Annotated in this window: 53 protein-coding genes, 1 other RNA gene, 1 pseudogene and 1 riboswitch (1 of these 56 only partly in view); of the genes and pseudogenes, 19 read left to right on the top strand and 36 right to left on the bottom strand. The window is 59.5% G+C overall.

What is annotated here, in order from left to right; translation table 11 throughout:
* From BK665_RS30245 to rsmI, 7 genes are all read right to left on the bottom strand, one after another.
* A protein-coding gene (locus tag BK665_RS30245) for a UDP-N-acetylmuramoyl-L-alanyl-D-glutamate--2,6-diaminopimelate ligase (protein ID WP_123410158.1) crosses the window boundary here: on the bottom strand, positions 1 to 559 show its start. The gene continues 905 nt to the left of window position 1, outside the view; 559 of the gene's 1,464 nt are visible here — the first part of the coding sequence; it begins with the start codon at positions 557 to 559; its stop codon lies off the left edge, out of view.
* A complete protein-coding gene (locus tag BK665_RS30240; protein ID WP_185076694.1) occupies positions 559 to 2,298 on the bottom strand; it encodes a peptidoglycan D,D-transpeptidase FtsI family protein in 1,740 nt (579 codons plus the stop codon). The genes BK665_RS30245 and BK665_RS30240 overlap by 1 nt, the downstream gene beginning before the upstream one ends.
* Positions 2,298 to 2,591: a cell division protein FtsL gene (ftsL, locus tag BK665_RS30235; protein ID WP_123410156.1), complete on the bottom strand. Its 294-nt coding sequence runs from the start codon at positions 2,589 to 2,591 to the stop codon at positions 2,298 to 2,300. Before ftsL ends, BK665_RS30240 begins: the two co-directional genes overlap by 1 nt.
* A complete protein-coding gene (rsmH, locus tag BK665_RS30230; RefSeq protein ID WP_375538960.1) occupies positions 2,588 to 3,535 on the bottom strand; it encodes a 16S rRNA (cytosine(1402)-N(4))-methyltransferase RsmH in 948 nt (315 codons plus the stop codon). Before rsmH ends, ftsL begins: the two co-directional genes overlap by 4 nt.
* Positions 3,532 to 3,987: a division/cell wall cluster transcriptional repressor MraZ gene (mraZ, locus tag BK665_RS30225; RefSeq protein WP_008025967.1), complete on the bottom strand. Its 456-nt coding sequence runs from the start codon at positions 3,985 to 3,987 to the stop codon at positions 3,532 to 3,534. The genes rsmH and mraZ overlap by 4 nt, the downstream gene beginning before the upstream one ends.
* 411 nt (positions 3,988 to 4,398) lie before the next feature.
* Positions 4,399 to 4,752: RNase P RNA component class A (gene rnpB / locus BK665_RS30220), an RNA gene on the bottom strand.
* Between the two features lie 75 nt (positions 4,753 to 4,827).
* Positions 4,828 to 5,733, bottom strand: a complete 906-nt coding sequence (gene rsmI, locus BK665_RS30215; RefSeq protein ID WP_185076684.1) for a 16S rRNA (cytidine(1402)-2'-O)-methyltransferase — start codon at positions 5,731 to 5,733, stop codon at positions 4,828 to 4,830.
* Positions 5,734 to 5,909: 176 nt separating this feature from the next.
* Between rsmI and BK665_RS30210 the strand changes: the two genes are divergently transcribed.
* The 4 genes from BK665_RS30210 (at position 5,910) to BK665_RS30195 (ending at position 9,356) form a co-directional block, all read left to right on the top strand.
* The gene (locus tag BK665_RS30210) at positions 5,910 to 7,721 is read left to right on the top strand and encodes a penicillin-binding protein activator (RefSeq protein WP_123410154.1); all 1,812 of its coding nucleotides are present in this window, start codon (positions 5,910 to 5,912) and stop codon (positions 7,719 to 7,721) included.
* Entirely contained in the window at positions 7,721 to 8,083 is a 363-nt protein-coding gene (locus BK665_RS30205) for a YraN family protein (protein WP_123410153.1), read from the top strand. The genes BK665_RS30210 and BK665_RS30205 overlap by 1 nt, the downstream gene beginning before the upstream one ends.
* Positions 8,084 to 8,187: 104 nt before the next feature.
* Entirely contained in the window at positions 8,188 to 8,781 is a 594-nt protein-coding gene (locus BK665_RS30200; RefSeq protein ID WP_007904374.1) for a phosphoheptose isomerase, read from the top strand.
* Positions 8,778 to 9,356 (top strand): BON domain-containing protein, encoded by a 579-nt coding sequence (locus BK665_RS30195; RefSeq protein ID WP_123410152.1) that lies wholly within the window; start codon positions 8,778 to 8,780, stop codon positions 9,354 to 9,356. The genes BK665_RS30200 and BK665_RS30195 overlap by 4 nt, the downstream gene beginning before the upstream one ends.
* Positions 9,357 to 9,476: 120 nt before the next feature.
* Here the strand turns inward: BK665_RS30195 and BK665_RS30190 are convergent, their stop codons facing one another.
* The 7 genes from BK665_RS30190 to rplM form a co-directional block, all read right to left on the bottom strand.
* On the bottom strand, positions 9,477 to 9,890 hold the full coding sequence (locus BK665_RS30190; RefSeq protein WP_123410151.1) for a ClpXP protease specificity-enhancing factor: 414 nt from the start codon (positions 9,888 to 9,890) through the stop codon (positions 9,477 to 9,479).
* 16 nt (positions 9,891 to 9,906) lie between these two features.
* Positions 9,907 to 10,524 (bottom strand): glutathione S-transferase N-terminal domain-containing protein, encoded by a 618-nt coding sequence (locus BK665_RS30185; RefSeq protein WP_123410150.1) that lies wholly within the window; start codon positions 10,522 to 10,524, stop codon positions 9,907 to 9,909.
* A gap of 149 nt (positions 10,525 to 10,673) precedes the next feature.
* The gene (locus tag BK665_RS30180) at positions 10,674 to 11,453 is read right to left on the bottom strand and encodes a cytochrome c1 (RefSeq protein ID WP_123410149.1); all 780 of its coding nucleotides are present in this window, start codon (positions 11,451 to 11,453) and stop codon (positions 10,674 to 10,676) included.
* Positions 11,453 to 12,664, bottom strand: coding sequence for a cytochrome b (locus tag BK665_RS30175; protein WP_123410148.1), 1,212 nt, complete (start codon positions 12,662 to 12,664; stop codon positions 11,453 to 11,455). Before BK665_RS30175 ends, BK665_RS30180 begins: the two co-directional genes overlap by 1 nt.
* Complete coding sequence (petA, locus tag BK665_RS30170) at positions 12,664 to 13,257, bottom strand: ubiquinol-cytochrome c reductase iron-sulfur subunit (protein ID WP_054045584.1); 594 nt, start codon at positions 13,255 to 13,257, stop codon at positions 12,664 to 12,666. The genes BK665_RS30175 and petA overlap by 1 nt, the downstream gene beginning before the upstream one ends.
* 269 nt (positions 13,258 to 13,526) lie before the next feature.
* Positions 13,527 to 13,919 (bottom strand): 30S ribosomal protein S9, encoded by a 393-nt coding sequence (rpsI, locus tag BK665_RS30165; protein ID WP_003216038.1) that lies wholly within the window; start codon positions 13,917 to 13,919, stop codon positions 13,527 to 13,529.
* Between the two features lie 14 nt (positions 13,920 to 13,933).
* Positions 13,934 to 14,362 carry a 50S ribosomal protein L13 gene (gene rplM, locus BK665_RS30160; protein WP_092278175.1) on the bottom strand — a complete coding sequence of 143 codons (429 nt, stop codon included), beginning with the start codon at positions 14,360 to 14,362 and terminating at the stop codon, positions 13,934 to 13,936.
* Positions 14,363 to 14,610: 248 nt separating this feature from the next.
* Between rplM and BK665_RS30155 the strand changes: the two genes are divergently transcribed.
* Positions 14,611 to 15,651, top strand: coding sequence for an NADP(H)-dependent aldo-keto reductase (locus BK665_RS30155; protein ID WP_123410147.1), 1,041 nt, complete (start codon positions 14,611 to 14,613; stop codon positions 15,649 to 15,651).
* A gap of 105 nt (positions 15,652 to 15,756) precedes the next feature.
* Here BK665_RS30155 and BK665_RS30150 read toward each other — a convergent pair whose 3' ends face one another.
* Entirely contained in the window at positions 15,757 to 16,893 is a 1,137-nt protein-coding gene (locus tag BK665_RS30150; RefSeq protein WP_123410146.1) for an acyl-CoA dehydrogenase family protein, read from the bottom strand.
* 243 nt (positions 16,894 to 17,136) lie between these two features.
* Between BK665_RS30150 and BK665_RS30145 the strand changes: the two genes are divergently transcribed.
* Positions 17,137 to 18,033: a GlxA family transcriptional regulator gene (locus tag BK665_RS30145; RefSeq protein WP_185076691.1), complete on the top strand. Its 897-nt coding sequence runs from the start codon at positions 17,137 to 17,139 to the stop codon at positions 18,031 to 18,033.
* Between the two features lie 168 nt (positions 18,034 to 18,201).
* On the opposite strand, the gene zapE is transcribed toward BK665_RS30145, so the two are convergent.
* The 3 genes from zapE to BK665_RS30130 form a co-directional block, all read right to left on the bottom strand.
* Positions 18,202 to 19,296 (bottom strand): cell division protein ZapE, encoded by a 1,095-nt coding sequence (gene zapE, locus BK665_RS30140; protein WP_123410144.1) that lies wholly within the window; start codon positions 19,294 to 19,296, stop codon positions 18,202 to 18,204.
* A 91-nt stretch (positions 19,297 to 19,387) separates the two neighbouring features.
* Positions 19,388 to 20,743, bottom strand: coding sequence for a tryptophan--tRNA ligase (locus tag BK665_RS30135; RefSeq protein WP_123410143.1), 1,356 nt, complete (start codon positions 20,741 to 20,743; stop codon positions 19,388 to 19,390).
* Positions 20,744 to 20,767: 24 nt separating this feature from the next.
* The gene (locus BK665_RS30130; RefSeq protein ID WP_123410142.1) at positions 20,768 to 21,397 is read right to left on the bottom strand and encodes an alpha/beta hydrolase; all 630 of its coding nucleotides are present in this window, start codon (positions 21,395 to 21,397) and stop codon (positions 20,768 to 20,770) included.
* 144 nt (positions 21,398 to 21,541) lie between these two features.
* Here BK665_RS30130 and BK665_RS30125 point away from each other — a divergent pair, with 144 nt between their 5' ends.
* A complete protein-coding gene (locus BK665_RS30125; RefSeq protein WP_123410141.1) occupies positions 21,542 to 21,976 on the top strand; it encodes a Z-ring associated ZapG family protein in 435 nt (144 codons plus the stop codon).
* Between the two features lie 228 nt (positions 21,977 to 22,204).
* On the opposite strand, the gene BK665_RS30115 is transcribed toward BK665_RS30125, so the two are convergent.
* A complete protein-coding gene (locus BK665_RS30115; RefSeq protein ID WP_123410140.1) occupies positions 22,205 to 22,930 on the bottom strand; it encodes a YiaD family glycine zipper/OmpA-like lipoprotein in 726 nt (241 codons plus the stop codon).
* Positions 22,931 to 23,032: 102 nt separating this feature from the next.
* Positions 23,033 to 23,677 (bottom strand): MBL fold metallo-hydrolase, encoded by a 645-nt coding sequence (locus BK665_RS30110; RefSeq protein ID WP_123410139.1) that lies wholly within the window; start codon positions 23,675 to 23,677, stop codon positions 23,033 to 23,035.
* Positions 23,678 to 23,891: 214 nt separating this feature from the next.
* Between BK665_RS30110 and BK665_RS30105 the strand changes: the two genes are divergently transcribed.
* The gene (locus BK665_RS30105; protein ID WP_123410138.1) at positions 23,892 to 27,533 is read left to right on the top strand and encodes a M10 family metallopeptidase; all 3,642 of its coding nucleotides are present in this window, start codon (positions 23,892 to 23,894) and stop codon (positions 27,531 to 27,533) included.
* A 110-nt stretch (positions 27,534 to 27,643) separates the two neighbouring features.
* Here the strand turns inward: BK665_RS30105 and BK665_RS30100 are convergent, their stop codons facing one another.
* The 5 genes from BK665_RS30100 to BK665_RS30080 form a co-directional block, all read right to left on the bottom strand.
* Positions 27,644 to 30,376, bottom strand: coding sequence for a winged helix-turn-helix domain-containing protein (locus tag BK665_RS30100; protein ID WP_123410137.1), 2,733 nt, complete (start codon positions 30,374 to 30,376; stop codon positions 27,644 to 27,646).
* A 333-nt stretch (positions 30,377 to 30,709) separates the two neighbouring features.
* The gene (locus BK665_RS30095; protein WP_123410136.1) at positions 30,710 to 32,074 is read right to left on the bottom strand and encodes a DUF1329 domain-containing protein; all 1,365 of its coding nucleotides are present in this window, start codon (positions 32,072 to 32,074) and stop codon (positions 30,710 to 30,712) included.
* 28 nt (positions 32,075 to 32,102) lie between these two features.
* A complete protein-coding gene (locus BK665_RS30090; RefSeq protein WP_123410135.1) occupies positions 32,103 to 33,992 on the bottom strand; it encodes a DUF1302 domain-containing protein in 1,890 nt (629 codons plus the stop codon).
* 346 nt (positions 33,993 to 34,338) lie between these two features.
* Positions 34,339 to 36,021, bottom strand: coding sequence for a fatty acid--CoA ligase (locus BK665_RS30085; protein WP_123410134.1), 1,683 nt, complete (start codon positions 36,019 to 36,021; stop codon positions 34,339 to 34,341).
* Positions 36,022 to 36,177: 156 nt separating this feature from the next.
* The gene (locus tag BK665_RS30080; protein ID WP_123410133.1) at positions 36,178 to 36,807 is read right to left on the bottom strand and encodes a LysE family translocator; all 630 of its coding nucleotides are present in this window, start codon (positions 36,805 to 36,807) and stop codon (positions 36,178 to 36,180) included.
* 248 nt (positions 36,808 to 37,055) lie between these two features.
* On the opposite strand from BK665_RS30080, the gene BK665_RS30070 reads away from it, so the two are divergent.
* The 3 genes from BK665_RS30070 (at position 37,056) to BK665_RS30060 (ending at position 39,890) form a co-directional block, all read left to right on the top strand.
* Positions 37,056 to 38,021 (top strand): 2-hydroxyacid dehydrogenase, encoded by a 966-nt coding sequence (locus BK665_RS30070; RefSeq protein ID WP_123410132.1) that lies wholly within the window; start codon positions 37,056 to 37,058, stop codon positions 38,019 to 38,021.
* A 33-nt stretch (positions 38,022 to 38,054) separates the two neighbouring features.
* Positions 38,055 to 39,053 (top strand): methyltransferase, encoded by a 999-nt coding sequence (locus BK665_RS30065; RefSeq protein WP_123410131.1) that lies wholly within the window; start codon positions 38,055 to 38,057, stop codon positions 39,051 to 39,053.
* Between the two features lie 40 nt (positions 39,054 to 39,093).
* A riboswitch (yybP-ykoY riboswitch) is annotated at positions 39,094 to 39,217 on the top strand.
* An 88-nt stretch (positions 39,218 to 39,305) separates the two neighbouring features.
* Positions 39,306 to 39,890 carry a TMEM165/GDT1 family protein gene (locus BK665_RS30060; protein WP_054045620.1) on the top strand — a complete coding sequence of 195 codons (585 nt, stop codon included), beginning with the start codon at positions 39,306 to 39,308 and terminating at the stop codon, positions 39,888 to 39,890.
* A gap of 113 nt (positions 39,891 to 40,003) precedes the next feature.
* Here the strand turns inward: BK665_RS30060 and BK665_RS30055 are convergent, their stop codons facing one another.
* A complete protein-coding gene (locus BK665_RS30055) occupies positions 40,004 to 40,822 on the bottom strand; it encodes a M48 family metallopeptidase (RefSeq protein WP_123410130.1) in 819 nt (272 codons plus the stop codon).
* Between the two features lie 259 nt (positions 40,823 to 41,081).
* Here BK665_RS30055 and BK665_RS35480 point away from each other — a divergent pair.
* Together BK665_RS35480 and BK665_RS35475 are read left to right on the top strand one after the other, a co-directional pair.
* A pseudogene (locus BK665_RS35480) lies at positions 41,082 to 42,368 on the top strand (methyl-accepting chemotaxis protein); the annotation flags it as partial.
* 12 nt (positions 42,369 to 42,380) lie between these two features.
* The gene (locus BK665_RS35475) at positions 42,381 to 43,223 is read left to right on the top strand and encodes a methyl-accepting chemotaxis protein (protein ID WP_375538962.1); all 843 of its coding nucleotides are present in this window, start codon (positions 42,381 to 42,383) and stop codon (positions 43,221 to 43,223) included.
* A gap of 126 nt (positions 43,224 to 43,349) precedes the next feature.
* Here the strand turns inward: BK665_RS35475 and BK665_RS30045 are convergent, their stop codons facing one another.
* From BK665_RS30045 to BK665_RS30035, 3 genes are read right to left on the bottom strand one after another with little or no spacing between them, the layout of a single operon-like run.
* Positions 43,350 to 43,973, bottom strand: coding sequence for an SOS response-associated peptidase (locus tag BK665_RS30045; protein ID WP_123410128.1), 624 nt, complete (start codon positions 43,971 to 43,973; stop codon positions 43,350 to 43,352).
* Positions 43,974 to 44,008: 35 nt separating this feature from the next.
* Positions 44,009 to 44,269, bottom strand: coding sequence for a putative signal transducing protein (locus BK665_RS30040; protein WP_123410127.1), 261 nt, complete (start codon positions 44,267 to 44,269; stop codon positions 44,009 to 44,011).
* Between the two features lie 9 nt (positions 44,270 to 44,278).
* Positions 44,279 to 44,461 (bottom strand): CPXCG motif-containing cysteine-rich protein, encoded by a 183-nt coding sequence (locus BK665_RS30035; protein WP_123410126.1) that lies wholly within the window; start codon positions 44,459 to 44,461, stop codon positions 44,279 to 44,281.
* A 142-nt stretch (positions 44,462 to 44,603) separates the two neighbouring features.
* Between BK665_RS30035 and BK665_RS30030 the strand changes: the two genes are divergently transcribed.
* Positions 44,604 to 45,767, top strand: a complete 1,164-nt coding sequence (locus tag BK665_RS30030) for a 1-acyl-sn-glycerol-3-phosphate acyltransferase (RefSeq protein WP_185076682.1) — start codon at positions 44,604 to 44,606, stop codon at positions 45,765 to 45,767.
* A 98-nt stretch (positions 45,768 to 45,865) separates the two neighbouring features.
* On the opposite strand, the gene BK665_RS30025 is transcribed toward BK665_RS30030, so the two are convergent.
* The gene (locus BK665_RS30025) at positions 45,866 to 46,150 is read right to left on the bottom strand and encodes a hypothetical protein (protein WP_123410124.1); all 285 of its coding nucleotides are present in this window, start codon (positions 46,148 to 46,150) and stop codon (positions 45,866 to 45,868) included.
* Between the two features lie 173 nt (positions 46,151 to 46,323).
* Between BK665_RS30025 and BK665_RS30020 the strand changes: the two genes are divergently transcribed.
* Positions 46,324 to 46,530 (top strand): hypothetical protein, encoded by a 207-nt coding sequence (locus BK665_RS30020; protein WP_010458215.1) that lies wholly within the window; start codon positions 46,324 to 46,326, stop codon positions 46,528 to 46,530.
* 195 nt (positions 46,531 to 46,725) lie between these two features.
* Here BK665_RS30020 and BK665_RS30015 read toward each other — a convergent pair whose 3' ends face one another.
* A complete protein-coding gene (locus BK665_RS30015; protein WP_123410123.1) occupies positions 46,726 to 47,310 on the bottom strand; it encodes a YajG family lipoprotein in 585 nt (194 codons plus the stop codon).
* A gap of 205 nt (positions 47,311 to 47,515) precedes the next feature.
* On the opposite strand from BK665_RS30015, the gene BK665_RS30010 reads away from it, so the two are divergent.
* Positions 47,516 to 47,749: a hypothetical protein gene (locus tag BK665_RS30010; protein WP_123410122.1), complete on the top strand. Its 234-nt coding sequence runs from the start codon at positions 47,516 to 47,518 to the stop codon at positions 47,747 to 47,749.
* A 736-nt stretch (positions 47,750 to 48,485) separates the two neighbouring features.
* A complete protein-coding gene (gene mqo, locus BK665_RS30005) occupies positions 48,486 to 49,994 on the top strand; it encodes a malate dehydrogenase (quinone) (RefSeq protein ID WP_123410121.1) in 1,509 nt (502 codons plus the stop codon).
* Positions 49,995 to 50,191: 197 nt separating this feature from the next.
* Here the strand turns inward: mqo and BK665_RS30000 are convergent, their stop codons facing one another.
* The 3 genes from BK665_RS30000 to BK665_RS29985 all read right to left on the bottom strand — a co-directional run bounded on the left by BK665_RS30000 (position 50,192) and on the right by BK665_RS29985 (position 51,766).
* The gene (locus BK665_RS30000; RefSeq protein WP_123410120.1) at positions 50,192 to 50,479 is read right to left on the bottom strand and encodes a PA4642 family protein; all 288 of its coding nucleotides are present in this window, start codon (positions 50,477 to 50,479) and stop codon (positions 50,192 to 50,194) included.
* 63 nt (positions 50,480 to 50,542) lie between these two features.
* Positions 50,543 to 51,028, bottom strand: a complete 486-nt coding sequence (locus BK665_RS29995; protein ID WP_123410119.1) for a hypothetical protein — start codon at positions 51,026 to 51,028, stop codon at positions 50,543 to 50,545.
* 180 nt (positions 51,029 to 51,208) lie between these two features.
* Positions 51,209 to 51,766: a hypoxanthine-guanine phosphoribosyltransferase gene (locus BK665_RS29985; protein WP_010458232.1), complete on the bottom strand. Its 558-nt coding sequence runs from the start codon at positions 51,764 to 51,766 to the stop codon at positions 51,209 to 51,211.
* Between the two features lie 163 nt (positions 51,767 to 51,929).
* On the opposite strand from BK665_RS29985, the gene upp reads away from it, so the two are divergent.
* Together upp and BK665_RS29975 are read left to right on the top strand one after the other, a co-directional pair.
* Positions 51,930 to 52,568, top strand: coding sequence for a uracil phosphoribosyltransferase (upp, locus tag BK665_RS29980; RefSeq protein ID WP_123410117.1), 639 nt, complete (start codon positions 51,930 to 51,932; stop codon positions 52,566 to 52,568).
* A gap of 2 nt (positions 52,569 to 52,570) precedes the next feature.
* On the top strand, positions 52,571 to 53,845 hold the full coding sequence (locus tag BK665_RS29975; protein WP_054613540.1) for a uracil-xanthine permease family protein: 1,275 nt from the start codon (positions 52,571 to 52,573) through the stop codon (positions 53,843 to 53,845).
* A 118-nt stretch (positions 53,846 to 53,963) separates the two neighbouring features.
* Here the strand turns inward: BK665_RS29975 and hemH are convergent, their stop codons facing one another.
* Positions 53,964 to 54,989 carry a ferrochelatase gene (gene hemH, locus BK665_RS29970; protein WP_123410116.1) on the bottom strand — a complete coding sequence of 342 codons (1,026 nt, stop codon included), beginning with the start codon at positions 54,987 to 54,989 and terminating at the stop codon, positions 53,964 to 53,966.
* A 13-nt stretch (positions 54,990 to 55,002) separates the two neighbouring features.
* Positions 55,003 to 55,905 carry a TIGR01777 family oxidoreductase gene (locus BK665_RS29965; RefSeq protein ID WP_123410115.1) on the bottom strand — a complete coding sequence of 301 codons (903 nt, stop codon included), beginning with the start codon at positions 55,903 to 55,905 and terminating at the stop codon, positions 55,003 to 55,005.
* Between the last annotated feature and the right edge of the window lie 162 nt (positions 55,906 to 56,067).

Here is a 56,067-nt window from a genome sequence, read left to right as displayed (position 1 = left end):
TCACGCGGCCCTGATCCAGACCGTGGGAAGAGACTTCCATGGCCACGGCTTTGGCCCCGGCCTTCTTCAGGTCGGCAAGGGTCGCTTGCACGGCAATCGGGTTCGGCGTGGTGTGCAGGCCGCTTTCCAGCGCGCCGTAAAAACCGGTGCCCAGGGTGCCGACAATGCCGCAGTGTTGGCCGAGCAAGTCGAGGGCTTGCGCGACCAATTGGGTCACGCTGGTTTTGCCATTGGTGCCCGTGACGCCCACCAGGTTCAAGTGACGGCTCGGGTCGCCATAGAAGCGACCGGCGATGTCCGACAACTGCGCCGCCAGGCCTTTGACCGGAATCAGCGGCACATCAGTGATCGGCAGCACCGTGGCGCCTTCGACTTCATAAGCCACAGCCGCCGCGCCGCGTTGCAACGCGTCGGCGATGTGTGCGCGACCGTCAAACTTGGCGCCCGGGACCGCGAGGAACAAATCCCCTGCCCGCACATTGCGGCTGTCCAGGGTCAGTTCACGGATCAACAGATCACGACCGGCATGGGCGAAAATCTTGTTCAGACTCAGAGACATCAGCCGCGCCCTCCATTGGCTTTCAGCGGAACGACCGGGGTTGCGTTGGCTTGCTGCGTTGGCGGCAGGTTGTCCGGGGTGATGTTCATCAGGCGCAAGGTCCCGGACATCACTTTGCTGAACACCGGCGCCGATACCAGACCGCCGAAGTAACCAGCCTTGGACGGCTCATCGATCACCACAACGATGGCAAAACGCGGATCGCTCATCGGGCCGAAACCGGCGAACAGCGAGCGATAGGAATTCTCGGCGTAGCCTTTGGAGCCCACCGACGTCTTACGCGCCGTACCCGACTTGCCCGCCACGTGATACGCCGGCACCTGGGCACGGAATACGCCGCGTGGGGCCTCGATCACCTGGGTCAGCATGCCTTGCATGGTTTTGGCGACGTTTTCCGGGATCACCTGGGTGGTCTGCGGCGGTTTGTCGGTCTTGATCAGGGTCAGCGGCGCGATGCGACCGTTGTTGGCCAGGGCCGAGAAGGCGTGGACCAACTGGATCGCAGTCACCGAAATACCGTAGCCGTAGGACAGCGTGGCGGTTTCAGCCTTGCGCCACTCGCGGTAGTTCGGCAGGTTGCCGACGCGCTCGCCAGGGAAGCCCAGGCCGGTGTCCTGGCCGAGGCCGACCTTCTGCGCCAGACGGAAAATGGTTTCGCCGCCGATATCGAACGCGACCTTACTCATGCCGACGTTACTGGAGTTGATCAGGATGCCGGTCAGGTCAAGCACCGGGCCTTCGGTCTTGGACACGTCCTTGATGGTGTACTTGCCAATCTGCAAGGAGCCCGGATACACCTCGACGGTGTCGCTCGGTTTCCAGCGCCCGGTTTCCAGGGCGGCACTCATGGAGATCGCCTTCATGGTCGAACCGGGTTCGAACACGTCGATCATTGCGCGGTTACGCATCATCGCCGGTTGCAGGTTGCGACGGTTGTTCGGGTTGTAGGTCGGCTGGTTGACCATGGCCAGGATCTCGCCGCTCTTCACGTCCATGATCACCAGGCTGCCGGCCTTGGCGCCGTTCTCGATGATCGCGTTACGCAGTTCGCGGTTGGCCAGGTATTGCAGGCGCAGGTCAATGGACAACGCCAAGGGCTTGCCGGCCTTGGCGTTTTTGGTGACCTGGACATCCTTGATCAGCCTGCCGCGCCGATCCTTGATGACCTGTCGCTTACCGGCGACCCCGGCCAGCCATTCGTCATAGGCCAGCTCGACGCCTTCGCGCCCGTGATCGTCGATGTCGGTAAAGCCGACCATGTGCGCGGTGACTTCGCCGGCCGGATAGAAACGGCGGAACTCTTCGATGCCATAGACGCCCGGCACTTTCAGGTCGAGCACCGACTGGCCCTGCTCGGGGGTCAAGCCGCGCACCAGATAGATGAATTCTTTGTTGGCCTGGGCTTCAAGGCGTTCGGCCAGGGCTTTCGGGTCCTGGCCCAGCGCCGCTGCGAGTGCCGGCCACTTTTCTTTGGCCAGTTGCATTTCCTTGGCGTTGGCCCACAGCGTCGTGACCGGGGTACTCACGGCCAAGGGCTCGCCGTTACGGTCAGTGATCAGACCACGGTGAGCCGGAATAGGAATGTGCCGCACGCTACGTGCGTCGCCCTGGCCTTTAAGGAAGTCACGGTCGACCACTTGCAGGTCGATGATGCGCCAGCAGATCGCAGCCACCATGACACCGAGCAAACCCAGGACCACGCGGAAACGCCAGGGAAACAGTGCGCCTTCAAGTTTCATCATGGCGCCACCATCCGTACTTCAGCGGCGCCGGGGATGCGCATCTTCAGTTGTTCGGTGGCCAGCACTTCGATACGGCTGTGGGCGGTCCAGGTGCTCTGTTCGAGAATCAAGCGGCCCCACTCGGCCTGCGCCTTGTCGCGCACGCTCAACTCGTTGTACAGCGAGTTCAGCAACTGACGGTTCCAGTGGGCGCTGTAGGACACGCCGATGGCCGACACGAGCACGCCCACAAACAGCAGCAGCATGAAAAAGCTTCCGCCGGGCAGTGGCTTGGCGAAAAGCTTGCTCACCGCAGCTTCTCCGCGACGCGCATGATGGCGCTACGGGAACGTGGGTTGGCTTTGAGTTCGGCCTCGGAGGCGGACTGCGCTTTGCCATGGACTTTGATTTTCGGTTCGAACGCAACGTGACGAACCGGCAGGTTGCGCGGCAGGTTGTCGGCTTCGCCTTTCACCAGTTTGCGCATGAACAGTTTGACGATGCGGTCTTCCAGTGAGTGGAAGCTGATGACCACCAGGCGGCCGCCCACTTCCAGGGATTCCAGGGCGGCTTCGAGGCCGGCTTCCAGATCGCCCAGTTCGTTGTTGACGTGAATACGCAAGCCCTGGAACGCACGGGTGGCCGGGTTCTTGCCCTTTTCCCAAGCCGGGTTGGCGACTTTCAGGACTTCGGCCAGGTCGGCGGTGCGCTCGAACGGCTTGATGTCGCGGCGCTCGGCCACGGCACGGGCCATGCGACCGGAGAAACGTTCTTCGCCGTATTCCTTGAACACCCGGGCGATTTCTTCCACCGGCGCGGTGTTGACGAATTCGGCAGCGCTGATCCCGCGGGACGGGTCCATGCGCATGTCCAGCGGGCCATCGTTGAGAAAACTGAAGCCGCGCTCAGGGTCGTCGAGCTGTGGCGAGGACACGCCCAGGTCGAGCAAAACGCCGCTGACCTTGCCGGCCAGGCCGCGTTCGGCCACTTCCGAACCGAGCTCGGCAAAGCTACGCTGCACAACGACAAAGCGGCCGTCTTCGGCCGCTAGCGTTTGCCCGGTGGCAATCGCTTGAGGATCCTTGTCGAATCCGAGCAACCGACCATCGCGACCGAGCTGGCTGAGGATCAACCGGCTGTGTCCGCCGCGCCCGAACGTGCCGTCCAGATAGCAGCCATCAGGACGTACGGCGAGAGCCTCCACGGCTTCGTCAAGCAGTACGGTGATGTGGTTAAAGCCGCTATCAATAGTCACAGGATCAAATCACGCAGTTCATCAGGCATGGCGCCCGGTTGTTGAATAGCAGCCAGGTCAGCGGCAGAAACCGCATCCCAGGCATCCTCGTCCCATAATTGGAACTTGTTCAGTTGGCCCACCAGCATTGCGCGCTTATCCAACCGGGCATATTCGCGCAGCCGTGGCGGAACCAGAAAACGACCACTGCCATCGAGCTCGAGGTCGACGGCATTACCAATCAGCAAACGTTGCAGGCGGCGGTTCTCTTCGCGAAGCGAAGGCAGTGCGCGCAGTTTGGTTTCAATAATTTCCCACTCATCGAGGGGATAAACACACAAACACGGATCAACGGCATCAATGGTGACGATCAGTTGACCGGAACTACGCGAAACCAGCTCGTCACGATACCGGCTCGGCATAGCGAGACGGCCCTTTGCATCGAGACTGATAGCGTTAGCTCCGCGAAACACGTCTGCGTTTCTCCAATTTTTAGCGTTTTGAGCTCAAAAAACCCACTTCATGCCACTTTCCGCCACTTGCGCACACTATAGGAATGCGCCCACCACACCGTCAAGGCGCGGATTAAAGGAAAACCCTTACAGAACGGAGATTTAGGACACTAAAAGGAGAGGTAACGAGAATCTGGCGTATGTTTTTGCTCATTAACTTGAGTCAGCACTGATAGCTGCGCTCGGAAGTTAAAGTAATTTATTAAGAGTAAGATTTTTTCGGTATTACGACGGAGGGTCTGCTGGTGTTTATGTAAGGAGGGAAATCGATATTGCGAGGTGATTTGCAAATGGCTGTGAGAGCAGGCTAATGGATATCACAAAAGCCCACAAACAGCACCTGCCTGATGATTCAAGCAGGGAAAGAAAAAGGTGGAGAGTCGATCTGTAAGCCGGGTTCTGTCTTGAACAGTCATTCGTCTACGATGGCCATCACTGGACATCTTTAGCAACCTACCCGGTCCCAGCGCGGGCCACGCCTTGGGACCCTATTTGGTCTTGCTCCAAGTGGGGTTTACCTAGCCACGAACTGTTGCCAGACGTGCGGTGCGCTCTTACCGCACCTTTTCACCCTTACCGGCGCCGAAGCGCTTAGGCGGTTATTTTCTGTGGCACTTTCCGTAGGCTCACGCCTCCCAGGCATTACCTGGCACTTCGCCCTATGGAGCCCGGACTTTCCTCCCCCCCCTAATTTTCATAGAGGGCAGCGACTGTCCAATCGACTCTCCGGCGCGAAGGTTAACGGCAGAGCGGCCGAAGAACAAGCGCTAAACGCCTTTGGCCACTCCTGCGCGTCGGGTTTTACTCGCCCTTCTGCTGATCCAGGGCGACTTGATACAGCACATTCTTGCGCTCGCCGGTAATTTGCGCCGCCAGGGCTGCGGCACGCTTGAGCGGCATTTCTTCGAGCAACAGATTGAGGATGCGCATGGCTTCACTGCTGACCGCGTCTTCCGTCTCCGGCGCCGACCAACCCGCGACCAGCACCACGCATTCACCGCGCTGCTGATTGCTGTCGGACTCGACAAACTCCCGCAGCTCGGCGAGTGGCAAGCCCTTGAGGGTTTCGAAGGTCTTGGTGATTTCCCGGGCCAGCAAGGCCTGGCGCTCGCCACCGAACACCAGCTCCATGTCTTGCAGGCATTCAAGAATGCGGTGCGGGGCTTCATAGAAAATCAGCGTGCGCGGCTCTTCCTTCACCAACTCCAGTCGCGCCCGACGCCCGACAGCCTTGGCCGGCAGGAAGCCTTCGAAGATGAAGCGATCAGACGGCAGGCCGGCCGCCGACAGCGCGGCAATCAGGGCACAGGCCCCCGGAACCGGCACCACATTGATCCCCGCCGCTCGCGCCTGACGCACCAAGTGATAACCCGGATCGGAAATCAGCGGCGTCCCGGCATCGGAAATCAGCGCCACGTCGTCGCCAGCCAGCAGGCGCGTGATAAAGCGGCTACCTTCATCCCGTTCGTTGTGCTCATGGCAAGCCGCCAGCGGTGTCGGAATGCCGAAATGCTGCATCAAGCGCTGGGAGTGACGGGTGTCTTCGGCGGCGATCAATGCCACCTCGCGCAGGATCTTCAGCGCACGAGCACTGATGTCGTCCAGGTTGCCGATGGGCGTCGCCACCACATAAAGCGAGCCAGCAGCGGAATTCAAAGCACCTGGAGCAGTCAAAGCGCACACCTCATGATCGGTAAAAGTCGCCATTGTAGCGCGTAGTGACACTTGCGATACCCGGGAGCCATCCCTGGTTTTGCGGACCTTTGTGCAGTGCTGCAACATTTACACGAGCTAAATTGATCGATTCACGCCAGTAACATCGCGCCCCGGCCAGTGCTTGGGTACAATTCCACGCTAATTTGATCGAGTATCAGGAACACTACATGATCGCTTGCCTGCGGCTGTTCACTGCCCTCTGCCTCGCTGCCTTGCTGGCGGCTTGCGCCAGCTCGCCCTCCTCCAGCCTTGGCGAACTTCCACGGACCCCGGATGCCAGTATCGAGCAACTGCTCGAAAAGGCTGCCCAGAGCAAAACGCCGGAGGAAGCTGCACTGTTGCGCCTGAGCGCGGCAGACCTGGCTTACCGTCAAGGCAATGCCGGCCAGTCCGCGCAGATCCTGCAACAGGTGCCGATGGAACAACTCAAGCCTGGCCAACAGGTCTTCGCCAGCACGCTGGCGGCTGAACTGGCCATGGTGCGCAACCAGCCTAAAGCGGCGCTGACCGCATTGAGCCATCCGAGCCTGCAACGCCTGGGCGAGCTGCCCGTCGAGCAACAGGTTCGCACCGGCACCGTCCACGCCCGCGCCCTTGAAGCCGATGGCCAGACCCTGGCCGCCGCACGGGAGCGCATCTTTATTGCGCCGATGCTCGAAGGCGAGGCCGCCGCAAAAAACCACGAAGCGATCTGGATCCTGATTGCCTCGCTGCCGACCGATCAATTGCAGCCGACCACCACCGACGACCTCGGCGGCTGGATGAGCCTGGCCCTGGCGGTGAAAACCGCCGGCACCCTGGAACAGCAGCAAGCCGCGATCGACAACTGGCGCGCACAGAATCCAAAGCACCCGGCCGCGCTTCAATTGCCACTGCCACTGACCAAACTCAAGGAACTGGCCAGCCAGCCCCTGGGCAAAATCGCGCTGTTGCTGCCACAGGACGGCCCGTTGGCATCGGTCGGCAAGGCCTTGCGTGACGGCTTCATGGCCGCTCACTACCAGGCCCAACAAGCCGGGCAGAAGCCTCCTGCCGTCGCGTTCTACGACAGCTCGAAGCTGACCTCGATGGACGAGTTCTACCGCAAGGCCCAGGCCGACGGTGTGCAACTGGTCGTTGGTCCGCTGGAGAAGCCGCTGGTCAAACAGCTCAGCTCCCGCCCGCAACTGCCGATCACCACCCTGGCGCTTAACTACAGCGAAGGCGAACAAGGTCCGGCCCAGTTGTTCCAGTTCGGCCTTGCTGCCGAAGACGAAGCCCGCGAAGTGTCCCGCCGCGCTCGCGCCGACGGCCTGCATCGCGCCGCCGCCATGGTGCCGAAAGGTGAATGGGGCGACCGCGTCCTGAAGGCTTTCAGCCAGGACTGGCAGGCCAACGGTGGCAGCATCGTCGCCGTCGAGCGGGTAGATCAGCCGGTACAATTGGCGCAGCAAATTGCCGATATGTTCCAGCTGCGCCAGAGCGAAGGCCGCGCCAAGAGTTTGCAGAGCACCGTTGGCTCGCAAGTCGCCGCCCAGCCTTCCCGCCGCCAGGACATCGAGTTCATCTTCCTCGCGGCCACGCCTCAACAGGCGCAACAGATCAAGCCGACCCTGAACTTCCAATACGCGGGTGATGTGCCGGTCTACGCCACGTCCCACGTGTTCAGTGCCAGCGGCGACGTGAACCAGTACAACGACATGAACGGTGTGCGCTTCTGCGAAACTCCGTGGCTGCTGGATGCCAACGACCCGCTGCGCAAACAGGTCACTGCACAATGGCCACAGGCCGGTGGCAGCCTCGGTCGCCTGTTCGCGATGGGTGTTGACGCTTATCGCCTCGCACCACGCCTTGGGCAACTCAAGGCCTTGCCGGACAGCCGCATCGAAGGTCAATCGGGCAGCCTCGGCATGACCCAGAACCAACGGGTGGTTCGCCAGTTGCCGTGGGCACAGTTCGTCAACGGCCAGGTCCAGCGCCTGCCGGACACCCCGCGCTGATGCCCGACAGGTCACGCCAGCAAAGCGGTCAGGATGCCGAGCGCCACGCGCTCGAGCATCTACAACAACAGGGTCTGCGCCTGCTGGCGCAGAACTGGTTGTGTAAACGCGGCGAGCTTGATCTGGTCATGCTTGATGGCGATACAGTAGTATTCGTCGAAGTCCGCTACAGAAAAAACACTCAATGGGGTGGCGCACTCGATAGCATCGATGGGCGCAAACGGCAGAAACTGATTTTCGCCGCGCAGTATTTTCTTCAGCGCGAGTCGCGTTGGGCCAATTCCCCTTGCCGTTTCGACGTGGTTGCCATCGACAGCAACCTGGATCAGTTGAACTGGTTGCAGAATGCCTTCGACAGCTGATCGCTTGCACCCCGAATCGGACACCTTTACCCAACACTTTTGCTCTTTGCTTTGCGGGCTGCACATTCATGTGCCAAGTAGCCGCGCTAATTAAGGTCACACAGATGGACATGCAATCCCGAATTCGCCAGCTTTTTCAGGCCAGTATCGACACCAAGCAACAGGCGATGGACGTACTTGCACCGCACATCGAGCAAGCCAGCCAGGTGATGGTCAACGCCCTGCTCAACGAGGGCAAAATGCTTTCCTGCGGCAACGGCGGCTCCGCCGGTGACGCCCAGCACTTTTCGTCGGAGCTGCTCAACCGCTTCGAGCGCGAGCGCCCGAGCCTGCCAGCGATTGCGCTGACTACCGACAGCTCGACGATCACCTCGATCGCCAACGACTACAGCTACAACGAAATCTTTTCCAAACAGATCCGCGCCCTTGGTCAGCCGGGCGATGTATTGCTGGCCATTTCCACCAGCGGCAATTCGGCGAACATTATTCAAGCGATCCAGGCCGCACATGATCGCGAAATGATTGTCGTAGCATTGACCGGTCGCGATGGCGGCGGCATGGCGTCGCTGCTTTTGCCTGAAGACGTCGAGATTCGCGTACCGGCCAATGTCACCGCACGTATTCAGGAAGTCCACCTGCTGGCGATCCATTGCCTTTGCGACTTGATCGACAGCCAACTGTTCGGGAGTGAAGAATGACCCCTAATCGCCTAGGCCTTCTGGCCTTGACCCTGTGCCTCGGCATCAGCGGCTGCACCTCGGTGGTTAAAGCCAGCCGCGAAGCACCGATTGAAGATGACCGCGGCACACGCACCTTCGGCAGCAAAATCGACGACTCCCTGATCGACACCAAGGTCGGCGTCAACGTCGCCAAGGCCGATCCGGCGCTGGATAACGACTCGCACATCGTCGTCACCAGCTTCAACGGCGTCGTGCTGCTGGCCGGACAAACACCCACCGCCGACCTCAAGGCCAAGGCCGAACAGGCCGCTTCCGCGGTCCAGCGCGTGAAGAAGGTTCATAACGAACTGCAAGTGTTGCCACCCTCCGGCTTCCTGGCCCGCCAGAACGACACCTGGCTGACCTCCAAGATCAAGACCCAGATGCTCACCGACCCGAACATCCCGGGCTCGCGCATCAAAGTCGTCACCGAGAATGGCATCGTCTATTTGCTCGGCCTGCTGACCAAGCAGGAAGCCGCTCAAGCCACCAACCTGGTGCAGAGCGTTTCCGGGGTGCAGAAGATCGTGAAGTTGTTTGAGTACATCGACTGACAAACCACTCCTGTAGGAGCCAGGCTTGCCGGCGAAGGCGTCTTCAAGACCGCCTTCGCCGGCAAGCCTGGCTCCTACAGAAGTAATAAAAAAGGCGATCCATTCGGATCGCCTTTTTTATTACTTCACCACCTTCAAACTCGGTCGACCGCTGGGACGCGGCGGTTCGTTGTCGGGTGGCGGGACATCATCATCCGGCTCGATCTCTTCATCGTCTTCCAGAGGCGATTCCAGATCGAACACCATGCCCTGACCGTTCTCCCGGGCGTAAATACCCAGGATCGAAGCGATAGGCACGAACAGGGTGTGCGGCACGCCACCGAAGCGCCCCTCGAAGCTGACCGCTTCGTTGTCCATGTGCAAGTGACGCACGGCAGCCGGTGAAACGTTCAGGACAATTTGTCCATCACTGGCGAAACCTTGAGGCACCTGCACCGACGGATATTCAGAATTGACCAGCATGTGCGGGGTGCAATCGTTATCAACAATCCACTCGTAGAGCGCGCGGACCAGATAAGGTCGACTGGAGTTCATAGCGGCTCCTTAAGCCTTAGCGCATATCGCGTTCGACGCCAGACAGACTCGCCTGGAAAGCCTCACGCGCAAAAGAGCGCTCCATGTAATCAAGCAGCGGCTTGGCAGGCCGCGGCAGTTCAATACCCAGAATCGGCAATCGCCAGAGTATTGGCAATAGGCAGCAATCCACCAGACTTTGTTCCTCGCTGAGGAAAAACGGCTTGTCGGCGAACAACGGCGACACGCCAGTCAGGCTCTCGCGCAGCTCTTTACGAGCCACGACGCGGGCTGCTTCCTTGGACTTGGAATCCAGAATCAGATCCACCAGGCCACACCAGTCACGCTGAATACGATGAATCAGCAGACGGCTGTTTGCACGCGCCACGGGATAAACCGGCAGTAAAGGCGGGTGCGGGTAACGCTCATCCAGATATTCCATCACCACGGTCGACTCCCACAACGCCAGGTCACGATCGACCAGGGTGGGCAAGCTGCCGTAAGGGTTCACTTCGATCAGTTTAGGCGGCTGGCGACCAGCTTCCACATAAATGATCTCGGCGCTGACACCCTTCTCTGCAAGTACGATGCGTACTCGGTGGGAATAGTGGTCGGCGGGGTCGGAGTAACAGGCCAACCGATTGGTCACGCCCATGGCGGTCCTCCTCGCTTGTAGAAATTATCGTAAGCGGAAAAACGAGCGCGCCCAGAGGGCGCCTCCCGTAACGTCTGGCATGCAGACTCGTTACACTTTCAGAGGCGCCCTTGGGCGCGCGCGATTAACAGCAATTGCTTGAAGCTTTATCAGTGCACATCTTTCCAGTATTCGCGCTTGAGCAAGTAAGCGAATACGAAGAAGAACGCGAGGTACAAGAGAACGTACGTACCGATGCGCTGATGCTGCAGCTTAACCGGGTTAGCCGAGTAAGCGAGGAAGGTTACCAGATTCTTGACCTTCTCATCGAACTGCTCTTCGTTCAGAGCACCGCTTTTCGGCACGATGGTCAGCTGATCGCACGCTTCATGAGTCAACGGCGTACCAGTCAGCGGATCATATTGCTTCTTGCCGTCTTCGACGATTTGAACCTGCTTGCAACCAACCACCTGGCGACCTTGCAGGCCGACCAGCACGTTAGGCATGCCGACGTTCGGGAACACCTTGTTGTTCACACCCCAAGGACGCGCCGGATCTTCATAGAACGAACGCAGATAACCGTAGAGCCAGTCGGTGCCTCGTACACGCGCCACCAGGGTCAGGTCCGGCGGTGCAGCACCAAACCAGGTCTTGGCGTCTGCCGGCTGCATGCCGATGCTCATGTGGTCGCCGATCTTGGCGCCGGTGAACACCAGGTTTTTCAGCATCAGGTCGTGGGGAATCCCCAGATCGTCGGCAACACGCTCATAGCGCTGGAACTTGGCGCTGTGGCAACCCATGCAATAGTTGGCGAACGTACGTGCGCCATCCTGCATGGCCGCTTTATCGGAAACGTCGATATCGACACTTTCCAGCTCCGGACCATGTTCGGCCGCGAAGGAGAACACAGGCAAAGCAGCGAGAATCAATACAGCAAATAGCTTTTTCATCAGCCAGTCACCCTTTCCGGAACCGGTTTGGTCTTCTCGAGCCTGGTGTAGAACGGCATCAGAATGAAGTAGGCGAAGTACAGGAAGGTGCAAATCTGCGACACCAGCGTACGCTCGGGAGTCGGGGCCAATACGCCCAGGATGCCGAGGATCACGAAACAGATGCAGAACACCCACAGCCAGATCCTGCTCAGCCAGCCTTTGTAGCGCATGGACTTGACCGGGCTACGGTCGAGCCACGGAAGGACGAACAGCATGGCAATCGAGGCCCCCATGGCGATAACGCCCATGAGCTTGTCCGGAATGGCCCGCAAGATGGCGTAGAACGGTGTGAAGTACCAGACCGGAGCAATGTGCTCTGGGGTCTTGAAGGCGTTCGCCACTTCAAAGTTCGGCTTCTCGAGGAAGTAACCGCCCATTTCCGGGAAGAAGAATACGATCGAACAGAAGATGAACAGGAACACCACTACGCCGACGATATCTTTCACGGTGTAGTACGGGTGGAAGGCAATGCCATCCAGCGGTACGCCGTTTTCGTCTTTATGTTTCTTGATGTCCACGCCATCCGGGTTGTTCGAACCGACTTCGTGCAACGCCAGGACGTGCAACACCACCAGGCCGAGGATAACGATTGGCAGCGCCACGACGTGCAGGGCGAAGAAGCGGTTCAGGGTGATACCGGAAATCAGGTAGTCACCACGGATCCACTGGGTCAGGTCGTTACCGATGACCGGGATCGCACCGAACAGCGAGATGATCACCTGGGCACCCCAGTAGGACATCTGGCCCCACGGCAGCAGGTAACCCATGAAGGCTTCAGCCATCAGCGCCAGGTAGATCAGCATGCCGAAGACCCACACCAGCTCACGGGGCTTCTGGTACGAACCGTAGAGCAAGCCACGGAACATGTGCAGATAGACCACGATGAAGAACGCCGAAGCGCCGGTGGAGTGCAGCAGACGCAGGATCGAGCCGTACTCGACGTCGCGCATGATGTATTCGACGGAGGCAAACGCCTCTTCCGCCGACGGGGTGTAGCTCATGGTCAGCCAGACACCGGTAACGATCTGGTTGACCAGAACGAGCAGTGCGAGGGAACCAAAGAAATAGAAGAAGTTGAAGTTCTTCGGGGCGTAATACTTGCTGAGATGGTCTTCCCACATTTTGGTCGCGGGGAAGCGGGCATCAACCCAATCCATGAACTTGCTCATCACGCTTTCTCCGTATCGACGCCAATGACAATAATCTCATCGGTCTCATAGGAATGCGGGGGAACTGGCAGGTTCAAAGGCGCGGGTTGCGACTTGTAGACGCGGCCAGCCAGATCGTAGTGGGAACCGTGGCAAGGGCAGAAATAGCCCCCAACCCAGTCTTTGCCCAGATCAGCAGGTGCCACTTCAGGGCGGAAGGTCGGTGAGCAACCCAGGTGTGTGCAGATACCGATCAGCAGCAGAACCTCTGGCTTGATCGAACGCGTTTCTGGATCAACGTAGGTCGGTTGTGTCGAGTTCTTGGAGGTCGGGTCAGACAGCTGGCCCTCGATCTTCTTCAGATTCCCCAGGATTTCCGCGGTTCGGCGGACAATGAATACTGGCTGGCCGCGCCACTCAGCAATCATCTGCTGGCCTGGCTCGATTTTGCTGACATTCACTTTCACCGGTGCACCTGCGGCTTTCGCCTTGGCACTGGGAAACCATGACCCCACGAACGGGACCGCAGCCCCCACCGCTCCTGCAGCACCCACCACGGATGTGGCTGCTACCAAGAAGCGACGCCGGCCTGCATTCACGCCGTCATTGCTCATTCAGTCCTCTCCCATCAGCTTTGTGGCCTGTTAAATCAGGCATCTACTAAGTTAAATCTATGTACTTATAAAAATTTTGCCGAATGGTAATGAAAAGCCCCAATTCTGACAAGGTAATTACCCAAGGGCTCCACTGCCAAGCCTTGCAGTATAGGGGCTCTACGGCTGTGGCAAGTTGTCACAGCGCAATTCTTTGAGAAATCGCACGCATAAAAAAACGCCCAGCTCCGTGAGGAGGCTGGGCGTTCTTTTTTGAACGTGGAAGCGAATTAACGCTTCGAGTACTGCGGACGCTTACGCGCTTTACGCAGGCCAACTTTCTTACGTTCAACTTCACGAGCATCGCGAGTAACGAAGCCAGCTTTGCGCAGAGCGCCACGCAGGGTTTCGTCGTACTGCATCAGTGCGCGAGTGATACCGTGGCGGATTGCGCCAGCTTGACCACTTACACCACCACCGATCACGGTGACGTAGATGTCGAACTTCTCGACAGTCTCAGTCAGTTCCAGCGGCTGACGAACTACCATGCGGGCAGTTTCGCGGCCGAAGAAATTTTCCAGGGTGCGGTTGTTGATGGAGATGTTACCAGTACCCGGACGCAGGAAAACGCGTGCGGTTGCGGTCTTGCGACGGCCAGTGCCGTAATTTTGAGTCGCCGACATAATGAACTATTCCGTTAAAACTTCAGTTCTTGGGGCTGCTGAGCAGCATGAGGGTGAGCAGCGCCCGCATAGACTTTCAGCTTGCGATACATGTCGCGACCCAGTGGGCCCTTCGGCAGCATACCTTTAACCGCGATCTCGATCGGGGATTCAGGCTTCTTGGCGATCAGTTTTTCGAAACTGATCGACTTGATGCCACCCGGGAAACCGGAGTGGGAGTAGTAGATTTTGTCGGTGGTTTTAGCACCGGTTACACGAACCTGCTCGGCATTGATAACGACGATGTAATCGCCGGTGTCAACGTGAGGAGTGTACTCAGCTTTATGCTTGCCACGCAGACGGCTCGCGATTTCGGTAGCCAGACGACCCAGGGTCTGACCAGCGGCGTCGACGACAAACCAGTCGCGCACAACTGTTTCTGGTTTTGCAGTAAAAGTTGTCATTCTTTAATAGCCTCAGGGGCCGCCCTGTAAATTAGACGGCGGATCTTACTGAATAGTGCGTGCTTTGACAAGTCAAAGGCAGCCGGATACAGACGCTATCGGGGGCTCGGGTCGGCGCGTCCGTTCAACGGCAAGATCTCTTCCGCAGGCGGCGCATCACTTCCACTGCATAAAGAGGTGGGCAATTATGCAGATTGCGAAAAAATATTCAACCTGCTTTTATGATTGTTTTGCCCAAGGAGCACCCGATGGATTATCGACAGCTAGGCCGAACCGATCTGAACGTGAGTGCAATCTGCCTCGGAACCATGACCTGGGGCGAGCAAAACAGCGAGGCAGAGGCCTTCGCCCAGATTGAACGGGCCAAGAGCGCCGGGATCAATTTCATCGATACCGCCGAAATGTACCCGGTGCCTCCCAAGGCCGACACCTACGCCACCACCGAGCGCTACATCGGCAATTACTTCAAGAGTCGCGGCGATCGTGCCGACTGGATCCTGGCCAGCAAGATCGCCGGTCCGGGCAACACCATCGACTACATCCGCGACAAAAACCTGCGCCATAACCGCCAGCACATCACCGAAGCCGTGGACGCCAGCCTCAAGCGCTTGCAGACCGACTACATCGACCTCTATCAACTGCACTGGCCGGAACGCAGCACCAATTTCTTCGGCCAATTGGGCTACAAGCACAAGATCGAAGCCAACCTGACACCGCTGGAAGACACCCTCGAAGCGTTGGACGAGCAGGTCAAGGCCGGCAAGATCCGCCACATCGGTCTGTCCAACGAAACCCCGTGGGGCACCATGCGTTTTCTGGCCCTGGCCGAAGCCCGTGGCTGGCCGCGTGCCGTGTCGATCCAGAACCCCTACAACCTGCTCAACCGCAGCTTTGAAGTCGGCCTGGCGGAAATCGCCATTCGCGAACAGTGCGGCCTGCTGGCCTATTCGCCCCTGGCGTTCGGTTTCCTGTCGGGCAAGTACGAAGGTGGGGCGCGCCCGCCGAAAGGCCGTCTGAGCCTCTACAGCCGCTTCAGCCGCTATTTCAACCCGCAGTCGGAGGCAGCGTGCAGCCGTTATGTCGCACTGGCCCGAGAGCACGGCCTGGACCCGGCGCAGATGGCATTGGCTTTCGTAACGCAGCAGCCGTTCGTGACCAGCAACATCATCGGCGCGACGACGCTGGAGCAACTGGACAGCAACATTGCGAGTTTCGAGCTGAAGCTTTCCGACGAAGTACTGGCAGGGATCGAGGCGATTCACAAGGATCACCCGAATCCGGCGCCCTGATCGATAGCTGAAAAGCCTTCGCGAGCAAGCCCGCTCCCACATTTGATCGCATTTCAATGTGGGAACGGGCTTGCTCGCGAAGGCGATCTCGAATTCACCAAATCTTCAAAGCGACCGCGCAATAATCTCCTTCATGATTTCATTGGTCCCCGCATAGATCCGCTGCACCCGCGCATCCGCCCACGCCCTCGCCACTGGGTATTCCCACATGAACCCGTAACCGCCATGCAGTTGCACGCACTCGTCGAGCACCTTGCATTGCAGGTCGGTGCCCCAGTATTTCGCCATCGCCGCCGTCGGCACATCGAGCTTGCCTTGCAGGTGCAGTTCCAGGCACTTATCGACGAACACCCGGCCAATCTGGATCTCGGTGGCCATCTCCGCCAGTTTGAAGCGTGTGTTCTGAAAATCCGCAATCGCCTTGCCAAAGGCCTTGCGGTCGCGGGTGTAATCCAGGGTCCATTGCAGCGCCGCTTCGGCCGAAGCCAGCCCGCCGACAGCAACCGTAAGACGCTCTTGTGGCAATTCCTGCATCAGGTAGGCGAAGCCCATCCCGGCCTGACCCAAGAGGTTTTCCTTCGGCACTCGTACGTCCTGGAAGAACAATTCCGACGTGTCCTGAGCCTTCATTCCGACTTTTTCCAGGCGCTTGCCCTTGGCGAAGCCCGGCGTATTGGCTTCCACCAGAAACAGGCTGGTGCCCTTCGCGCCCGCCTTGGGATCGGTCTTGGCGACGACGATCACAAGGTCTGCGAGAAAACCGTTGGTGATGAAGGTTTTCGAGCCGTTGATCACGTACTCGTCACCGTCCAGCACCGCCGTGGTCTTCACCCCTTGCAGGTCGGAACCGGCGCCCGGCTCGGTCATGGCGATGGCCGTGACCATTTCTCCCGACACCAGTTTCGGCAGGTACTTGTGCTTCAACGCTTCACTGCCGTAATGCAGGATGTACGGCGCGACGATGTCCGAATGCAGCGAGAAACCGATCCCGGTCAGGCCCAGGCGACCGACCTCTTCGATCACCACCGCGCTGTAGAGAAAGTCCGCCCCCAGCCCGCCATATTCCTCCGGCAGGTGCGAACAGAGCATCCCCGCCTCCCCCGCCTTGTTCCAGAGTTTGCGGTCGATGTAGCCTTGTTTTTCCCATTGCCCATGGAACGGCACGGCCTCTTTTTCGAGGAACGTTCGCACGCTGTCGCGAAAAAGTTCGTGCTCGGAACTGAACAAGGTTCTGGGAATCATGGGGCACCTGTCGTTATTGTTGGAAGGATTGACCTTCAGAGCCTAAGCCGCGCTCGCGATACAGGACACTGGACACATCAGACAAAAAATAAGACGATCCAGCCGTCTGGTGACCACTTTCCCCTATAAGAATAAAGTTGAATTATGTCTAACCAAGTCTCCACGCCCTTGCGGCGCGTCAGCATCCTGGCTATCGACCGGGTTTTCGCATCCACCCTCATGCAAGCCAAGGATTTCTTCCACCTGGCCAGCCTGCGCTACGGCAAACAACTGGGCCACGGCCTGACACCGGCGTTCGAAACCCGGCTGGTCAGCCCCGACGGCAAACCGGTGAACAGCTTCAGCGATGTGATCATGCCGGTAGACGGCGGCCTGGAAAACGCTGACATCATCATCCTCCCGGCCTTCTGGGACGATTTCGAAACACTCTGCAAACGTTATCCACAGGTCCTGCCGTGGCTGCGCGAACAACACGCTCGCGGCGCCGTACTGTGCGCAGAAGCCACCGGCGTGTTCTGGCTGGCGGAAGCGGGGCTGCTCGATGGCAAGGAAGCGACCACCTACTGGCGTTTCTTCACCGCGTTTGCGGAGCGCTTCCCACGGGTCCACCTCAATCAGGACAAGCACCTGACCGACGCCGATAACCTGTATTGCGCCGGCGGCACCACTTCGGCGTGCGACCTCTATATCTACCTGATCGAACGCTTCTGTGGCGCCAACGTGGCCCAGGCCGTGGCCCGGGACATTCTGTATGAAGTGCAGCGCAGCTATGCGCCGGGGCGGATTGGTTTTGGCGGGCAGAAGCTGCACCAGGACGTGATCATCCTGCAGATCCAGCACTGGCTCGAAGAACATTTCGCCGACAAATTCCGCTTCGAAGATGTGGCGCGGGAGCATGGCATGAGCATCCGCAACTTTATGCGCCGCTTCCAGACCGCCACCGGCGACAAGCCGCTGCATTACCTGCAACGCCTGCGTATCGAAACCGCCAAGGGCTTGTTGTCCGGCAGCCGCAAGAGCATCAAGACCATCAGTTATGAGGTCGGTTACGACGATGCGAGCTTCTTTGCGCGGCTGTTCCGCCAGCACACCGAATTGTCGCCGAACCAGTATCGGCAGCAGTTTCAGCAGGCTGCCTGATACAACACAAACCCAATGTGGGAGCGGGCTTGCTCGCGAATGCGGACTGACATTCAACATCGATGTCGACTGACACTCCGCTTTCGCGAGCAAGCCCGCTCCCACAGGGTTTGGGCCGCGCACAAAAAAGGCCTGCATTTGCAGGCCTTTTTTATTTTCCGAAAAATCCTACGGCTTATGCGCCCGAGACAGGAATTCATGCGACTGCATTTCCAGCAAACGACTCAACGTGCGCTGGAATTCAAAGTTCAAGCGACCACCGGTGTACAAATCCTTGAGCTCGACTTCGGCAGAAATGATCAGCTTCACGTTCCGGTCGTAGAACTCGTCGACCATGTTGATAAAGCGTCGGGCGATGTCGTCGGTGGTGACGCTCATCTGCTCGACACCGCTGAGCAGCACGGCGTGGAAGATCTTGCCCAGTTCGATGTAATCGTTCTGGCTGCGCGGGCCATCGCACAGTTCGCGGAAGTCGAACCAGGCCACGTCATCGCAGGTGCGCAAGGCACGGATTTCGCGGTTTTCGATCATCAGCACGTCGTTTTCGGTGGCGGCAGTGCATTCCGGCGTCAGGGCGCGGAAGCTTTTTCGCAGGCTTTCCTGGGACGCTTCGTCCAGCGGGAAGTGGAACAGTTCCGCTTGCTCAAGGTGACGCAGACGGTAATCGACGCCGCTGTCGACGTTGACGATGTCGGTGTTCTGCTTGATCAGTGCAATGGCCGGCAGGAAGCGCGCACGTTGCAGGCCGTCCTTGTACAGGCCGTCCGGCACGATGTTCGAGGTCGCGACCAGGGTCACGCCGTTCTTGAACAGCTCTTCCATCAGCGTGCCGAGGATCATCGCGTCGGTGATATCCGAAACGAAGAACTCATCGAAACAGATCACCCGGGCTTCGTCGGAGAAACGCTTGGCGATGATGGTCAGCGGGTTTTTCTCGCCGCCCAGGGTCTTCATCTCTTCGTGCACGCGCTTCATGAAGCGGTGGAAGTGAGTGCGGACCTTTTCCTTGAACGGCAGGGCTTCGAAGAAGGTGTCGACCAGGTAGGTCTTGCCACGGCCAACGCCGCCCCAGAAGTACAGACCCTTGACCGGCGCCTGGTCTTTCTTGCCAAACAGTTTGCCGAACAGGCCCGGCTTGCTCTGCGAGGCCGCGACCAGATCGTCGTACAGGCGCTGCAAATGACGCACCGCAGTTTCCTGGGCGGCGTCATGGAAGAATTCCGGGCGTTTCAGATCAGCTTGATATCGTTCTAGGGGCGTCATAATTCGTTAGCAAGGCAACAAAAACGGGCCGCCACTGTAGCGACGGCCCGTCAGAATGGCAATCAGCCCTTGGTCGGGCCGAGCCGCTGATTTATTCCTGAACCGGCGTCAGGGCCACACGCAAGGCGTCGATGGCGACGTCGCGAGCAGCACTGTCAGCGAAGGCCGGGCTGTCGCCAACGCACTCGCCTTCCAGCCAGACGCTGAAGCTCAAGTCTTCACTGCGCACGTCCAGAGGCTGGCCCGCTTGCAGTTGCTTGGTCACCTGACCGGCGGTTTTACCGTCGGCGAAGTTACGCGACAGCAGCAATTGCTCGCCATCCGCCGCCAGCAGACGGAAGCGGAAACTGCCGTCGTCTTCACGGAAACTGACGAAACGCGCAGCTTTGGCGGCTTTCTTCTTGGTCGTCGCTGCAACCTGAGTCTGGGCGACAAAGGAACGCAGGCCGACCGCTTCGCGCAGTTCATGCAGGAACGGGGTCGCCACGGAGCGGGCCTTTTTGGCGCCGAGTTGCAGCATGTCTTCCAGGTCTGCCGGACGTTCGATCAACTGGTGATAGCGCTCGCGGGACTCGCCCAGTTCGCTGTCCAGCAGTTGGAACAGACGATTCTTCGCCTCGCCCCAACCCAGGCCCTGCAACAACTCGCTGCGGAATTCGTCGGACTGCGCCGGCGTGGCGAAGGCCTGGAACAAGGTAAACAGATGCGAGTTGTCCGGATCCTTGGCTTCGCCTGGCGCACGGGAGTCGGTGACGATCCGCGAAATCGCGTCCTTCATCTCTTTGGCGCTGCTGAACAACGGAATGGTGTTGTCGTAGCTCTTCGACATCTTGCGACCGTCTAGGCCCGGCAGCGTTGCGACGCTTTCTTCGATCAGCGCCTCCGGCATGGTGAAGAACTCTTTGCCCTGACCGAACAAATGGTTGAAACGCTGGCCGATGTCGCGAGCCATTTCCACGTGCTGGATCTGGTCACGACCGACCGGCACCTTGTGGGCGTTGAACATCAGGATGTCGGCGGCCATCAGCACCGGGTAGCTGTACAAGCCCATGGTGATGCCGGCGTCCGGGTCTTCGCCGGTCTCGACGTTCTTGTCCACCGAGGCCTTGTAGGCGTGGGCACGGTTGAGCAGGCCCTTGGCGGCGACGCAGGTCAGCAGCCAGGTCAGCTCGGGGATTTCCGGAATGTCGGACTGGCGATAGAAGGTCACGCGGTCGACGTCGAGTCCACCGGCCAGCCAGGTCGCGGCGATTTCCAGACGCGAGCGCTGGATGCGCAGCGGGTCATCGCATTTGATCAGGGCGTGATAGTCGGCCAGGAAATAGAACGAATCGGCATTGCTGTCGCGGCTGGCCAGGATCGCCGGGCGAATGGCGCCGGCGTAGTTGCCCAGGTGCGGCGTGCCGGTGGTGGTGATGCCGGTGAGGATACGGGTACGAGTCGTCATGGGTAATCGCTTGTCAGACTGCAATCAATTCGAAAGACGCGGCAGGATCAGATCCTTGAGATCGGTCAGCTTGCCATGAAAAAAGTGTCCGCATTCTGCCACTTTCAGCAGCTCATGGGGGCGATCGAGTTTGTCGGACCATTCGTAGACAAGCTGCGGATCGATGACTTCATCAGTTTCCGGCTGGATCAGGGTCAGCGCGCCGTGTTGTGGCAGTTGATCCTGATCGCCCAGGCGCATAACGGCTGGCGCAACCATGAACAGATGTTTCAGTTGTTCGCCCTGCGCTTCAAGGCGTCCGCCGAGACTGGCTGCAACAAAACCGCCGAAAGAGAAACCGAACAGCGTCAGCGGCAACTCCGGGTGTTTGGCCCGCAGCCATTCGGCAACCGCTTGAGCATCGTCGACTTCGCCGGTGCCCATGTCATGGGTGCCTGCGCTGGTGCCGACGCCACGGTAATTGAACCGCAAGGTAATCAAACCGGCATCGCGAGCCGTGCGCTGCAAGGTCGACACGACTTTATTGAGCATGGTGCCGCCCTGCACCGGGTTTGGATGGCAGATCAGCGCCAGGCCGCGAGGCTGCTCGTTATCAAGATAGAGAGCTTCCAGTTGACCAACCGGGCCATCAATCACTACAGGGGTTTCGCGCATAAGCAAGGAAGGAACTCCGTGACCTCGAATCGGGTCGACTCGTCTAGCAAATTGTCTGTGCCAATCTATTGCGAGTGAATCGCGGTATACAGCGCAGGTTCGAGCCGTTAACGTAAAGCAAAGCCGTTTATAGAGGAAGGACTCGTGGAACACTCGCTCTTAGTTTGGTTGTTGCCGACTCTTGCCCTGGTTGTGGGTGTCGCCGTTGGTTTCCTGATCGCTCGCCTGGTGCCGAATGCCGCTCCTAGCAGCACGCAACGTCAGTTGGATGACATTCAGGAACGTTTCGACAGTTATCAGAACGAGGTGGTGACCCACTTCAACAGCACGGCCAGCCTGGTCAAGAAACTGACCGCCAGCTATCAGGACGTGCAGGATCATCTCGCCGAGGGTGCCAACCGCCTGGCCCTGGACGAGCAGACTCGCCAACGCCTGCTGGCTGCCCTGCACGCCGACGCCGCCGTGGCACCACGGGAACGCCTGACGCCGCCGCGCAATCAGGAGCCGCCTCGCGACTACGCGCCCAAAGCTCCGAACGCGCCGGGCATGCTTGATGAGCATTACGGCCTGAAGAAGTAATCAGGTTCCGCGCTACGCAAAAGCCCCCGGATGAGTGATTGTCCGGGGGCTTTTTTGTGGCTGGGTGTTTGTGTTGCGTGTTAGGGCCCCTTCGCGAGCAAGCCCGCTCCCACAGGGGGAACGCATTCCAAATGTGGGAGCGGGCTTGCTCGCGAAGAGGCCAGCAAAGGCGACACAAAAAAGCCGCCCGATCAACTATGAATCGGGCGGCTCTTTTACATCTGGAGCTTACTGATACTGCTGAACAGGCTGCCCCTGCTGCTGATACTGCTGCCCCGGAATCGCTTTCAAATTCACCTCGACCCGACGGTTCTGCGCCCGGCCATTGACATCGCCGTTGCTGGCAATCGGGTTATCCGGCCCGGCACCGCGTGCCGACAGGTTGGCACCGCTCACGCCTTGGGAGGTCAGGTAAGTCGCCACGCTCTGGGCGCGACGCTGGGACAGGTCCATGTTGTGCTGGCGGCTGCCGGTGCTGTCGGTGTAGCCGACGATCTCGATCTGGTTCTGGCTGAATTCCTTGAGCGAGCCTGCCAGGTTATTCAGCGGCTGGTAGAAGCTGGAAGCGATGTTCGCCGAATCGGTCGCGAAGGTGATGTTACCCGGCATGATCAATTTGATTTGATCGCCCTGGCGCTGCACTTCAACCCCGGTATTGGCCATGCTGGCCCGCAGCTTTTTCTCTTGCTGGTCGGCGTAGTAACCGTAACCGGCGGCAGAAGCCCCCACCACGGCGGCGCCAATCAGCGCGCCCTTGCCACGGTTGTTATGGTCGATGGCGGCACCGGCCAACGCACCGGCGAGGGCGCCGAGGCCACCGTACTTGGCGGTTTTGCTCACGCCTTGGGAGCCGCCGTCGGCTTGTCCCTGATTGTCATACGGATTGGGCGAAGCACAGCCGGACAACAAGGCCACAGCCGTTGCGACAATAATCAAACGCTGCTTGGTGAACATGAAGAGCTCCTACGTTTTACATTCTGTGATGCTACGGAACCAGGCATCGGCCCATGCGGGCGTTGGATCATTGGCGCGAGTAAAAATTCCACTGGTTACAATTCAGGCCCGAACAAAAGGGTTCTCGCGCATTTCATCCCCCAGACGCGTGTCCGGACCATGCCCAGTCACCACGATGGCTTCCTCGTCGAGTGTATACAGCCGCTGCTTGATCGATCGCACGATGGTCGCCTGATCGCCGCCCCACAAGTCCGTGCGCCCTACCCCGCGCTTGAATAGCGTGTCACCGGCAATCAACAGCTTAGCCTCTGAAAACCAAAAGCTCATGGAACCTGGCGTATGCCCCGGCGTATGAATCGCCACGCCGCAGCCGCAGGCCAGTTCTTCATCATCCGCCAACCAGCGATCCGGCGACGGCACTGGCGTGTACGGCACGCCGAACATCTGGCATTGCATCTCCAGGTTGTCCCAGAGGAATTGATCTTCTTTGTGCAGGTGCAGGGTCGCGCCGGTTTTCTCCTTCAACTGACCGGAGGCCAGGAAGTGATCGAGGTGCGCGTGGGTGTGGATGATGCTGACGACTTTCAGGCCCAAGGCGTCGAGGCGGGCAAGGATCAGTTCGTGATTGCCGCCCGGATCGACCACGATGGCTTTTTTGGTGACGGGGTCGCCGATGATCGTGCAGTTGCACTGGAGCGGGCCGACGGGGAAGGTTTCGCGGATGAATGGTGAGACGGGGACTGTCATGGGAACTCCTGTCGGGTCGAATTCCAACAGGATACCAGTTTGATTTTTTCTTAAGTTTCGTCAGAGCAGGGCGATAAATCACTAAGTCAGATTTTTGGCGCCATCATTGAAAATAATAGTGGCTCTGTGATATCAATTGACGCAGTTTCCAGTACAAAATTGCTTATTGCAGCGACCACCCCAGGACGGTCGTAAAATCACTCAGGATATTCAAATGTCGTCTCCACTAGGCTATGCGCTCACCCAGCCATCATTTCTTTCCGGTAATGCCCAGGCTGACAGCCTGATTTACGGCACACAGTGGCTAAGCCCTGATTTCGGTGGAGTAGATTTTTTTTCAACCCGGCTGACCTACAGTTTCGTAACGCCTAACCAGTCGTATTTCGCCCGAGGCTACAGCCCGGACAATGAATTCCTGAACAGTTTCGCCCTGACATCCGCGCAACAAACTGCCGTGACCAGTGCGCTTGCCGCCTGGAGCGCGGTGGCAAATATCAAGTTCAGCCTGGTAGCTGACAACGTCAGTAGCGCCGGCGACCTGCGGTTCGGTGGTTACGCTGGCATGGATCCAAAAACTGCTGCCTGGGGGTACTTCCCGGACAGGACACCTCTGGGAGGCGATGTCTGGATCGGGCCGACGACAAATAACCCGAATCCGGTGAAAGGCACTTACGACTACATGACTTTCATCCATGAAATCGGTCATGCCCTGGGGCTCAAACATCCTTTCGAAAGCAGTCCCACCAATAGCACCGTGCTTTCACCGTTGCTCGACGACTCGCACTTCACGCTGATGAGCTACAACAATTCGTACTCCTATCAGCCTACGACACCGATGCTGCTGGATATTTTTACGATCCAGAAACTTTACGGTGCCAACATGCTTTGGCAAACCGGCAATAACGTCTACAGCTGGGCACCGGATCAATCCGTGTTCGAGACTATCTGGGACGCCGGCGGCAACGATACGATCGACGCCAGCAACCAACTTGCAGCCGTGCAGATCAATCTCAACGAAGGTCAGTTCAGCCATATCGGCAAAGCGTTTACCGACGGGGACGGCAATGCCGTCAATGACGGACTGGCTATTGCCTACGGCGCTAAGATTGAAAACGCCACAGGCTCGAACTTCGATGATTCCCTGACCGGAAACGCGCTAGACAACTTCCTCAATGGCATGGCGGGCGCGGACACGATGACCGGTGGCGCCGGCAACGATACCTACATCGTCGACAACATCGGCGATGTGGTGATCGAAACCGGTACTTCACTCTCAGAGATCGATACTGTCTATGCCTATATCGACTACACCTTGGGCAACAATGTCGAGAACGCGACCCTTTCGGGCGGCGCGAACTTGAATGCCACTGGCAATGCCCTGAACAATGTGATCGCCGGCAACACTGGTAGTAACATCATCGACGGCGGCCTCGGGGCTGACTACATGGCTGGCGGCACCGGCAACGACACCTACATTGTCGACAACATTGGCGACGTCATCAGCGAAACCAGCACCCTGGCCAGCGAGATTGACACCGTGAAGGCATCGGTGAACTACACCCTCAGCGCCAACCTGGAAAACCTGATCCTCACTGGAACCGCCAATACTTACGGCATCGGCAACGCCCAGAACAACGTTATCACCGGCAATGACGGGGATAACCAGATCAACGGTGGTGCCGGCCTCGATACGATGATCGGCGGCAAAGGCAGCGATACCTACGCCTTGGATCAAGCCGGCGAGTTGGCGCTGATCCAGGAAAACGCCAACGAAGGCAGTGACACCTTGGTGGTCCTCTATTCGCCGACGCCACAGACCAGCCTGATCGACCTGAACCTGAGCAATCTGCAGAACGTCGAAAACGTGGTGGTGACCACTGCTGGCAACTTCGTCCTGGCCGGCAATGACCTGAACAATATCCTGACCGGCGGCAGCGGCGCCGACTTCATCAACGGCGGCAAAGGCGCGGATATCATGACCGGCGGCGCCGGTAACGATATCTACATCGTCGACAACGTCGGTGACGTGGTGATCGAGAATGGCACCTCGCTCTCGGAAATCGACACGGTCTATTCCTACATCAACTTCACCTTGGGCAACAATGTCGAGAACCTGACTCTGTCAGGCACCGCCAACATCAACGCCATCGGCAACGCCCAGAACAACGCATTGGTCGGCAACGACGGCAATAACCAACTCAATGGTGGCGCTGGTTTGGACACGATGATCGGCGGCAAAGGTAACGATGACTACGCCGTTGACCAGTCGGGCGAACTGGCGCTCATCCAGGAAAACGCCAGCGAAGGTAACGACACCTTGTTCGTTGTCTACAACGCCACCGCCCAGGACAATCAAATCAACTTGGGCCTAAGCAACCTGAAGAATGTCGAAAACATCCTGCTACTGGGAGCAGGTGCCTTTACTGCTATTGGCAACGATCTGAACAACACCCTGACCGGCAATGCCGACGCCAACTTCCTCAACGGTATGACAGGTGCTGACACGATGATCGGTGGCGCCGGTAACGATACTTACATCGTCGATAACGTCGGCGACATCGTGACCGAAACTGGCACCTCGCTCTCGGAAATCGATACGGTCTATTCCTACATCGACTACACCTTGGGCAACAATGTCGAGAACCTGACCCTGGCCGGCATCGCCAATTTGCACGCCACTGGCAATGCCTTGAACAACGTGATCTACGGCAACACCGGTGACAACATTCTGGACGGTGGGGCTGGGGCCGATTACATGGCGGGCGGCACTGGTAACGACACCTACATTGTCGACAACATTGGCGACGTCGTGGTTGAAGCCAGCACCCTGGTCAGCGAGATCGACACTATTCGGTCTTCTATAACCTGGACGCTGGACGCCAACATTGAAAACCTTACCCTGACCGGCGGCGCCAACATCAATGCCATCGGCAACGCCCAGAACAACGTGCTAATCGGTAACGATGGCAATAATCAGCTCAATGGTGGCGCCGGTCTGGATACGATGATCGGCGGTAAAGGCAACGATGACTATGCCATTGATCAGTCGGGCGAACTGGCTCTTGTCCAGGAAAATGCCAACGAAGGCAACGACACCCTGTTTGTTGTCTACAACGCAACTGCCCAGGACAGTACCGTCAACCTGGTCATGAACAACCTGCAGAATGTCGAGAACATCTTGTTGCTGGGGTCTGGAGCCTTTACTGCTATTGGCAACGACCTGGACAACACCCTGACCGGCAACGCTGATGCCAACTTCATCAACGGTGGTCTCGGCGCAGACACGATGATCGGCGGCGGCGGCAACGACACCTACATTGTCGACAACGTCGGCGACGTAGTGATCGAAACCGGCACCTCGCTCTCGCAAATCGATAGGGTCTACTCCTACGTCGACTACACCCTGGGCAACAATGTCGAGAACCTGAATCTCGTAGGCCTATCCAACCTGAATGGCACCGGCAACGCCCTGAACAACTTGCTGTACGGCAATTCCGGTAACAACATTCTGGACGGTGGTGCCGGGACCGATATCCTATTCGGCGACGCAGGTGCCGACACTTTTGTGTTCAGTGCAGTCAATGAAATGGGCGTCGGCGCCAGCCGCGACGTCATCACCGACTTCAACAGCCTGCAAGGTGACAAAATCGACCTGACGAAGTTTGATTCCAACCTTCCGAATGCGGGCTTTGATAGTGGGTTCACATTCATCGGCGCCAACGAGTTCACCGGGGCCGGGCAAGTGCGCTTTGTCGACCACGTACTGTCGGGCAATGTCAGCGGTGGCACGGGGACTGATTTCGAAATCCAGCTCGTGGGGGTCAATACGTTCAGCGCCAGCGATATGGTGGCCTGACGGTCCATCGCAAAAACCGTGGCGGCCTTTCTGTAGGCCACCACGTACCCATAAAAACGCCCCGACCGGTTCGGGGCGTTTTTGTTTTCGCAGGGTCGGTTGTTACGCGGTTAAACCAGTACCCCTAGCGCCTTCGCACGCGCCACCGCCTGTGTGCGTCGCTCAACCCCCAACTTGCTATTGATATGGCTGGCATGCGTTTTTACGGTGTGCAGTGAGATGAACAACTGATCACTGATTTCCTGATTCGAGCAGCCCTGAGCAATCAGCCGCAGGACGGCCAGTTCCCGTGTACTCAGGGTTTCCGTACCGAGGGAGGGTTCAAGCACCGGACGACTTGCCAGGGCCGGAAGTCCATCGAGCAGGTTTTGCGACACGACGGTGGGCGCACAGAGCGGCAACTGCCCGCGCAACCAGTCCGAATGCTCAGTCAGCAACCCGTCGAACGGCTGCAGCACACCACCCGCCGCCGCTTCCAGCGCTTGCGCCAATGCCTTGCGCGCCTCCGGCTCACGCCCACCCGCCAGCAACAACGCAATCTTTTGCGTCAGGGCCATCACGCTGAGCATCTGCCGACCCGTTTGCTGCCCGTGCTCCAACAGCGCATTCAGCCGCCCTTCCGCCAGCATCGGTTGGCCTTTAATCACATCAAGCAGCGCTTGCTGCAATTCGATGTGCAGCGGCAGTTGAGGATGAAACTCCGGTGGGGCTGCCGGGTGTTCGCCGTTGTAGGTCTGGCCCAATCGCGCCAGCCATGCTTCGGCCAGATCGATGCGACCCTGGGCCAGCCAGAGTTCGCATTTGACCAGGGTGATCATCGCCAGGTAGTAGATCGGCGGGACGTCCCAGATGTGCATCAGCCGTTCGGCTTCGGCCAGTTCGGCGAAGGCTTTGGCGAACTCGCCGCTGTTGCCTTCGAGCCTGGCGATCACGCAGTGGCCGATCAACACGCTGATATCGCGGCAGGCCCGGGCCTCGCCCAAACCGGCTTGCAAGCGTAACCGGGCGGCCTGAGGCTGCGAGCGCAGGGCCAGCAAGAAGCCTTCGTACAGGATCAGCCGGGCCCGCACCGCATAAAGCCGTTGTGGCGACAAGCCGTGCAGGCGTTGCAGGCCCTGGCGGACTTCATCCAGCGAACGCAGGATTTCCCCTCGGGCCTGCAATACGCGGGCGCGGTCGTAATGGGCCAGGGCTTCGAATAATGGATTGCCGACCCGTTGCGCCAGCTCCAGGGACTCCCGATTCAAGCCACGGGCACGCCACAGGTCGCCATCGGCAATGGCCAGGTTGGACAGGGTCGAGAGGCACATCAGGCGCTGGCCGTAGCGTTTGGCGGGCAGGCTTTCCAGCGCTTCGGTGCAATAAAGTAGCGTCAATTCACGATTGCCGCGGCCTCGGGCGATGATGCCGCTGAGGGCCAGCCATTGCGCCAGCATGGACTTCTGCGCCGTGGCCGAGGGCGCCGGCAGGAAGCGGCTCAAGTGATTGGCCAATTCCTCAGCGGCGTCCAGTTGACAGGCCAGCCCCAGGGCCCAGCTGTACAGCACGATCAGCCGTGGCGTGCTGATCAGCAGGCTGTCGGGCAAGTCCATTTTCCAACGCAGCAGCATGCCGACGTTTTGCTCCGCCAGCAGTTGCTCTTCCGAAAGGTTTTGCACCAGATTCGCCGCGACATCCAGGTGCCCGGCGCGCAAGGCCTGCTCCACCGCTTCGTCGAGCAAACCCTGGGCGTTGAACCAGCGGCAGGCGCGCAAATGCAGGCTGGCGGCGGGCACCAGGGCCTGGGTTTTGGGTCGCGTGCGCAACAAGTCGGAAAACAGATGGTGATAACGATACCAGTGGCCGTGCTCGTCGAGCGGCACCAGGAAAACCTGGTGGGCCAACAGGAAGCGCAGGATCTCGGCGCTGTCATGGGCCTCGCGCACGGCGTCGCACAGCTCGCTGCAAAAGCGCTCCTGGGGCGCCGTGTCGTAGAGGAAGGCCTGCACTTCGGCGGGCAGGCAATCGATGACTTCTTCGAGCAGGTAATCGCGGATCAGCCCTTCCCCGCCGTGCAGCGACTGCGGCAACGCGCCATCGCCTTCGGACGCCGCGAGCAGCCAGAAACGCAGGCCGGCCACCCAGCCTTCGCTGCGCTGGATCAGGTTTTCCAGCGCTTCGCCGCGCAATGAACTGCTGTGACGATCAAGCAGGGTCAGGGCTTCGTCGTGGGTCAGGCGCAGGTCTTGTTCATGCAGTTCGAGCAGTTGCCGCGACAGGCGCAGTCGCGCCAGGTGCCAGTCCGGACGTTGCCGGCTGGTGACCATGACCAGCAGGCCATCAGGCAGGTGATTGAGGAAAAATTGCAGGCAACGATCAAGCACCGGGCCTTGGGCCAGATGATAGTCGTCCAGCACCAGCAGCAAGGGCGTGCTCGGCGACAGGTGCACCGCCAGCTCATCCAGCAACCCGTCCAGCCATTCTTCAAAGGCAAACGGCTGATGGCGTTGGCGCATCTTCAGCAACCCAAGTGCTTTGCTGCCTAGCTGGGGGAAATAATCCTGGAGACCTTCTAGCAGACGTTCAAGAAAGCGCCCCGGATCGTTGTCCCGTGGGCTCAGCCCCAGCCACAGGCTTTGCCAATGCGCCGGCAGGCCCTGGCAGAACTCCACCGCCAAGGAACTCTTGCCGAACCCCGCCGGGGCGCTGACCAACAGCAGCCGACCACCCAGCCCCGCACTCAGGCGCTCGCACAAACGCGGGCGCAATACATGGCCATCAGGCAACGGCGGTCGGAAGAATCGCCCGTCCAGTGCCGCGACGGCAACGCTTGCAGGACCCGGAAGTGGGGACAGATCAGTCATGGCCGGCTCTTGTTAGAAATGCTGTTGGCGGCGTTACAGATGTCCGCAGCCTAGCGGTAAACGCAGAGCTATTGAAGGTAGTTGCTACAAATGGCTACAAAAAGACTACATGCAAAGATGTCAGCGGTTTTTTCTGGCAGACCGAGTCGCGTTCTTCGCGAGCAAGCCCGCTCCCACAGGTGATGCGTTCTTCCATGAGAATGCGATCAACTGTGGGAGCGGGCTTGCTCGCGAAGGGGCCAGCAAAATCACCACACATTCAAACGCCAGGCAAAAAAACGCCCCGAACCAGTCGGGGCGTTTTTCGAGGATGCGGCCTCTGTTCAGCGGGTGTTAGCGAACACCATCCTGACGCAGTGCAGCCGGGGTGAAGTCGCTGGTGGTGGCGGTGAAGCCGAAGTCATACGCCGACTTCTCTTCGTTCTTCATGCCCAGTGCCAGGTAGCGACCCGATTGCAGGTCATACAGGGTTTCCAGGGCGTACCACGGCACTTGCTTGTCGTAGTAGTTCTCGGCGTGGGCTTCTGCAACGCGCCACAGTTGATTGCGACCGTCGTAATGGTCGATCACCGCAGCCTGCCAGGTGTCTTCGTCGATGTAGAAGTCACGTTTGGCATAGATGTGACGCTGACCTTCCTTCAGGGTCGCGACCACGTGCCAGACCCGGCGCAGCTCGTAGCGAGCCAGGTCCTGGTTGATGTGGCCAGCCTTGATGATGTCGGTGTATTTCAGCTTCGGATCGTCGAGTTTGTAACTGTCGGAGGCGATGTACATCTCTTTCTTGCCTTCGAGTTTCCAGTCGTAGCGATCCGGCGCACCGTTGTACATGTCCAGGTTGTCGGAGGTACGCAGGCCATCGGCGGCAGTACCCGGCCCGTCATAGGACACTTGCGGAGCGCGACGCACACGACGCTGACCGGCGTTGTAGACCCACGCCGAACGGGGTTCCTTAACCTGGTCTAGGGTTTCGTGCACCAGCAGCACACCACCGGCCAGACGCGCCGGCGCGGTCACTTTCTGCTTGAAGTAGAACAGGATGTTGCCCGGGTTTTTCGGGTCGTAGTCCTTCATCTTGTCGCGAAACACGAACTGATCCTGGAAGTAAACCAGGCTGAACGAGCCGTTCGGCTGTGGCGTGGCCTGGGTCACCAGACGGGTCACGCTGCCACCGCGATAGCGGGTGATGTGGTTCCAGATGACTTCGACGCCGCTTTTCGGAATCGGGAACGGTACGGCGGTTTCGAAGTTTTCCAGGCCGTTGCCGCCGGACACCAGGTTAGTGGCGGTGGCGTTTTTCTTGATGGCGGCGAACACGTCATCCGGCACGGTAGCGCCGCGATGGGACGGGTAGACCGGCATTTTGAAGGTTTCCGGGTAGCGCTTGAACATCGCGTACTGGCCCGGAGCAAGTTTCTCTTTGTACTGGTCGACGTTCTGCGCAGTGATGGTGAACAGCGGTTTTTCACTGGCGTACGGGTCGGACAGGAAGCCTTTGCTGTCGACGGTGCCGGCATTCTTCGCCAGGGGTTTCCAGGCCGGGATCGAACCGTCGGCATTGCCCGCCATTTCGGCGCCCATCGGGGTCAGGCTCTTGCCCAGCTTGTCCGCTTCAGCGGCAGGCACCGCTGCCATGACGCTTGTCGCCAGCAGCGACAGCCCCAGAACACCGGCGTGGAACAGACTCTTTGTTATTTTCATATGTGTGTTCGTCCTGAAAAAACAGTGCTTAGAAGTTCACGCCGAAGCTGAGCGCGACGAAGTCACGGTCATCCACGGTGGTGTACTTGCCATCAAAGAAGTTGGTGTAGGCCAGGCTCGCGGTGTAGGTGTTCTGGTATTCGGCATCGACGCCCAGGCTCACCGCTTTGCGACCTTCCTCGAAGTTGCCGCCAGGGCCAGGCGAGTAACCGCTGACGTCATGGGACCAGGCCACGTTCGGCTTGAGGTTCACACCGGCGAACACGTCGTTGTATTCCCAGATGGCACGACCGCGGTAGCCCCACGAAGTAGCCGTGGTGAAGCCTTCGTTGGTGCAGTTGCGGCTGCGGTTGTTCTGTGGCGAACCAGGACCGGCGCCGTTGATGGTGCTGGCGTTGAGGATGTTGGCGCAGGTATCGGTGCCGCCGGTGGCTGGCAACTCACCCGGACCGTAGACCGGGTCACGGCCGTAACGCACGTCGGACGTGCTTTCCAGGCCGCCGACGTGGGTCACGCCCACTTCACCTACCAGGGTCAGACGGCTGGCGCCCATGACCTGGTCAAAGAAGTGCGTCAGGGTGGTCTGGAACTGGGTGATTTCCTTGCGGCGATAACCGTGCAGGTCCTGACCCGGTACGCCGGTCAGCAGGGAAGCGTTGGACAACGCGCCACCGATAGGACGGACGCCGGCGAACAGGATGTCGGTGGAGTTCAGTTGCACTGGTGCGTTCGGACGGTAGCTGATTTCACCGCTCCACGCCGTACCGGTAGGCAGGGTGGTGGAGAAGCTCAAGCCGTACAGACGAATGTCTTCCGGGTATTCAACGAAGTATTCCGAGTTGCCTGCCACCAGCAGCGGCGCGAGTGCGGCGAACGGCCCTGGCAGCGCCCGTGCAGTGTTGTAAACCGACTGCGGGGCACCGGTGGCGCTGAAGATCGGCGCACGGCTGTGGTAGTTCATGAAGTAGGCGCCGAACTCGGTGTCGAGCGGGTCGAACATGTACTTGAGGGACGCGCCCCATTGGCCGCTGTCGCGAGCGTCACGATCGCCACCGCGCTTGACCAGCACACCTTCTTCGTTGACGTCGACGCCATTGGCGGCCAATGGACCCAACGCCACGGCGGGAATCTGCGAACGCTTGTTCAGCACACGCAGGTTGCTATCGCAACCGTCGGCAATGATGTCCGGCTGGGAGAAGAACGTGCCGCAGTTATCGACAACGGTCTGGTCCCACTCGAGCTGGTAGAAGGCCTCGGCCGACAGGCTCTCGGTCAGGCTCTGGGACACGTAGAACATGTTGACCGGAATCAGGCCTTCCTTGATCTCGGCACCCGGACGACGGAACGCGGACACGTCGATCGGGTTGATCGAGTTGATGCCGCCGCCGATGAAGGTACTTTCACCCCAGCTCACTACCTGCTTGCCCAGACGCACGGAACCCGGCTGATCGGCAATGGAGTAGTTGTGGTAGACGAAGGCGTCGAGGATCTGCCCACCGGCGGACTTGGCGCCTTCCTTGCGGTTGTTGTCGCTGATGTCCTTGAACTCGCGACTTTCGTCTTTGAGTTCAAAGTCGTACCAGTACTTGCCCCGGACAAACACACCGGTGTCGCCGTATTTCAATTCAAGGTCATGGATGCCCTTGAAGATTTTCGAGAAGGTTTCCCCGCTCTTGAAGTTGGCGTGACCGTCATCGGAGGTCTGCGACAGGCCGTGGCCGCCGTTGTTGACGCCGATGAGGTTCTTGTTCGGTTGTTGAGTAGACCAACTGGCACCGATCGACAGGGATGAGTCGAACTGACCTTCGATTTCACCGACATTGAAACTGACGCCGAATGCGGGCCCGGCGAGCGAAGAGGCGAGACTGACCGCCAGGGGCAATTTCGCCCGGCGCCAGAACTGGTTTACTGATGTCATCGACGCTACTCCATGTGCATTATTGTTATGGCAGTGAGTACTTTTAAAAACGTTGTGGATGACCGGAAGCCAAGGCGTCCCGAATTCGATCCCAATGTGCATCGCTCCGTTTGTGCGTTTGCTCCGTTCTTAAAAATCCTTGAGCGGACTATAGCCAGCAGGTAGTACTGCTTGATCCCTCTAAAGTGTGATTTGCAGCTGCCGGCCACTCTGGAACAGTCCTTTCGCCAGTCCGACACATGTCGGCACGGCAAGGATGGCTGAAAATCCGGATTTCACAAGCCAAGCGCTTGCTTGGTGGGGCTGGCGTGCCCTTTTGGGCACGCCGAGGGGGGTCAGGACACGCTTAAAGCGTCGAGAGGAAGGTGCTGTTGTTGGCCTGCCATTCAGTGATGTCGAGGCGGATACGCTTCTTGTCGAGCTTGCCGACGCTGGTCTTGGGAATTTCCGTAACAAGGGCAATCTGGCTCGGGATCGCCCACTTGCTCAGGTGCCCCAGCTCGACGAACGGCTTGAGGTGCTCCTTGAGTTCACGAGCCCCGATCTCATGCCCTTCGCGGATCACCAGCAGGGCAAACGGGCGCTCGCCCCACTGTGGATCGGCAATCCCCACCACTGCTACTTCACGTACCGCTACGTGACGGCTGATCAAGTCTTCGAGGTCCAGGGAGGAGATCCACTCGCCGCCGGTCTTGATTACGTCCTTGATGCGGTCGCGAATGTCGATCACGCCCATGCTGTCCAGGGTCGCCACGTCGCCGGTGTGCAGCCAGCCGCCGGCCCAGAGCTCGGCGCCCTTCTGCGGTTCGTTGAAATAGCCTTCGGTGAGCCACGGCGCACGCAGCACCAGTTCGCCCTGGGTCTCGCCATCGGCGGGCAGGAAGTTGCCGTCGGTGTCGACGATCGCCGCCTCCACCAAAGGCCCCGGCACACCAGCCTTGATCCGATACGTGGTGCGTTCGTCTTCAGTGCCGGCCATCAGTTCGTCGTTGAGGTGAGCGCAGGACACCAGCGGCCCCGTTTCCGACATGCCGTAAGCGGCGGTCAATTGAATGCCCTTGGCCTTGGCGGCTTCGTACAGCGTACGGTTGAGCGCGCTGCCGCCGATGACGATTTTCCAGCCGCCGAAATCGGTGCCTTGGGCCGCCTTGGCGTTAAGCACCATTTGCAGGATGGTCGGCACGCAGTGAGAGAAGGTGACTTTCTCTTTGCGCCACAACTCCACCAGGTATTCCGGGTCGTAGCGGCCGGGATAGACCTGCTTGAGCCCGAGCATCGTCGCCACGTACGGCAAACCCCAGGCGTGCACATGGAACATCGGCGTGATCGGCATATAGACGTCGTTGGTGCCCAGCAACCGCACGCTGTCGATGGCGCCCATGATGGTCGACACGCCCAGGGTGTGCAGCACCAGTTGCCGATGGGTGAAGTACACGCCTTTCGGATTGCCGGTGGTGCCGGTGGTGTAGAAGGTGGTCGCGACGGAGTTTTCGTCGAAATCCTGGAAGTCGTACTGCGGGCTCGCAGCGGCCAGCAGTTGCTCGTACTCGCCGACGAGGTTCGGCAAATCGGCGGTTTTTTCTGGCAGGTCAGTGAGTAGCAGGGTTTTCTCCACCGTGGTCAGGTGCCCGGCGATGGCCTGGTACAGCCCGACGAACTCGCTGTTGACCAGCACAAAGCGGTCCTCGGCGTGGTTCATGGTGTAGAGAATCTGTTCCGGCGACAGGCGCACATTGATGGTGTGGATCACCGCGCCGATCATCGGGATGGCGAACATGCATTCCAGGTAACGATGGCTGTCCCAGTCCATCACCGCCACGGTATCCCCGGCCTTGACCCCGGCCGCTGTCAGCACATTGGCCAGCCGTGCGACCCGTTCGATCAGGGTCGGATAGCTGTAGCGCAACTGGTCGCGGTACACGATCTCGCGGGTTTTCTCGTAACGAGCGCCGGACATCAGCAGTCGTTTAATCAGCAACGGATACTGGTAAGCGCCTTCGGCTGGCGGGATAACGCGAGTCTGCAACATAAGAATCCCTTTTCTGACTGCACGGTCTTGGCTTTGAAGGTCTTAACTCTAGAGCCCTTATACCGCAGCCAAATCAGCCAAAGGAATGATTTGCATAGCCGTACAAATGCTAGCTTTGAGCCAGCATTTGCAGGATTTGTCACCGGGCGTGTGCGATCAATGCATCTCGGTGAACGCGAGTTTCACGCCGATGGCGATCAGCACCGCGCCCATGGTCCGGTCGAACCAGTGGCCCATGCGGGCGAAACCGGCGCGAACCCGTTGTTGGCTGAACAGCCGCGCCACCAGGCAGAACCATAGCGCCGTGGCGAACGCGAGGTAAATCCCATAGCCGGCCTGCACCACCAGTGGCGTGTGCGGGTTGATCACCACGGTGAACAGCGACAGGAAGAACAGCGTGGCTTTCGGGTTCAGGCCATTGGTCACGAAACCGGACGTGAAGGCGCCACGGGCGGTGCGCTCGCCGACTTCCTTGTGCAGATCATCTGCCACCGGTTTGGCCGGTTGTGCACGCAAGGCTTTGAAGCCGATGTACAGCAGGTACGCGGCGGCGGCCCATTTCAAGGCGTTGAACAGCACGATCGACTGGGACACGATCAGGCCGATGCCCAGCAGCGAATAACCGACGTGCAGGAAAATCGCCGTGCCGACACCCAGCGCAGTCCAGGTCCCGGCGCGTCGACCGTGGGTCACGCTCTCACGCACCACCACGGCAAAGTCCGGGCCGGGACTGGCTACGGCCAGCAGGTGAATCAGGGCGACGGTCAAGAATTCTGTCCAGTACATGGGGGGGCTCCTCTGGGGCAGATCGGGCAAAGTGAAAACTCACAGGATTGACGCTTTCCCTGTGGGAGCGGGCTTGCTCGCGAAGAGGGCGTGTCAGTTGATGCAAATATCGCCTGACACACCGCCTTCGCGAGCAAGCCCGCTCCCACATGGGGCCAGCGCTCGGCGCCGGCAGTGCGTAACCATTTGTTTCATCTGGTAGGCTCGGCAGATTACGCCTTCAGTTCATGGCACAAAAGGTACAGTTGATGACGAACACTCGCCGCGCCGTTTTCCTCGACCACCCGTCCCTGGACCTGGGCGACCTCGACCTGACGCCTTTGCGCGATTGCTTCAGCGACTTGCAGTTGTTCGCCCAGACCACGCCGGACCAGGTGATCGAACGCCTCAAGGGCGCCACCGTGGCCATCAGCAACAAGATCCTGATCGACGCCGCCGCCATCGCCGCCAGCCCCGAACTCAAGCTGATCCTGATCACCGCCACCGGCACCAATAACGTCGACCTGGCCGCCGCCCGCGCCCACGGGATTACCGTGTGCAACTGCCAGGGCTACGGCACGCCATCGGTGGCCCAACACACGATCATGCTGTTGCTGAACCTGGCAACACGCCTGGCCGATTACCAGAAAGCCGTGGGCGAAGGGCGCTGGCAGCAGGCCAAACAGTTCTGCCTGCTGGACTACCCAATCGTCGAACTCGAAGGCAAAACCCTCGGCCTGCTCGGCCATGGTGAACTGGGCGGCGCCGTTGCGCGACTGGCCGAAGCCTTCGGCATGCGCGTGTTGCTGGGGAAGATTCCTGGCCGCCCTGACCGCCCGGATCGCTTGCCGCTGGATGAACTGCTGCCGCAAATCGACGCCCTGACCCTGCACTGCCCGCTCAACGAACACACCCGCCACTTCATCGGCGCCCGGGAACTGGCCTCGATGAAACCCGGCGCCTTCGTGGTCAATACCGCGCGCGGTGGTTTGATCGACGAACAGGCGTTGGCCGATGCCTTGCGCAACGGTCATCTGGGTGGCGCGGCTACGGATGTGCTGAGCGTCGAGCCGCCGACTGCCGGCAATCCGCTGCTGGCCGATGACATCCCACGGCTGATTGTCACCCCGCACAACGCCTGGGGCAGTCGCGAAGCGCGCCAGCGGATTGTTGGCCAGTTGACTGAAAACGCCCAGGCATTCTTCAGCGGTACAGCACTGCGGGTCGTCAGTTGATAAACTGCCGCACTTTTTTTCAAGGAGCAGAGTATGGATCCGCGCAGTGAAGTACTGCTTCGTCAGGCCGAGTTATTCCAGGGTTCGGTGTTGCTGGCCGGTTTGCCCGCCGACGACTTGCTGGGCCGCCTGCCCGATGCCCACGGCTGGTGCTGGCACGCCGGTGACCAAGCGGCGCTGGACGCACGCTTCGCCGAGCGCAGCCACTTTGGCGTGAACGCACCGGAGCGTGAATTCGACACGGCGGTGGTGTTTCTGCCCAAGTCCAAGGACCTGACCGACTACATCCTCAACGCCCTCGCCTCGCGCCTGGCTGGCCGTGAACTGTATTTGGTCGGTGAAAAACGCAGCGGCATCGAAGGCGCCGCCAAGCAACTGGACCCGTTCGGCAAACCGCGCAAGCTCGACAGTGCGCGGCATTGCCAGTTGTGGCTGGTCACGGTGGCCAACGCACCAGCCGCCAAATCCCTGGAAAGCCTGGCCCAGGAATACGAACTGCCCTTGGCCGAAGGACCGCTGAAAGTCATCAGCCTGCCGGGTGTGTTCAGCCACGGTCGCCTAGATCGCGGCAGCGCCTTGCTGCTGGAGCATCTGGACAAGTTGCCCAGCGGCCACTTGCTGGACTTCGGTTGCGGCGCCGGTGTGCTGGGCGCGGCGGTCAAGCGGCGTTATCCACACAACCAAGTCACTTTATTGGACGTGGATGCGTTTGCCGCCGCCAGCAGTCGCCTGACCTTGGCCGCCAACGGTCTGGAAGCCGAGGTGATTACCGGTGACGGGATCGACGCGGCGCCGATGGGTTTGAGTGCGATTTTGAGCAACCCGCCGTTCCATGTCGGGGTGCACACCGATTACTTCGCTACCGAGAACTTGCTGCGAAAAGCGGCCAAACATCTGAAAAACGGCGGCGAACTGCGCTTGGTTGCCAACAGCTTCCTGAAGTATCAGCCCCTGATCGAAGAGCACCTGGGCGTGTGTGCGATCAAGGCTGAAGGTCAGGGTTTCCGAATCTATCGCGCCAAACGCGGCTGATAAATAAGTGCTTGCCTAACGGATTTTGCCTAGGCAGAATCCGCTCCGTCCTAGGGGAGTAGTCTCCCACGAGCGCCATGCTCGTCCGGCATACGTCAACATACTTGGTCAACAGACCATGGCGTATGCGACCCAAGCGTCCACACAGATGGTCGCCAGGGTTTGACAAGACCTATGACACGAACACCTTACCCGGGGCGGGGAGGCTGTACGTGTCATAGCCGTGTCGACCCGCCCCTTAGGAAAACCCTGATGCTGGATTCTCTTCTCGTTCCCACCGCAATCGTTGCCTTGGCCGAAATCGGCGACAAGACGCAACTGCTCGCGCTCATTCTTGCTGCTCGCTTTCGCAAACCCTGGCCGATCATCGCCGGCATCGTCGCCGCGACCCTGGCCAACCATGCGGCGGCCGGTGCGGTAGGCGCCTGGTTCGGCAGTTTCTTCTCGAATGCGACGCTGCACTGGATCCTCGCCGCGAGCTTCACCGCCACCGCGTTGTGGACCCTGGTGCCGGACAAGATGGACGACGACGAAGCCAGCACGGCGCGCAAGTTCGGGCCGTTCCTGACCACATTGATCGCGTTCTTCCTGGCAGAGATGGGCGACAAGACCCAAGTCGCCACGGTGATGCTCGCCGCGCAATACCCGGACCTGTGGCTGGTGATCATCGGCACCACCGCCGGGATGTTGATCGCCAACGTGCCGGTGGTACTGGCGGGTAACTTTGCGGCGGACAAACTGCCGTTGACCCTGATCCGCCGATTGGCTGCTTCAGCGTTCTTCGTGCTGGCGATTGTTGCGGTGTACAAGGCGATGCAGAGCAGTGGATGGGTTTGACCGCGTAGGTTTTTAGACCGCGTTATCGTTCTTCGCGGGCAAGCCCGCTCCCACATTGAAATGCGATCAACTGTGGGAGCGGGCTTGCTCGCGAAGGCGTCAGCCGCCTCGACTCAGGACTTCGAGGCTTTCTCGTACAACGGCATAACCTTCGGAATCGCTGCCTGCAACGAAGCAATCCGACTGGTCGACGCCGGGTGCGTGCTCATGAATTCCGGTGGTGAGCCTTCCGAGGCCTTGCTCATCTTGTTCCACAAGGTGATTGCCGCGTTCGGGTTGTAGCCGGCACGAGCCGCCAGCTCCAGACCGATCAGGTCGGCCTCGTTTTCATTGGCGCGGCTGTTGGGCAAGGTCATGCCGTAGTTGGCCACAGTGTCGGCCAGGGCCAGGCTGTCTTGCCCCAGGCCGAACAAGGCACCGGCGCCCTGCTTGGCCATTTCGATGCCATAGGCTTTGGACATCGCCTCACGACCGTGCTCGCGCAGGGCGTGGGCGATTTCATGACCCATGACCGCGGCGATTTCATCGTCGGTGAGTTTCAGGCTGTCGATCAGCCCGGTGTAGAAAATGATCTTGCCGCCAGGACCGCAGTTGGCGTTGAGTTCATCGCTCTTGATCAGGTTGACTTCCCACTTCCACTGGGCCGAATCCGGACGGAAGTTCGGCGCCTGGGCAATCAGCCGGTCGGCGATGGCCTGGACGCGCTTGGCTTCGGTACTGGTCTTGTCCAGCACACCTTTGCTCGTCGCCTCGCCTACTGTCTTCTGATAGGACTGGGCGTACATCTGGTTGACCTCATCCGAGGACAACATGCTGAACATGTACTGTTTACGCTCAACACCCACGGCGCCACCGCTGGTGGTGTTGACCGACTGGCAACCGGCCAGCAGCAATGCTGCGCTCAAAGCACTTACAACCAATGTCTTGTTCATCGAAAAGCTCCCTGAAAACATGCCGCGTATCCTAGGCGCGGAATTGTATCGGCGCCAGATACAACAGACGTGTTGCACGCACTTTCAGAAAAGCCGCTATGCGTAGGAAAAAATTCACATACCCCCGAGCGCCTCGCCCACCACGCTCCAGTTGCGACCTCCAGCACGCCAAAACAGTCATTTCGCCATTACCCGCTCATGGACTCCGATTCCCCGGCCGATACAACAGCGCAGACGTCCTCTTGCGTGCGGAGCACCCATGAAATTCAAGTCGATCCAGTTTTCCGTGGCAGCCCTTGCCGGCGCTATCGTCCTCAGCGTGGTTGCAGCCCTGGTGCTGTACGCGTTGTTTTCCGGTGCGCGGACGCAAGACATGGTCCAGGAACGGACCCAGGCGCAGTTCGAGCAAGTCATCGAGCAACGCCTGACTTCCCTGGCGCAAACCCAGGTCAGCCAGATTCAGCGCGAACTCGAAGCGCCGCTGCTGATTGCCGGCGGCCTGGTGCGGGTCAACGAACTGATCGGTACGCCGGGGGCCGATGGCCAGCCCCAGTTGAATATCAGCCGTGAGCAGTTGATCAGCCTGATCAAGGAAAACGTCACCAAGAACCCGAAAATTCTCGGCACCTACATCGGCTGGGAAAAAAACGCACTGGACCACAATGACGCGGCCTACGTCGACACCAAGGTAGTCGGCATCGACGCCGCCAACGGGCGTTTCCTGCCGTGGTGGTTCCGCAACGAGGACGGCAGCCTTGGCCTGGACAAACTGGTGGACGTCGACGACCAGAAAACCCTGTCCACCGGCATTCGCGCCAGTGAGTACTACCTGTGCTCGAAAGAAACCAAGAAATCCTGCGTGATCGATCCGGCGCCCTACAAGGTCGGCGACAAAATCGTCATGCTCGCCTCCTTTATTGAACCGATCATGCTCAACGGCGCCTTCCAGGGCATCGTCGGCGCCGACCTGTCGGTGAACTTCATCCAGGAAATGCTCCTGGGCGCCAACCAGAAACTCTACGGCGGTTCGGGCGTGATGGCGCTGATCGGCGGCAATGGCCGGATCGTTGCCTACACCAAGGACCCGAGCAAATTCGGCGAGAAAGTCAGCGACATCCTCGACAGCCAGCAGATTGCCAACATGGCCAATCTCAAGCGCGGCGAAGTGACCTACACCGTTGACAAGGCCAATGGCCGGATCGAGTTGTACCTGCCGTTCGGCATCGGCCAGACCGACGCCCGCTGGACGCTGATGCTGCAACTGCCGCTGAACGCGGTGATGGCAGACCTGCAAACACTCCAGGGCGACCTGGATAAACAGCGCAAATCCGACACCTTCGGCATGGCCGTGGTGGGCTTGATAATCGCCGGCATCGGCTTGCTGGTGATCTGGCTGGTGGGCCACGGCATCGCCCGTCCGCTCAAGCAAATGGTGGCCATGCTCGACGACATCGCCCAGGGCGAAGGCGACCTCACCCGCCGCCTGAGCAGCGACCGCGCCGATGAGTTGGGCTCGATTGCCAAGGGCTTCAACACGTTCCTGGCCAAGTTGCAGGCGATGATCACTCAGGTGGTGACGTCGGTGCAGAGCGTCAGCGATTCGTCGGAACACACCGCCGACATCGCCATCCGCACCAACATCGGAGTGCACAAACAAATGGCCGAGATCGATCAAGTGGCCACGGCTGTGCACGAAATGACCGCTACCGCACAGGACGTAGCACGCAACGCGACCCAGGCCGCGCAAGCGGCCAGTCATGCGGACAAGGCAGCGGCGCAGGGCATGCAGATCGTGCGCGACACCTCGAATTCGATTGGCGTGCTGGCGGTGGAGATCGGCAAAGCGGTGAGCGTGGTGCAGACCCTGGCCAAGGACAGTGAGAACATCAACGCGATCCTCACCGCGATTCGCGGGATTGCCGAGCAAACCAACCTGCTGGCCTTGAACGCCGCCATCGAAGCCGCGCGCGCCGGTGAACAGGGCCGTGGTTTTGCCGTGGTGGCCGATGAAGTGCGCAACCTGGCGCAGAAGACCCAGAAGGCCACCGAAGAAATCCAGACCATGATCCAGCAGTTGCAGCAAGGCACCCGGGATGTGGTGCGGGTCATGGAGGACAGCCAGAACCGGACGGATGAAAGCGTGCAACACGCGGCAAAAGCCGCTGAAGCGCTGGAGACGATTACTCAGGCCGTGTCGGTGATCAATGACATGAACAACCAGATCGCCAGCGCCGCCGAAGAACAGAGCGCAGTCGCGGATGACATCAACCGTAACGTGATCAACATCGGCCAAGTAGCCAATGAAGTGGCCGGCGGGGCGGATGAATCGAGCGCGGCCAGTGCGGACCTGACCAAACTGGCGGAACAGCAGCGGCGGTTGATCAATCAGTTCAAGGTTTGATCCCAGGGCCTCTTCGCGAGCAAGCCCGCTCCCACAGGAGATCTTCCGTGTACACACAATTTGTGAACACTGGATATCTCCTGTGGGAGCGGGCTTGCTCGCGAAGACGGCAGCACAGAAAACCCATCAACCCGGGGTAATACACTCCGGCCCATTGAGCTTCGGATCATTCACCAGATTCGCCAACACCCGTTCGCGCAACGCGGCGGGCTCACTGGCCAGCAACCCCTGCAACACATGCAACGGCGTCTCGGGATCAAGCCACGCGGCCTGCCCTGCCTCATCGAGAATCAACGGCCGGCGCTGACTCGCCGCCGGTTGCGTGATCACTGCGGTGCTCAGCCACACCTGCTCCTGCACCGGATACGCTTCCCAGATCGCCGCGAAAAACAGCGCCGAGCCCTCCCCCGGTGTCAGCCAATACGGGCGCTTGCGCGTGGTGCCGCGCCATTCGTAGAAACCATTGGCTGGCAGCAGGCAACGGCGCTCGCGCAGGGCCTGGCGAAACATCGGCTGTTCGGCCACGGTTTCGGCCCGGGCGTGGGCCGGAGTGCGCGACAAGTCGGTCAGCCACGGCGGCGTCAGGCCCCAGCGGGCACGGGCCAGTTCGCGCTGACCGTCGGCACCGGCACGCAGCATCAATACTGAATCGTTGGGAGAAATATTCCACTGGGCCTGCTGATCGGCGGGGAAGCCAGGCAGGGCCGCGAAGGCGGGGTTCCAGCGAAACAGGGCATAACGTCCACACATGGGGCAACACGACTCTTGATCAAACGAACGTCAGCCTAACAGACCAGGGTGCCGGGGAAACTGTCCGGTTCATCGCCGGGCATCGGCAGCGCGGCATTGTAGGCGGTGATCAGCTCCCGAGCGTATTCAGCCTGGTCGTTATCCACCGACAACCCCAGCAAGCCGTAGATCGGCAATTCGCCGGTGCCGCCAAGCAAATCCCGCCCCACCAGATGCGCTTCGATGCCCTCGCTGGCCAGCATTCCTTGCAGCAACTCACCTTCCATCAGGTTTTCCGGTTCGTAGATTCGTTGCATATGCACCCCTCACTCGTTTTCGCTGAAGACTTCGAGATGCCATTCATCTTCGTGAACCTGCAGCACAAACGTAATGGGTCGACAACACACCTGACAGTCCTCGATGTAGGTCTGATCGCCCCCGGACAAATCCACCGTCGTCTCCACCTCTTCACCACAATACGGACATTCATACACTGCGCTTTCCAGCATCGCGGTCTCCCAGGTGACTTGTGCGTATAATCGCCGGTCTATTTGCAGGGCTATTTTTGTCTGGCTACCTTTTCAGACCGTGCCCCGTTGGTTTTCGATCAAAACCTTTACTTACCCTAGCCGTTTCTAACAAGAGAGCATGATGGGCGAATTCGATGCCATCCGACCTTACGACGACAGCGAAGTCCCTGCAGTGCTGGACCGGCTGCTCGGCGACAAGGCATTTCTAGACATCCTCATCCACTTCCGCTTCCCGCGTTACGCCGGTGCCTTCGGCTGGATGCTAAAGCCTCTTATAGCTCATCGGCTGCGCCGTGAGTTCGCCGACGTCCACTCGGTGGCCACGTTGCAAGACAAAGTCGAAGTGTACGTCGACCACACCATCGAGCGCGCCACCGACGGTGTTACCTACACCGGTGTCGAGCAGTTCAAGTCCGGCAGCGCCTACCTGTTTATCGCCAACCACCGCGATATCGTGATGGACCCGGCCTTCGTCAACTATGCCGTGTACCACGCCGGCCTGCCGACCCCGCGAATCGCCATCGGCGACAACCTGCTGCAAAAGCCGTTTGTCAGCGATTTGATGCGTTTGAACAAGAGCTTCATCGTGCACCGTTCGATCACCGGTCGCCGCGAGAAAATGGCCGCTTACCAGTTGCTGTCGGCCTACATCAACCACTCGATCCGCAACGATTGCGCCTCGATCTGGATCGCCCAGGCCGAAGGCCGGGCCAAGGACGGCGACGACCGCACCGAGTCGGCGATCCTCAAGATGTTCCACATGAGCCGCAAGGACGAGCCGTTCGGCGAAGTCATCCAGTCGCTGAACGTGACCCCGGTGTCGATCAGCTACGAATACGACCCGTGCGACCAGGCCAAGGCCCGTGAACTGTTCATCCGCGCCACCACCGGCAGCTACAGCAAAGTGCCGGGCGAGGACGACGTGAGCATTGCCAAGGGCATCACCGGCTACAAGGGCCGGGTCCACGTGAACTTCGCCGCGCCGATCACCGAGTTGTTCGACGACACCAAGCAATTGGCGATCGAGATGGACAAGCAGATCCTCGGCGGTTACCGGTTATTCCCGGTGCACTACCTGGCTTATGCGCAGTGGAAGGATGCTGATCCGCAGTTGCAGGTGCCCAAAGCTGCCGAAGTGTTTGCGGCGGATGAACTGGCCAAGGCTCAGGAGGAGTGGCAGCGCCGGCTGGAAGCTTGCCCTGAGGAGCATCGTCCGTTCCTGGTGCTGCAATATGCGACGCCGGTGCGCAATCAGTATCGGGTGAAGGCGGGGTTGCCGCTTTAAAGCAAGATCAAAGATCGCAGCCTTCGGCAGCTCCTACATGGGATTTGTGTTCACCCTGTAGGAGCTGCCGAAGGCTGCGATCTTTTGCTTTTAAAGACTCAAAACCGGGTGCTGATCCACGACACGACCAACGCCACACCCAGGCAGGCAAAGCCGAAGCGGTAGAAAAACCGGTTCATGCGCTGGGTGGCGCCATCGAGCATCAACATCGAATCATCGACCCGACGGTTCTGGGTCGCCGCCTCAAGCACCGCCTGCGCCCGTTGTTCGCGACGACGGGTGGCGTGCAGCAGCCAACTACCGGGAAACGCCAACAGCAAGGCCAGCAGGTTGATCAACTTGGCGGGATGGTTGGTAAACAACGAAATCAAATGCAACGACATCTCGGACCTCGGGCAAAACTCGGGTGGCAGACGCCGGCCGACGACTGCGGCGCGGATTCTACCGAAAGCGGGTGACAAAAAACGAACCACTTGGCCGATTCCTGTCCGGCGTCACGGCATCGTCATCTGAATGCGCCAGTCTGTCGCCCCTCGAAACCGACACTGAGCACACCATGCTGCACGCCGAAAACCAGGACCGCCTCTACCTCATCGCCCAAAGCGACGAACAGCAGAACCTCGTCGGAAGCCTCGCCTTCAACGTCCAGGACCGCCACTGGCTGGTGTATTGCGCACTGGGCGGGCATCAACATGCGGATTTGCCCGAGACGGATTTGCTGACGGGCGTGAGTGTGCTGGATTTCTACTCCCAAGCCGCCTGACCCCGACGAACCTTTGTAGGAGCGAGGCTTGCCCGCGAAAGCGGTGTGTCAGCTACATGATTATTGACTGATACGCCGCCTTCGCGGGCAAGCCTCGCTCCTACAGGGGTTTTGAATTCGCCCACAGAAATAGGCAGGCATGAAAAAGCCCGGGGCCATCACTGGCACCCGGGCTTTTTTGCCTCTCGCGAATGCTTATTCGCCGAGAATCTGACCCACGGTCGGGTCCTTGAACAGGCGCGTCAGGGCATCGCTCAATACATCGCTGACCAGTTTGGTGTTGGTTTCCTGGTTCGGCGCCATGCCGAAACGCTGGTCCAGGGAGGCACCGTAGCGACCGCTGTAGCGACGGTTGGCGTTCTGCACATCGGAGCGGAAGGTCGCGCCGATGGTGGCTTCAGTCACGTACATGCCTTCTTTAGGCGACTGATACTTCAGCTCGGCCAGGGTCACCGTCAACTGCGGCGCGTTCATGCCGTTGGACACCGGGGTGAAACCCAGCAAACGCACGGCCGCTTCGGCCTGGGCCTGCAGCTTCGGCAGAATCTGCGCGCCCTGCACGGTGATCGCGCTGGTCTCAGGGTACAGACCGCCACGGGTGCCCAGGGTTGGCGACGGACGACCGTCCACCACGCGCACCACCACTTGCTGGCCATGGCCAACCGGGGCCAGCTGAGTGGTCAGCTTCGGTTCCGGGTTCAGTTGTTGCGGGCTGTGGGCGCAGCCAACCAGGGTCAAACTGGTCACAGTGATCAAACCGAACAACAGGCGTTGCAACATGCTCTTCTCTCCAGAATCAGGCACAAACAGGCCGGCAGTATAGCGGTGGGCCATCGTCGCGAACTAGGGTCTCGCAACGATTGCTGAAATCTCTGACAAACCCCGCACGAGCCGGTTCCTGTCACACAGCTGTAACCGCCCATACACGTTGGCGTCACGGCCTGCTGGCAACCTTCACAGCAGTCACCCCACAAGGTACTTCGCCATGCGTTATCTGATCTCGTTGTTCGCGCCACGCCCGCTGCACCGCAGCTTCGCCCTGCTCGACCGCAATGGCCATTGCCAGGCGTTCAAGCAGTGCAGCCTCCAGCCCATGGGCGATGGCTGGGTCGAAATCGAAGAAATCCGCCTGAACTGGCTGCACCAGCCCCTGCCCCCAAGCGCCCGCGTCAGGCAGCAACAGCCTCGCTCACGGGTACAAGCGCTGTTGTCCATCTGACCGGACGGCTAATAAAAGTCATTATTCACGACCATTTCCCTGCGTTTCTTAGTTACAATCTCCCCCCGATTATAAGGACGTCTCCTGATCGGGCCTCGCAGCATCGTCAATGCCCCGGTATTGGCACCCCGCACCGCCCACAGAGAGCCGCCCACACAGATCGAGTGAAGCTGGCGTGCTTGCTGTTCCCTGAGCAATACCCCACTTTTCGCGAATCTGCAGAGCTGTCATTACGCTCGGTCACTGAGCTGTTTGCCCGTTTTGCCGGTCATGTATCCCATGACGGCAATCCATCCGGGCACGGTGCCAGGCTGGGACAGCCCTTTTTTGAGGTTCACGTCTTCAAAAGAGCGTGAAAAAAACGGGTTTTCACAACTTCACAAGAGTGTGGCGAGCAAATGAATAGTTTTGCGTCTGAACATGCACCATTAGCGTCTGAAACAGCCCAACGACACAGGACCGGGTACGCTTCAAATACCGGAGCCTGAAGCCTGTCCGCTACGGATTTGGTTGCACAAACGGATGTCTCGACCATAAGTCGAATTGCCAGTCGTGTGCTGAAATGAGTTCATAGGACTCATAGGCCCGGCCGGTAGCGTCCGTCGAAGTTGCGAAAAATTGCGAAGATTCGGACATGGCGATCCTGGCCATGGGTAACTGGGGCATCACTGACACGCCCCTCACTCCTGGCAGCTATGCCGACAATTTGGTGCTGCAGATTTTGGAGACGCGTTAAATGGCGCATAACGAAGCAGTCGACGTAGTACTCGTAGGGGCCGGCATCATGAGTGCCACCCTCGCTGTACTGCTCAAAGAGCTCGACCCCGCGATCAAGCTGGAAGTCGTCGAGCTGATGGATTCGGGTGCCGCGGAGAGTTCCAACCCGTGGAACAACGCCGGGACCGGTCACGCCGGGCTGTGTGAGCTCAACTACACGCCCCAGGCCGCCGACGGCACCGTCGACATCAAGAAAGCCGTGCACATCAACACCCAGTTCGAAGTGTCGAAGCAGTTCTGGTCGTACCTGACCAAGAAAGGCACCTTCGGCTCGTGCAAATCCTTCATCAGCCCGGTGCCGCACCTGAGCTTCGTGCAGGGCGACAGCGGCGTGTCCTTCCTCAAGTCACGCTTCAACGTGCTGAGCAAGCACCACGCCTTCGCCGACATGGAATACACCGAAGACAAGGCCAAGATGGCCGAGTGGATGCCGCTGATGATGCCGGGCCGCTCGCCGGACGAAGTCCTCGCTGCCACACGCGTGATGAACGGCACCGACGTCAACTTCGGCGCCCTGACCAACCAATTGCTCAAGCACCTGACCAGCGCACCCGATGCCCAGGTCAAGTACTGCAAGCGCGTCACCGGCCTCAAGCGCAACAACGGCGGCTGGACCGTCAGCATCAAGGACGTGAACAGCGGCAACACCCGTGAAGTCGACGCCAAGTTCGTCTTCCTCGGCGCGGGCGGCGCGGCATTGCCATTGCTGCAAGCCTCGGGCATTGAAGAAAGCAAAGGCTTCGGCGGCTTCCCGATCAGCGGCCAGTGGCTGCGTTGCGACAACCCGGAAGTGGTCAAGCATCACCAGGCCAAGGTCTACAGCCAGGCTGCAGTAGGTTCGCCACCGATGTCCGTGCCGCACCTGGACACCCGCGTGGTCGATGGCAACAAGTCCCTGCTGTTCGGGCCGTACGCCGGTTTCACCACCAAGTTCCTCAAGCACGGCTCCTTCATGGACCTGCCGCTGTCGGTTCGCGCCGGCAACATCGGCCCGATGCTGGCCGTGGCAAAAAACAACATGGACCTGACCAAGTACCTGGTCAGCGAAGTGATGCAGTCGATGGAGCAACGCCTGGAATCCCTGCGTCGCTTCTACCCGCAAGCGAAAGCCGAAGACTGGCGCCTGGAAGTGGCTGGCCAACGGGTGCAGATCATCAAGAAAGACCCGAAAAAGGGCGGCGTTCTGCAGTTCGGCACCGAACTGGTCGCGGCCAAGGACGGTTCTTTGGCAGCACTGCTCGGCGCTTCGCCAGGTGCTTCGGTGACCGTTTCGATCATGCTGGAGCTGATCGAGAAATGCTTCCCGAACAAAGCGTCCGGTGAGTGGGCAGCGAAACTGGCGGAAATCTTCCCGGCCCGGGAAAAAGTCCTGGAAACCGACGCGGCGCTGTATCGCAAGATCAATGCGCACAACAACGTCGCCCTGGAACTGGTTGAAGCCAGTAACGAGACCGAAAGCTACGCTTGATTCGGCCCCGCAAAAAACGCCCCGTTCTCAGTGAGAGCGGGGCGTTTTTTTATGGCCGGTGAAACGGATGATCCAAGATCATCAGTGTTTGTGCCGGCCTCTTCGCGAGCAAGCCCGCTCCCACAGTGGATCGCGGTCTAATGTGGGAGTGGGCTTGCTCGCGAAGGGGCCAGCACAAACAACCGGTGTATCTGGAATTAACCGCGAGCCTTGGCAATCAACTCGATGTACTCGGCCGCATTGCGCTGATCCTTGATCACCGCGACAAAATCATTGCCGTGCTCATCCTTGCCGTCCAGGTCGAAACCGGCCTCGACGAAGAACGCCAGGAATCGCTCGAAGTCATCGATCCGCAGGCCGCGATAGGCCTTGATCAGTTTGTGCAGGGAGGGCGAAGTGGCGTCGACCGGCTCAAAATCGAGAAACAGTTTGATCTGCTCATCGCCGATCTCGTCACCAATCACTTGCTTCTTATCTTTACGCATTGCCGACTCCAGCTCGCAGACATTTCACGGGGCGGGCAGTTTACCCCCCTCCGGGCGCAAGGCTCAACGCGCTCGAACACCGCCAGTGTGCAGATCGGCCCAGACATGGCCGTTGGCGTAGCTGAGGAACTGGCAATACACCGTGTCGTTACGCAGCAAATCGATCACCACCCGATATTGAGCGACCGGGTAAAACAGCGTCAGCGTTTTACTCTGTTCGTCGTAGATCGGCTTTTTCAGGCTTTTGCTTTCGCCATCGAAATTGACCAGCACCTGAGTGATGGTCGCGCCCTTGTTCAGGGATTTGCCCTTGAGGCGGATCAGCAGCGGTGACGTCACCGGGATCGGTTGCTGGGTCGACTGGCGCTGGCTACCCACCACCACCGAATAATCGGTGACCTGCAGCAGTTGTTGCTGCTCCGGTTCGGCGTCACGCAGGGTCAGGTCGTCCGGCGGCAGGAACTGCGCATGCATCGGCGCCGGGGCGGCGCACAGGGGCAGGCTGAGGGTCAGCAACAGGGCTGCGCAGCTGCGGATCAAAAGGCTCATGACAGGCTCCGGAGTCGGGGCCGAGAACTCTAGCATGGGGTATACAAAAGTGGATTACAGAACACCGAACCATTGTGGGAGCGGGCTTGCTCGCGAATGCGTTTTGCCAGTCAACATTAATGCAACTGACACACCGCTTTCGCGAGCAAGCCCGCTCCCACAGGGGATTGGCGCGGGGAGTTACATGCCTTTAACGGCAAAAATCCCGTTAGCGTTACGCCAGTAACCCTTGTAGTCCATGCCGTAGCCGAAGATGTAACGGTCGATGCATGGCAAACCGACGAAATCGGCTTTGAGGTCCGGGCGAGCCTTGCGGTCGTGGTCTTTGTCGATCAGCACGGCGGTGTGCACTTTGCGTGCGCCGGCGTGTTTGCAGTAGTCGATGATCGCGCCCAGGGTGTGACCTTCATCGAGGATGTCGTCGATGATCAGCACGTCGCGGTCGAGGAACGAGACTTCCGGCTTGGCTTTCCAGAACAGGTCGCCGCCGCTGGTTTCGTTGCGATAGCGGGTGGCGTGCAGGTAGGACGCTTCCAGCGGGAAGTGCAGATGGGTGAGCAGCTTGCCGGCGAAAATCAGCCCGCCGTTCATCACACAGAACACCACCGGGTTGGTATCGGCCAGTTGTTCGTTGATGTGTGCACCGACGCGGGCGATGGCCGCCTCGACTTCAGCTTCGGTGTACAGGCAGTCAGCCTCTCGCATGATTTGACGGATATGCTCGAGATCAGCGGACATGGCGCTCTCCAGGGGGACGGATTCGGGAAAAGCGGGCAAAGGTACGCATCCCGACCGGCCGAATCAAGCGTTTGTGGACTAACGTACCTTATGTCTATAGGACAACACCCTCGGATAGATTAATCTAGGCCGGTTTTTTTGCCCGCCGCCGGAGCCTTTCCCCATGCCCATCCAAGAGATCCGCCATCCGCTGATCCGTCATAAACTTGGCCTTATGCGCCGCGCAGACATTAGCACGAAGAATTTCCGTGAGCTTGCTCAGGAAGTCGGTGCCCTGCTGACCTATGAAGCTACCAAAGACCTGCCGCTCGAAACCTACGATATCGAAGGTTGGGCCGGCACGGTGTCGGTTGAAAAAATCGCCGGCAAGAAGATTACCGTGGTGCCGATCCTGCGCGCCGGTATCGGCATGCTCGAAGGCGTGCTGAGCCTGATCCCGGGTGCCAAAGTCAGCGCCGTAGGCGTGGCCCGCAACGAAGAAACCCTGCAGGCCCACACCTACCTGGAAAAACTGGTTCCGGAAATCAACGAACGCCTGGCGATGATCATCGACCCGATGCTCGCCACCGGCAGCTCCATGGTTGCGACCATCGACCTGCTGAAAAAGGCCGGTTGCCGGGACATCCGCGCCATGGTTCTGGTCGCCGCCCCCGAAGGCATCGCCGCCGTGGAGAAGGCGCACCCGGACGTGATGATCTACACCGCCTCCATTGATGAACGCTTGAACGAGCACGGTTACATCATCCCGGGCCTGGGCGATGCCGGTGACAAGATCTTCGGCACCAAGCAGAAGGACGCTTGAGCATGCAGGATGAGTTCAACGATCCGCTCTGGCGCACGGTGCTGTCGGGTGCACAGATGCTGTTCGTGGCGTTCGGCGCCCTGGTGTTGATGCCGCTGATTACCGGCCTCGATCCGAACGTGGCGCTGTTCACCGCCGGTCTTGGGACGATTCTGTTCCAGATCGTCACCGGGCGTCAGGTGCCGGTGTTCCTGGCGTCGAGCTTTGCCTTCATCACCCCGATCATTCTCGCCAAGGGCCAGTTCGGCCTCGCGGCGACCATGGGCGGCGTGATGGCGGCGGGTTTCGTCTACACCTTCCTGGGCCTTGCCGTGAAGATCAAAGGCACCGGTTTTATCGACCGTTTGCTGCCACCGGTGGTGATTGGTCCGGTGATCATCTCCATCGGCCTGGCCATGGCGCCGATTGCCGCCAACATGGCGATGGGCAAGGCTGGCGACGGCTCGGAACTGATTCATTACCAGACTGCCATGCTGATCTCGATGCCGGCGCTGCTGACCACGCTGATCGTCGCTGTATTCGGTAAAGGCATTTTCCGCCTGGTGCCGATCATCTCCGGCGTACTGGTCGGTTTTGCCATGGCCTTCTATTTCGGCGTGGTCGACACGGCGAAGATTGCCGCCGCACCGTGGTTCGCGATTCCGCACTTCACCGCGCCGGAGTTCAACTGGCAGGCGATTCTGTTCATCGTTCCGGTGGCGCTGGCCCCGGCCATCGAGCACATCGGCGGCGTGATTGCGGTCGGTAGCGTGACCGGTCGCGATTACCTGAAGAAACCCGGTCTGCACCGCACCCTGCTCGGCGATGGCATTGCCACCACCGCTGCCGGCCTGTTTGGCGGTCCGCCCAACACCACCTACGCCGAAGTGACCGGCGCGGTGATGCTGACCAAGAACTACAACCCGAAAATCATGACCTGGGCGGCGATCTTCGCCATCAGCCTGGCGTTCGTCGGCAAATTTGGCGCGCTGCTGCAAAGCATTCCGGTGCCAGTGATGGGCGGGATTCTGTGTCTGTTGTTCGGTTCGATTGCGGCGGTGGGCATGAACACGCTGATCCGCCACAAGATCGACCTGGGCGAGGCGCGCAATCTGGTGATTGTCTCGGTGACCTTGGTGTTCGGGATTGGCGGTGTGCTGGTCGGCACCGGCACGGGGCCAGACGACTTTGGCCTCAAAGGCATCGCACTGTGCGCGGTGGTGGCGATTGCGCTGAACCTGTTGCTGCCGGGCAATGACAGCTGGAAGCACAAGAAGGCGGATGAGCCGTTGTTGTAATGGCTGAAGTCTGATCGTTCCCACGCTCTGCGTGGGAATGCCTCAAGGGACGCTCCGCGTTCCAATGGGACGCAGAGCGTCCCGGGCTGCATTCCCACGCGGAGCGTGGGAACGATCATTACAGGGCCAACGGCGCCCTCTCGCACAACGCACTCAACGCCTTCGCCCACTGCGGATCATCGTTGAGGCACGGCACCAGCACCAACTCCTCTCCTCCCGCTTCGCGGAACTGCTCCAGCCCACGATCCCCGATCTCTTCCAGGGTCTCGATGCAATCGGCGACGAACGCCGGGCACATCACCAGAATCTTCTTCGCCCCACTTTTGCCCAACTCATCGAGGCGGGCTTCGGTGTAGGGTTCGATCCACTTGGCCCGGCCCAGTCGCGACTGGAAAGACACCGACCACTTGCCCTCCGGCAAGCCCATGCGCTTGGCAAATTCAGCCGCCGTGCGCAAGCATTGGGCGCGGTAGCAAGTCGCCAATACCGCCGGCGAAGCGTTCTTGCAGCAGTCTTCGTTCTTGAAGCAATGCTTACCGGTCGGGTCGAGTTTGGTCAGGTGCCGTTCCGGCAAACCGTGGAAGCTCAGCAGCAGGTGATCGTAATCCTGCGCAAGATACGGCTTGGCGCTGGCCACCAGCGCGTCGAGGTATTCCGGCTGATCGTAGAACGGTTGCAGAATCGACAACTGCACATCGAGTTTCTTCTCCCGCACCACGCGCCGGGCTTCTTCGATCACCGTGGTCACGGTGCTGTCGGCGAACTGTGGATAAAGCGGTGCAAGGGTGATGCGCCTGCGGCCTTGCGCAACCAGTTGCAGCAATTTCGATTCAATCGACGGCTCGCCATAACGCATTGCCAGTTCGACGGGGCCGTGGCTCCACTGGGTGGTCATGGCCTGTTGCAGACGTTTGCTCAGCACCACCAGCGGCGAGCCCTCCTCCCACCAGATCGAGGCGTAGGCGTGGGCTGACTGCTCCGGGCGCTTGAACAGGATCAGCGACACCAACAAGCGTCGTACCGGCCATGGCAGGTCGATCACATACGGGTCCATCAGAAATTGATTGAGGTAGCTGCGCACATCCGCCACCGAGGTGGAGGCCGGTGAGCCCAGGTTGACCAGAAGCAACGCGTGATCGGTCATGCAACGTCCTATTTCAGAGGCGGCTGGAGAGATCGTCCAGGGCCGCGCGTAAATCAGTGAACTGGAACGTGAAACCCGCTTCCAGCAAGCGCGCCGGCACGGCTTTCTGGCCGCCCAGCAACAACAACGACATTTCGCCCAGACCGACCTTCAACGCCAGGGCCGGCATGGGCATGAACGCCGGGCGGTGCAACACGCTGCCCAACGTCTTGGCAAAGTGGCGATTACGCACCGGTTTCGGCGCGCAGGCATTATATGGACCGCTGGCGTCAATGCGATGCAGAAGAAAATCAATCAGGGCGATTTGATCCTTGATATGAATCCACGGCATCCACTGCCGACCGTTGCCGATCGGGCCGCCCAGCCCCAGTTTGAACGGCAGCAACAGCCGCGACAAAAAGCCACCCTCCGCCGACACCACCAACCCGGTGCGCACCAGGATCACCCGAATACCCAAGGCCTCGGCACGCTGGGCGGTTTCCTCCCAGGCGATGCACAACTGGCTGGCGAAATCATCGATCACCGGTGGTGAGTCTTCAGTCAACTCACGCTCGCCCCCATCGCCATACCAGCCCACCGCCGAACCGGAGATCAGCACCTGGGGTTTTTGCTGGCGGGTTTCGAGCCACGCCACCAGGGATTCGGTCAGGCTGATGCGGCTGCTCCACAGCAATGCCTTACGCCGAGTGGTCCACCAACGATCGCCAATGGGGGCGCCCGCCAGGTTGACAACCGCGTCGAGCGGTTCCTCGCCGAGGTCTTCGAGACGGGCAATGCCGCGCACTTGAGCACCACAGATTTTCGCGACTTTTTCCGGGGAACGACTCCACACCGTCAAGCGATGTCCCTGACTCAACCAGTAATGGCAGAGCTGACGTCCTATCAAACCAGTACCGCCGGTCAGCAATATGTGCATGAGTTCTTCCTCGCGTGGCGTTTTACCGTGATCACTAGTCTATTTTTATAAGCAGGGATCTTTGGTATCAGGCAGGCTCTGTGTTTAACAATAGGCCAAGCTGCCAGAACGAGAACGCTAAAAGTTATACCAAAAAACAATATTGTACAGGTTTAATCCACG

It is taken from the genome of Pseudomonas frederiksbergensis (assembly GCF_003732665.1).
In the GTDB taxonomy this organism is placed as follows: Bacteria; Pseudomonadota; Gammaproteobacteria; order Pseudomonadales; family Pseudomonadaceae; genus Aquipseudomonas; species Aquipseudomonas frederiksbergensis_G.
The sequence above is the reverse complement of the archived record's forward strand: the minus strand, read 5'-3'. Positions and strand labels throughout refer to the sequence as shown.

What these genes read in the sequence shown, in the direction of transcription:
- BK665_RS29995 (WP_123410119.1), bottom strand. Translation starts at nt 51,028, where the DNA reads ATGAGCCTTTTGATCCGCAGCTGCGCAGCCCTGTTGCTGACCCTCAGC.
- BK665_RS30100 (WP_123410137.1), bottom strand. Translation starts at nt 30,376, where the DNA reads ATGACTGATCTGTCCCCACTTCCGGGTCCTGCAAGCGTTGCCGTCGCG.
- BK665_RS30175 (WP_123410148.1), bottom strand. Translation starts at nt 12,664, where the DNA reads ATGAGCAAGTTCATGGATTGGGTTGATGCCCGCTTCCCCGCGACCAAA.
- BK665_RS30080 (WP_123410133.1), bottom strand. Translation starts at nt 36,807, where the DNA reads ATGTACTGGACAGAATTCTTGACCGTCGCCCTGATTCACCTGCTGGCC.
- BK665_RS30025 (WP_123410124.1), bottom strand. Translation starts at nt 46,150, where the DNA reads ATGTCGTTGCATTTGATTTCGTTGTTTACCAACCATCCCGCCAAGTTG.
- BK665_RS30180 (WP_123410149.1), bottom strand. Translation starts at nt 11,453, where the DNA reads ATGAAAAAGCTATTTGCTGTATTGATTCTCGCTGCTTTGCCTGTGTTC.
- BK665_RS30135 (WP_123410143.1), bottom strand. Translation starts at nt 20,743, where the DNA reads ATGACGACTCGTACCCGTATCCTCACCGGCATCACCACCACCGGCACG.
- BK665_RS30240 (WP_185076694.1), bottom strand. Translation starts at nt 2,298, where the DNA reads ATGAAACTTGAAGGCGCACTGTTTCCCTGGCGTTTCCGCGTGGTCCTG.
- rsmI (WP_185076684.1), bottom strand. Translation starts at nt 5,733, where the DNA reads ATGGCGACTTTTACCGATCATGAGGTGTGCGCTTTGACTGCTCCAGGT.
- BK665_RS30060 (WP_054045620.1), top strand. Translation starts at nt 39,306, where the DNA reads ATGCTGGATTCTCTTCTCGTTCCCACCGCAATCGTTGCCTTGGCCGAA.
- BK665_RS30185 (WP_123410150.1), bottom strand. Translation starts at nt 10,524, where the DNA reads ATGGGCGTGACCAATCGGTTGGCCTGTTACTCCGACCCCGCCGACCAC.
- BK665_RS30090 (WP_123410135.1), bottom strand. Translation starts at nt 33,992, where the DNA reads ATGACATCAGTAAACCAGTTCTGGCGCCGGGCGAAATTGCCCCTGGCG.
- BK665_RS30035 (WP_123410126.1), bottom strand. Translation starts at nt 44,461, where the DNA reads ATGCTGGAAAGCGCAGTGTATGAATGTCCGTATTGTGGTGAAGAGGTG.
- BK665_RS30130 (WP_123410142.1), bottom strand. Translation starts at nt 21,397, where the DNA reads ATGCGCGAAACCCCTGTAGTGATTGATGGCCCGGTTGGTCAACTGGAA.
- rplM (WP_092278175.1), bottom strand. Translation starts at nt 14,362, where the DNA reads ATGACAACTTTTACTGCAAAACCAGAAACAGTTGTGCGCGACTGGTTT.
- BK665_RS29985 (WP_010458232.1), bottom strand. Translation starts at nt 51,766, where the DNA reads ATGTCCGCTGATCTCGAGCATATCCGTCAAATCATGCGAGAGGCTGAC.
- BK665_RS30110 (WP_123410139.1), bottom strand. Translation starts at nt 23,677, where the DNA reads ATGACAGTCCCCGTCTCACCATTCATCCGCGAAACCTTCCCCGTCGGC.
- BK665_RS30150 (WP_123410146.1), bottom strand. Translation starts at nt 16,893, where the DNA reads ATGATTCCCAGAACCTTGTTCAGTTCCGAGCACGAACTTTTTCGCGAC.
- BK665_RS30200 (WP_007904374.1), top strand. Translation starts at nt 8,188, where the DNA reads ATGGACATGCAATCCCGAATTCGCCAGCTTTTTCAGGCCAGTATCGAC.
- BK665_RS30115 (WP_123410140.1), bottom strand. Translation starts at nt 22,930, where the DNA reads ATGTTCACCAAGCAGCGTTTGATTATTGTCGCAACGGCTGTGGCCTTG.
- BK665_RS29975 (WP_054613540.1), top strand. Translation starts at nt 52,571, where the DNA reads ATGCAGGATGAGTTCAACGATCCGCTCTGGCGCACGGTGCTGTCGGGT.
- BK665_RS30190 (WP_123410151.1), bottom strand. Translation starts at nt 9,890, where the DNA reads ATGAACTCCAGTCGACCTTATCTGGTCCGCGCGCTCTACGAGTGGATT.
- zapE (WP_123410144.1), bottom strand. Translation starts at nt 19,296, where the DNA reads ATGACGCCCCTAGAACGATATCAAGCTGATCTGAAACGCCCGGAATTC.
- upp (WP_123410117.1), top strand. Translation starts at nt 51,930, where the DNA reads ATGCCCATCCAAGAGATCCGCCATCCGCTGATCCGTCATAAACTTGGC.
- BK665_RS30065 (WP_123410131.1), top strand. Translation starts at nt 38,055, where the DNA reads ATGGATCCGCGCAGTGAAGTACTGCTTCGTCAGGCCGAGTTATTCCAG.
- BK665_RS29965 (WP_123410115.1), bottom strand. Translation starts at nt 55,905, where the DNA reads ATGCACATATTGCTGACCGGCGGTACTGGTTTGATAGGACGTCAGCTC.
- BK665_RS30030 (WP_185076682.1), top strand. Translation starts at nt 44,604, where the DNA reads ATGGGCGAATTCGATGCCATCCGACCTTACGACGACAGCGAAGTCCCT.
- BK665_RS30010 (WP_123410122.1), top strand. Translation starts at nt 47,516, where the DNA reads ATGCGTTATCTGATCTCGTTGTTCGCGCCACGCCCGCTGCACCGCAGC.
- BK665_RS30195 (WP_123410152.1), top strand. Translation starts at nt 8,778, where the DNA reads ATGACCCCTAATCGCCTAGGCCTTCTGGCCTTGACCCTGTGCCTCGGC.
- rpsI (WP_003216038.1), bottom strand. Translation starts at nt 13,919, where the DNA reads ATGTCGGCGACTCAAAATTACGGCACTGGCCGTCGCAAGACCGCAACC.
- BK665_RS30210 (WP_123410154.1), top strand. Translation starts at nt 5,910, where the DNA reads ATGATCGCTTGCCTGCGGCTGTTCACTGCCCTCTGCCTCGCTGCCTTG.
- BK665_RS30000 (WP_123410120.1), bottom strand. Translation starts at nt 50,479, where the DNA reads ATGCGTAAAGATAAGAAGCAAGTGATTGGTGACGAGATCGGCGATGAG.
- BK665_RS30105 (WP_123410138.1), top strand. Translation starts at nt 23,892, where the DNA reads ATGTCGTCTCCACTAGGCTATGCGCTCACCCAGCCATCATTTCTTTCC.
- BK665_RS30040 (WP_123410127.1), bottom strand. Translation starts at nt 44,269, where the DNA reads ATGCAACGAATCTACGAACCGGAAAACCTGATGGAAGGTGAGTTGCTG.
- petA (WP_054045584.1), bottom strand. Translation starts at nt 13,257, where the DNA reads ATGAGCAATGACGGCGTGAATGCAGGCCGGCGTCGCTTCTTGGTAGCA.
- BK665_RS30055 (WP_123410130.1), bottom strand. Translation starts at nt 40,822, where the DNA reads ATGAACAAGACATTGGTTGTAAGTGCTTTGAGCGCAGCATTGCTGCTG.
- BK665_RS30095 (WP_123410136.1), bottom strand. Translation starts at nt 32,074, where the DNA reads ATGAAAATAACAAAGAGTCTGTTCCACGCCGGTGTTCTGGGGCTGTCG.
- mqo (WP_123410121.1), top strand. Translation starts at nt 48,486, where the DNA reads ATGGCGCATAACGAAGCAGTCGACGTAGTACTCGTAGGGGCCGGCATC.
- BK665_RS30085 (WP_123410134.1), bottom strand. Translation starts at nt 36,021, where the DNA reads ATGTTGCAGACTCGCGTTATCCCGCCAGCCGAAGGCGCTTACCAGTAT.
- BK665_RS30070 (WP_123410132.1), top strand. Translation starts at nt 37,056, where the DNA reads ATGACGAACACTCGCCGCGCCGTTTTCCTCGACCACCCGTCCCTGGAC.
- BK665_RS35475 (WP_375538962.1), top strand. Translation starts at nt 42,381, where the DNA reads ATGATCACTCAGGTGGTGACGTCGGTGCAGAGCGTCAGCGATTCGTCG.
- BK665_RS30205 (WP_123410153.1), top strand. Translation starts at nt 7,721, where the DNA reads ATGCCCGACAGGTCACGCCAGCAAAGCGGTCAGGATGCCGAGCGCCAC.
- BK665_RS30155 (WP_123410147.1), top strand. Translation starts at nt 14,611, where the DNA reads ATGGATTATCGACAGCTAGGCCGAACCGATCTGAACGTGAGTGCAATC.
- BK665_RS30020 (WP_010458215.1), top strand. Translation starts at nt 46,324, where the DNA reads ATGCTGCACGCCGAAAACCAGGACCGCCTCTACCTCATCGCCCAAAGC.
- hemH (WP_123410116.1), bottom strand. Translation starts at nt 54,989, where the DNA reads ATGACCGATCACGCGTTGCTTCTGGTCAACCTGGGCTCACCGGCCTCC.
- BK665_RS30015 (WP_123410123.1), bottom strand. Translation starts at nt 47,310, where the DNA reads ATGTTGCAACGCCTGTTGTTCGGTTTGATCACTGTGACCAGTTTGACC.
- BK665_RS30045 (WP_123410128.1), bottom strand. Translation starts at nt 43,973, where the DNA reads ATGTGTGGACGTTATGCCCTGTTTCGCTGGAACCCCGCCTTCGCGGCC.